General features: G+C 66.3%; 45 protein-coding genes and 1 pseudogene (1 of these 46 running past the window's edge). 23 read left to right on the plus strand and 23 right to left on the minus strand.

The features are described 5' to 3' along the window. Positions 1-261: 261 nt before the first annotated feature. From J5T34_RS20945 to pip, 3 genes are all read left to right on the plus strand, one after another. Positions 262-888 carry a DUF1326 domain-containing protein gene (locus tag J5T34_RS20945; protein ID WP_208582721.1) on the plus strand — a complete coding sequence of 209 codons (627 nt, stop codon included), beginning with the start codon at positions 262-264 and terminating at the stop codon, positions 886-888. Next, positions 860-1,720 carry a DUF2182 domain-containing protein gene (locus tag J5T34_RS20950; protein WP_244259120.1) on the plus strand — a complete coding sequence of 287 codons (861 nt, stop codon included), beginning with the start codon at positions 860-862 and terminating at the stop codon, positions 1,718-1,720. Before J5T34_RS20945 ends, J5T34_RS20950 begins: the two co-directional genes overlap by 29 nt. A gap of 66 nt (positions 1,721-1,786) precedes the next feature. Continuing rightward, complete coding sequence (gene pip, locus J5T34_RS20955) at positions 1,787-2,743, plus strand: prolyl aminopeptidase (RefSeq protein ID WP_208582723.1); 957 nt, start codon at positions 1,787-1,789, stop codon at positions 2,741-2,743. 100 nt (positions 2,744-2,843) lie between these two features. On the opposite strand, the gene J5T34_RS20960 is transcribed toward pip, so the two are convergent. Continuing rightward, complete coding sequence (locus tag J5T34_RS20960; protein ID WP_208582725.1) at positions 2,844-5,078, minus strand: phosphocholine-specific phospholipase C; 2,235 nt, start codon at positions 5,076-5,078, stop codon at positions 2,844-2,846. A gap of 541 nt (positions 5,079-5,619) precedes the next feature. Between J5T34_RS20960 and J5T34_RS20965 the strand changes: the two genes are divergently transcribed. Next, complete coding sequence (locus J5T34_RS20965) at positions 5,620-7,764, plus strand: phosphocholine-specific phospholipase C (RefSeq protein WP_208582727.1); 2,145 nt, start codon at positions 5,620-5,622, stop codon at positions 7,762-7,764. Between the two features lie 22 nt (positions 7,765-7,786). On the opposite strand, the gene J5T34_RS20970 is transcribed toward J5T34_RS20965, so the two are convergent. From J5T34_RS20970 to J5T34_RS24085, 12 genes and pseudogenes are all read right to left on the minus strand, one after another. After that, positions 7,787-9,262 carry a sensor domain-containing diguanylate cyclase gene (locus tag J5T34_RS20970; RefSeq protein WP_208582729.1) on the minus strand — a complete coding sequence of 492 codons (1,476 nt, stop codon included), beginning with the start codon at positions 9,260-9,262 and terminating at the stop codon, positions 7,787-7,789. 139 nt (positions 9,263-9,401) lie between these two features. After that, positions 9,402-10,400, minus strand: coding sequence for a Bug family tripartite tricarboxylate transporter substrate binding protein (locus tag J5T34_RS20975; RefSeq protein WP_208582731.1), 999 nt, complete (start codon positions 10,398-10,400; stop codon positions 9,402-9,404). A gap of 138 nt (positions 10,401-10,538) precedes the next feature. Beyond that, positions 10,539-12,047, minus strand: a complete 1,509-nt coding sequence (locus J5T34_RS20980; protein WP_244259121.1) for an FAD-dependent oxidoreductase — start codon at positions 12,045-12,047, stop codon at positions 10,539-10,541. A 52-nt stretch (positions 12,048-12,099) separates the two neighbouring features. Continuing rightward, the gene (locus J5T34_RS20985) at positions 12,100-12,810 is read right to left on the minus strand and encodes an RNA polymerase sigma factor (RefSeq protein ID WP_208582733.1); all 711 of its coding nucleotides are present in this window, start codon (positions 12,808-12,810) and stop codon (positions 12,100-12,102) included. Next, positions 12,807-13,139 carry a cupredoxin domain-containing protein gene (locus J5T34_RS20990; protein WP_432207693.1) on the minus strand — a complete coding sequence of 111 codons (333 nt, stop codon included), beginning with the start codon at positions 13,137-13,139 and terminating at the stop codon, positions 12,807-12,809. Before J5T34_RS20990 ends, J5T34_RS20985 begins: the two co-directional genes overlap by 4 nt. Beyond that, entirely contained in the window at positions 13,136-13,678 is a 543-nt protein-coding gene (locus J5T34_RS20995) for a DUF4142 domain-containing protein (RefSeq protein ID WP_208582740.1), read from the minus strand. Before J5T34_RS20995 ends, J5T34_RS20990 begins: the two co-directional genes overlap by 4 nt. A 243-nt stretch (positions 13,679-13,921) precedes the next feature. Continuing rightward, positions 13,922-14,269, minus strand: coding sequence for a hypothetical protein (locus tag J5T34_RS21000; RefSeq protein WP_208582743.1), 348 nt, complete (start codon positions 14,267-14,269; stop codon positions 13,922-13,924). 1 nt (position 14,270) lies between these two features. Continuing rightward, complete coding sequence (locus tag J5T34_RS21005; protein ID WP_208582753.1) at positions 14,271-26,021, minus strand: filamentous hemagglutinin N-terminal domain-containing protein; 11,751 nt, start codon at positions 26,019-26,021, stop codon at positions 14,271-14,273. A 110-nt stretch (positions 26,022-26,131) separates the two neighbouring features. Then, on the minus strand, positions 26,132-27,028 hold the full coding sequence (locus tag J5T34_RS21010) for a peptidylprolyl isomerase (protein ID WP_208582755.1): 897 nt from the start codon (positions 27,026-27,028) through the stop codon (positions 26,132-26,134). Positions 27,029-27,056: 28 nt separating this feature from the next. Further along, complete coding sequence (locus tag J5T34_RS21015) at positions 27,057-28,844, minus strand: ShlB/FhaC/HecB family hemolysin secretion/activation protein (protein WP_208582757.1); 1,788 nt, start codon at positions 28,842-28,844, stop codon at positions 27,057-27,059. Position 28,845: 1 nt separating this feature from the next. After that, positions 28,846-30,993 carry a filamentous hemagglutinin N-terminal domain-containing protein gene (locus tag J5T34_RS21020; RefSeq protein WP_208582759.1) on the minus strand — a complete coding sequence of 716 codons (2,148 nt, stop codon included), beginning with the start codon at positions 30,991-30,993 and terminating at the stop codon, positions 28,846-28,848. Between the two features lie 224 nt (positions 30,994-31,217). Then, positions 31,218-31,414, minus strand: a pseudogene (locus J5T34_RS24085) (helix-turn-helix domain-containing protein); the annotation flags it as partial. Positions 31,415-31,546: 132 nt separating this feature from the next. On the opposite strand from J5T34_RS24085, the gene J5T34_RS21030 reads away from it, so the two are divergent. The 3 genes from J5T34_RS21030 (at position 31,547) to J5T34_RS21040 (ending at position 34,771) form a co-directional block, all read left to right on the plus strand. Then, positions 31,547-33,016: an amidase gene (locus J5T34_RS21030; RefSeq protein WP_208582761.1), complete on the plus strand. Its 1,470-nt coding sequence runs from the start codon at positions 31,547-31,549 to the stop codon at positions 33,014-33,016. Between the two features lie 75 nt (positions 33,017-33,091). Next, entirely contained in the window at positions 33,092-34,081 is a 990-nt protein-coding gene (locus J5T34_RS21035) for a Bug family tripartite tricarboxylate transporter substrate binding protein (protein ID WP_208582763.1), read from the plus strand. 195 nt (positions 34,082-34,276) lie between these two features. Next, on the plus strand, positions 34,277-34,771 hold the full coding sequence (locus J5T34_RS21040) for a Rid family hydrolase (RefSeq protein WP_208582765.1): 495 nt from the start codon (positions 34,277-34,279) through the stop codon (positions 34,769-34,771). A 165-nt stretch (positions 34,772-34,936) separates the two neighbouring features. Here J5T34_RS21040 and J5T34_RS21045 read toward each other — a convergent pair whose 3' ends face one another. The 3 genes from J5T34_RS21045 to J5T34_RS21055 form a co-directional block, all read right to left on the minus strand. Then, positions 34,937-35,545: a glutathione S-transferase gene (locus J5T34_RS21045; RefSeq protein WP_208582767.1), complete on the minus strand. Its 609-nt coding sequence runs from the start codon at positions 35,543-35,545 to the stop codon at positions 34,937-34,939. 126 nt (positions 35,546-35,671) lie between these two features. Beyond that, the gene (locus J5T34_RS21050) at positions 35,672-36,460 is read right to left on the minus strand and encodes an aldolase (protein ID WP_208582769.1); all 789 of its coding nucleotides are present in this window, start codon (positions 36,458-36,460) and stop codon (positions 35,672-35,674) included. An 11-nt stretch (positions 36,461-36,471) separates the two neighbouring features. After that, entirely contained in the window at positions 36,472-37,179 is a 708-nt protein-coding gene (locus J5T34_RS21055; protein WP_208582778.1) for a haloacid dehalogenase type II, read from the minus strand. 102 nt (positions 37,180-37,281) lie between these two features. Here J5T34_RS21055 and J5T34_RS21060 point away from each other — a divergent pair, with 102 nt between their 5' ends. Further along, positions 37,282-38,151, plus strand: a complete 870-nt coding sequence (locus J5T34_RS21060) for a LysR substrate-binding domain-containing protein (protein WP_208582788.1) — start codon at positions 37,282-37,284, stop codon at positions 38,149-38,151. A gap of 64 nt (positions 38,152-38,215) precedes the next feature. Here J5T34_RS21060 and J5T34_RS21065 read toward each other — a convergent pair whose 3' ends face one another. Together J5T34_RS21065 and J5T34_RS21070 are read right to left on the minus strand one after the other, a co-directional pair. Then, complete coding sequence (locus tag J5T34_RS21065; RefSeq protein ID WP_208582790.1) at positions 38,216-38,893, minus strand: Vgb family protein; 678 nt, start codon at positions 38,891-38,893, stop codon at positions 38,216-38,218. Positions 38,894-38,981: 88 nt separating this feature from the next. Continuing rightward, on the minus strand, positions 38,982-40,202 hold the full coding sequence (locus J5T34_RS21070) for a helix-turn-helix domain-containing protein (protein ID WP_208582793.1): 1,221 nt from the start codon (positions 40,200-40,202) through the stop codon (positions 38,982-38,984). Positions 40,203-40,338: 136 nt separating this feature from the next. On the opposite strand from J5T34_RS21070, the gene J5T34_RS21075 reads away from it, so the two are divergent. From J5T34_RS21075 to J5T34_RS21085, 3 genes are all read left to right on the plus strand, one after another. Beyond that, entirely contained in the window at positions 40,339-41,118 is a 780-nt protein-coding gene (locus J5T34_RS21075) for a DUF899 domain-containing protein (protein ID WP_208582795.1), read from the plus strand. A 40-nt stretch (positions 41,119-41,158) separates the two neighbouring features. Beyond that, positions 41,159-41,926 carry a DUF2182 domain-containing protein gene (locus tag J5T34_RS21080; RefSeq protein ID WP_244259122.1) on the plus strand — a complete coding sequence of 256 codons (768 nt, stop codon included), beginning with the start codon at positions 41,159-41,161 and terminating at the stop codon, positions 41,924-41,926. Positions 41,927-42,250: 324 nt separating this feature from the next. Further along, positions 42,251-43,807: a serine hydrolase gene (locus J5T34_RS21085; protein WP_208582799.1), complete on the plus strand. Its 1,557-nt coding sequence runs from the start codon at positions 42,251-42,253 to the stop codon at positions 43,805-43,807. Positions 43,808-43,863: 56 nt separating this feature from the next. On the opposite strand, the gene J5T34_RS21090 is transcribed toward J5T34_RS21085, so the two are convergent. Together J5T34_RS21090 and J5T34_RS21095 are read right to left on the minus strand one after the other, a co-directional pair. Then, entirely contained in the window at positions 43,864-46,068 is a 2,205-nt protein-coding gene (locus J5T34_RS21090; RefSeq protein WP_208582809.1) for a phosphocholine-specific phospholipase C, read from the minus strand. 33 nt (positions 46,069-46,101) lie between these two features. After that, positions 46,102-46,308, minus strand: coding sequence for a hypothetical protein (locus J5T34_RS21095; RefSeq protein ID WP_208582811.1), 207 nt, complete (start codon positions 46,306-46,308; stop codon positions 46,102-46,104). A gap of 267 nt (positions 46,309-46,575) precedes the next feature. Between J5T34_RS21095 and J5T34_RS21100 the strand changes: the two genes are divergently transcribed. The 5 genes from J5T34_RS21100 to J5T34_RS21120 all read left to right on the plus strand — a co-directional run bounded on the left by J5T34_RS21100 (position 46,576) and on the right by J5T34_RS21120 (position 50,261). Then, a complete protein-coding gene (locus J5T34_RS21100) occupies positions 46,576-46,797 on the plus strand; it encodes a DUF2905 domain-containing protein (protein ID WP_432207694.1) in 222 nt (73 codons plus the stop codon). A gap of 111 nt (positions 46,798-46,908) precedes the next feature. Further along, positions 46,909-47,760 carry a phosphonate ABC transporter ATP-binding protein gene (phnC, locus tag J5T34_RS21105; RefSeq protein ID WP_208582813.1) on the plus strand — a complete coding sequence of 284 codons (852 nt, stop codon included), beginning with the start codon at positions 46,909-46,911 and terminating at the stop codon, positions 47,758-47,760. Between the two features lie 71 nt (positions 47,761-47,831). Continuing rightward, the gene (phnD, locus tag J5T34_RS21110) at positions 47,832-48,812 is read left to right on the plus strand and encodes a phosphonate ABC transporter substrate-binding protein (RefSeq protein ID WP_208582823.1); all 981 of its coding nucleotides are present in this window, start codon (positions 47,832-47,834) and stop codon (positions 48,810-48,812) included. A gap of 105 nt (positions 48,813-48,917) precedes the next feature. Beyond that, positions 48,918-49,727 carry a phosphonate ABC transporter, permease protein PhnE gene (gene phnE / locus J5T34_RS21115; RefSeq protein ID WP_208582824.1) on the plus strand — a complete coding sequence of 270 codons (810 nt, stop codon included), beginning with the start codon at positions 48,918-48,920 and terminating at the stop codon, positions 49,725-49,727. A 66-nt stretch (positions 49,728-49,793) separates the two neighbouring features. Further along, positions 49,794-50,261 carry a GNAT family N-acetyltransferase gene (locus J5T34_RS21120; RefSeq protein ID WP_208582826.1) on the plus strand — a complete coding sequence of 156 codons (468 nt, stop codon included), beginning with the start codon at positions 49,794-49,796 and terminating at the stop codon, positions 50,259-50,261. Positions 50,262-50,280: 19 nt separating this feature from the next. Here J5T34_RS21120 and phnN read toward each other — a convergent pair whose 3' ends face one another. The 3 genes from phnN to phnF form a co-directional block, all read right to left on the minus strand. Then, on the minus strand, positions 50,281-50,880 hold the full coding sequence (gene phnN, locus J5T34_RS21125; RefSeq protein WP_208582828.1) for a phosphonate metabolism protein/1,5-bisphosphokinase (PRPP-forming) PhnN: 600 nt from the start codon (positions 50,878-50,880) through the stop codon (positions 50,281-50,283). Further along, a complete protein-coding gene (locus tag J5T34_RS21130) occupies positions 50,877-51,602 on the minus strand; it encodes a DUF1045 domain-containing protein (RefSeq protein WP_208582830.1) in 726 nt (241 codons plus the stop codon). The genes phnN and J5T34_RS21130 overlap by 4 nt, the downstream gene beginning before the upstream one ends. Positions 51,603-51,738: 136 nt before the next feature. Continuing rightward, complete coding sequence (gene phnF / locus J5T34_RS21135; RefSeq protein WP_208582832.1) at positions 51,739-52,473, minus strand: phosphonate metabolism transcriptional regulator PhnF; 735 nt, start codon at positions 52,471-52,473, stop codon at positions 51,739-51,741. Positions 52,474-52,714: 241 nt separating this feature from the next. Here phnF and phnG point away from each other — a divergent pair, with 241 nt between their 5' ends. From phnG to J5T34_RS21170, 7 genes are all read left to right on the plus strand, one after another. Continuing rightward, the gene (gene phnG, locus J5T34_RS21140) at positions 52,715-53,287 is read left to right on the plus strand and encodes a phosphonate C-P lyase system protein PhnG (RefSeq protein WP_432207695.1); all 573 of its coding nucleotides are present in this window, start codon (positions 52,715-52,717) and stop codon (positions 53,285-53,287) included. Between the two features lies 1 nt (position 53,288). Further along, positions 53,289-53,906 carry a phosphonate C-P lyase system protein PhnH gene (gene phnH, locus J5T34_RS21145; RefSeq protein ID WP_208582836.1) on the plus strand — a complete coding sequence of 206 codons (618 nt, stop codon included), beginning with the start codon at positions 53,289-53,291 and terminating at the stop codon, positions 53,904-53,906. A gap of 1 nt (position 53,907) precedes the next feature. Beyond that, positions 53,908-55,125, plus strand: a complete 1,218-nt coding sequence (locus J5T34_RS21150; RefSeq protein ID WP_208582838.1) for a carbon-phosphorus lyase complex subunit PhnI — start codon at positions 53,908-53,910, stop codon at positions 55,123-55,125. Continuing rightward, on the plus strand, positions 55,122-56,036 hold the full coding sequence (locus J5T34_RS21155; RefSeq protein WP_208582840.1) for an alpha-D-ribose 1-methylphosphonate 5-phosphate C-P-lyase PhnJ: 915 nt from the start codon (positions 55,122-55,124) through the stop codon (positions 56,034-56,036). The genes J5T34_RS21150 and J5T34_RS21155 overlap by 4 nt, the downstream gene beginning before the upstream one ends. Further along, on the plus strand, positions 56,033-56,809 hold the full coding sequence (phnK, locus tag J5T34_RS21160) for a phosphonate C-P lyase system protein PhnK (protein ID WP_208582842.1): 777 nt from the start codon (positions 56,033-56,035) through the stop codon (positions 56,807-56,809). The genes J5T34_RS21155 and phnK overlap by 4 nt, the downstream gene beginning before the upstream one ends. Positions 56,810-56,812: 3 nt before the next feature. Continuing rightward, the gene (gene phnL / locus J5T34_RS21165) at positions 56,813-57,541 is read left to right on the plus strand and encodes a phosphonate C-P lyase system protein PhnL (protein WP_208582844.1); all 729 of its coding nucleotides are present in this window, start codon (positions 56,813-56,815) and stop codon (positions 57,539-57,541) included. 66 nt (positions 57,542-57,607) lie between these two features. After that, positions 57,608-57,671 carry the beginning of an alpha-D-ribose 1-methylphosphonate 5-triphosphate diphosphatase gene (locus tag J5T34_RS21170; RefSeq protein ID WP_208582846.1) on the plus strand. It continues 1,151 nt past the right edge of the window, so the window shows 64 of its 1,215 coding nt (coding positions 1-64); it begins with the start codon at positions 57,608-57,610; the stop codon falls past the right edge of the window.

Raw genomic sequence — 57,671 nt, forward strand, 5'->3', positions numbered from 1 at the left:
ATGAAAATCAGTCTTTGCAACTGTAGACACAGCCATGTGATCACACCTCACTCCTCTTCGTCGGCGGCGTCAGTGGTTAAAAAGAGCCAGACCCCGCCCCGTCTTGGGCAAAAATCACTGACTTTGCCGACCTCCCCAGCATCCGGCGCCCGCTCACCTATATTCCAGTGAACCGGTACTCGCGAAATCGAGACGCCGCGTATCGTTCGATCCGCGCCGGTACGTGAGTGCGGTGCAGGACGCAAGGCAAGGAGGCAAGCGATGGCCACGCCCAACTGGAACATCCAGGGTCAGTATTACGAGACCTGCAACTGCGACTTCATCTGCCCCTGTCTGCCCGGGCAGTTGGCGGTGCCGCCGACCAAGGGGCACTGCATCTTCGCCATGGGCTTTCAGATCGAGCAGGGCCGTTACGGCGAGACCTCTCTCGATGGGCTCGGCTTTATCGTGCTGGGCTCGACACCGGAGGAGATGGGCAAGGGCAACTGGTCCGTCGGCGTGATCGTCGACGAGCGCGCCAGCGAATCGCAGCGCGACGCCATCACCGCGATCGCCAGTGGCGCCGCCGGCGGCCCGATGGCGGCGCTGTCGCCGCTGGTCGGCTCGTTCGAGGGCGTCGGATCGGCGGAAATCCGCTTCGATCGCAACGACAAGACGTGGTCCGTCACCGCGCCGAACCTCGTCGACATGGGTGCCGAAGGGGTGATGGGCATCAATCCGAATGCGACCGAGCCCATCCACCTGGACAACACCGGCCACCCCGCTGCCGACCGCGTCGCGCTGGCACGCCCCGCGCGCAGCCACGTCCACGCGCTGGGCATGGTCTGGGACGACGACAGCGGCCGCAACAATGGCCAATATGCCCCGTTCTCCTGGCAGGGGGCCTGAACCCGCCGGCGCGGTGCCGCTGCCGGACGCCGGCCGCTATGGTCGGCTGCCGCAGCGCGACCGCCTGCTGGTCTGGGGTTGCATGCTGGTCATTGCCGCGCTGGCGTGGGCTTATCTGATCCATCTGCAGCGCTCGATGGCGCCGGGCGCAGGCCACGATGCGATGATGGCCGGCATGGGCATGGCGATGCCGATGCCGATGCCTTGGGCGGCCGCGGACGTGTTCTACACGTTCGCGATGTGGGTCGTCATGATGATCGGCATGATGGCCCCGGCCGCCGCGCCGGTGATGCTGGTCTACACCGGGCTGCAACGGCGACGTGAGGGCCGCAGGCTGCCGGCGACGGTGCTGTGCTTCGGCCTCGGCTATCTGTCCGTCTGGGCAGGCTTCAGCGCCGCCATGACGCTGATGCAATGGGCCTTGCACGAGGCCCTGCTGCTGTCGCCGGCGATGGCGGTATCGAGCCGCGTGGCCGCGGGCGCGATCCTTTGCCTGGCAGGGCTCTACCAGCTGACGCCGCTGAAGCGGGCCTGCCTGACCCACTGCCGCAGCCCGCTCGGTTTCCTGATGACCAACTGGCGCGACGGCAAGCGTGGCGCGCTGACGATGGGCATGCGTCATGGCGCGTTTTGCCTGGGCTGCTGCTGGGCGCTGATGGGCGTGCTGTTCGTTACTGGCGTGATGGCGCTGGTCTGGGTCGCGGCGCTGACCCTGCTGGTGCTGCTCGAAAAGGTCGGACCGGCCGGCCTGCACGTGGCCCGCCTGTCGGGCTTCGTGCTGATCGCGGCCGGCGCGCTGCTGATCTGGCTTGCCACTGCGCCCGTGGCTTGATCCTTCCCACCGTCGTCGCGGTTCTGCACCGGTACACTGCGGTATTCCCATGCGGAGACCGCACCCATGCCCACGCTGCGCACGCTCTACCCCGAAATCGAACCCTACGAGGCCGGCACGCTCGATGTCGGCGATGGCCACGTCATCTACTACGAGCGTGTCGGAACGCCTGGCGCAAAGCCGGCAGTATTCCTGCACGGCGGGCCGGGCGGAGGCATCTCGCCCGACCATCGCCGGCTGTTCGATCCCTCACGCTATGACCTATTGCTGTTCGACCAGCGCGGCTGCGGCCGCTCGACGCCGCATGCGGGCCTCGAAGCCAATACCACCTGGCATCAGGTCGACGATATCGAGCGCCTGCGCACGCTGGCCGGCGCGGAACGCTGGCTGGTGTTCGGCGGTTCGTGGGGCTCGACGCTGGCGCTGGCCTATGCGCAGAAGCATCCCGAACGGGTCAGCGAGCTCGTGCTGCGCGGCATCTACACGGTGTCGCAGGCGGAGCTGGACTGGTACTACCAATACGGCGTGTCCGAGATGTTCCCCGACAAGTGGGCGCGTTTTCAGGCGCCGGTGCCGGAGGCCGAGCGCGGCAACATGATGGCCGCCTATCGCAAGCTGCTGACCGGCGACGACAAGGACAAGCAGATCGAAGCCGCGCGCGCCTGGAGCGTGTGGGAAGCCGAGACCATTACGCTGTTGCCCGATCCGGCGATCAGCGCCAAGCATGACGAGGGCCATTTCGCGCTGGCGTTTGCGCGGCTGGAGAACCACTACTTCACGCACCGCTGCTGGCTCGAGGAAGGCCAGCTGCTGCGCGATGCGCACAAGCTGGCCGATATCCCCGGCGTCATCGTGCATGGCCGCTACGACATGCCGTGCCCGGCGCGCTATGCCTATGCGCTACACCAGGCGTGGCCGCAGGCGGATTTCCATCTGATCGAGGGGGCCGGCCATGCGTGGTCGGAGCCGGGCATCCTCGATCAGCTGATTGCGGCCACCGATCGCTTTGCGACGCAACGATAGCAGCCGACGGTAGCAGCCGACGATAGCAGCCGACGAAAGCAGGCAGGCGGTGGGCAGCCGTGACACGAGCCACGGCCCCCCCTGCCCGTCACGGCAGCCGTCAGACCTCGCCCATCGCCGGGTCGCTGACCGTATGCCGCCCGGTTTCCACGCGGCCGGCAAAGCGGCGATAGAAAGCTGGATCGCTGCTGCATGTCACCGCAAAGTCGTACCACTGACCGCTGTCGGCCAGCGACCAGTGCCGCGAGGCCGTGCCGCCCGCGGCGACGTCGACCTGCCAGGGGCCGTCGTTGCGATAGGCCAGCGGCGCGATGCTGAATTGACAGGCCGCGGCGCCCGGATTGAGCAGGTCCACGTAGACGTCGCCGTTGGCGATGTCGTAGCAGACGCGGATCTCCGGCGCGGCCTGCGTGCCGCCCAGCCGATTCAGATCGCCCTTGAAGTGGCGGTGATAGCCGTTGGGGCCCAGCACCCACAGATCGTATCGGCCGAAATTGTCGGACCCGGCGTTCCAGGTATCGGACAGCGTCTTGCCCGCCTCGACCATATAGCGGCGCGGAATCCGGTCGAGCTTGTGGACGTCGTAAACATGGAACACGGCGGCCTGCGTGCCGGTATTCGCGAACAGCAGCTCGACGTGCCCGGACGGCTGGCAGCGCGCGCTGGTGTGCAACTCATACGGCAGCGCGCGCGAAGGACGCGTGCCCGGTGCCTGCAGCGGCAGCGCCATGTCGCGCGGCACCGGCACGGCGGGTAGACGCTGCTGCGCGGCCCGCAGCGCGTCGGCGGCATCGCGCGTGGTGCGTCCCGCCAGCGTGGGAAGCGCCTCGGTATTGGGCGTCTTGAAATTGAACGCGCTGGTCAGATCGCCGCACACCGCACGCCGGAACGGGCTGATGTTCGGCTCCTGCACGCCAAAGCGGGCCTCGAGAAAGCGCAGTACCGAGGTGTGGTCGAACACCTGCGAATTGACCCAGCCGCCGCGGCTCCACGGCGAAATCACGTAAAGCGGAACGCGCGGTCCCGGGCCGTAAACGCGGCCGTCCGGCGCCGGCTGCGTGGTGCTGCCTTGCGGCGGCGGCTGCGTGAAGTACTCCGGCGCCAGTGCTTCCTCGCTCAGCGTCGTCTTGCCGGCGTACGTGTTGTCCGGATTGCGCGACGGCGCCGACGGCGACGGCACATGATCGAAGTAGCCGTCGTTCTCGTCGAAATTGACGATCAGTACCGTCCTGCTCCAGACCTCGGGATTGGCGGTCAGCGCATCGAGGACTTCCTGCAGGAACCAGGATCCCTGCACCGGGCTGGACGGCCCCGGATGTTCGCAATAGATCGACGGGGCGTTGATCCACGAAACCTGCGGCAACTTGCCTTCGCGCACGTCGCGCTTGAAGGCGTCGAGATATTGGTCCGGCTGGCTGCCGGGCAGCGTGTTCGCGACGCCCTTGTAGAGCGGATTGCTGGCGTTGTCGGTCGCCGCATCGTACGCGTGATACGGCAGCGGCTGTCCCGTGTCGTTGTACGGCGCGCCCGGGGCTCCGCCGCTCGACACCGGAAAGCCCGATGCCAGATTGGCGCGGCGGAAGCTCTGGAAGGCGCCAAGCATGTTGTCGCCCCACTCGTCCGGCATGTTCTGGTAGCTGATCCAGCTGATGCCGGCCTCTTCCAGCCGCTCGGCATAGGTCTTCCACGTGTAGCCGATGTTGGCGTCCGACGGAATGCCGTTGATCGCATCCCACTCGTTGTTGACGAAGGCGACGTTCTGCGGCACCGGGCCGTTGGTGCCCGTCAGATGAAAGGACCGGTTCGCATCGGTGCCGGTATGCATCGAGCAGTGGTACGCGTCGCAGAGCGTGAACGCATTGGCAAGCGCGAACTGGAACGGGATCTCCTGTTCCTTGTAATAGCCCATCGACGTGTCGGTCTTGGCCACCGGCCAGCGCGACATGCGGCCGTGGTCCCAGGCCTCCTGGCTGTCCTTCCAGGAGTGCGGCGTGCCGGCGACGCGCTGCGCATTGTTGGCAGTGCCGTCCAGATGGTAAGGCGTGATCACCGTGCCATTGGCGCGTTCCTGCTGCCAGACCTTGCGGCCGTTGGGCATCGGAATCGTGATGCGGTCGCCGAACCCGCGCACGCCGCTGAGCGTGCCGAAGTAGTGGTCGAACGAGCGGTTCTCCTGCATCAGGATCACGACGTGCTGCACGTCCATGATGGTGCCGGTCGCATTGTTGGCCGGAATGGCCAGCGCGCGGCGAATGCTCGGAGGAAAGGCGGCGAGCGCGGCGGCCGAGAAGCCGGCAGCCGCGCTCGCCTGCAGGAATCTGCGGCGGGAGGTCATTGGTGTTTGTTGTTGTGGTCGGAGTCGGAGGGCTCGGGTATGCGGGATGCGCCGGTGCCAATGGAGCGACGCGTGCTCGGCGTGCTCGGCTTGCTCAGGGCGCGCAGCGCAGTTCCGGCTTGGGCGTCTCCGGCGGTTTGGGCGTGTCGCCCGGCTTGTTGTCGTCGTCGCCGCCGCAGGCGGTCAGCACGGCGGTGGTCAGAAGAACGGCCAACAGCGCTCTCGTCATTCTCAGGGCTTGCATTGGGACCTTCGCTGGCGTGGGAGAAGGAGGGGAAAGATTCCGGATGGGATCCGCACGGACCCGCCCCGGAAAATCCCGCCAGCCTAGTGCCCGTGCATGACGACACTGTGACCCGATGCCGTTCGATTGCCCTGTTGCGAAGTGCCCCATGTCATCGCGGCGTCATGGCCGTGACATCGGCGTGGGATACGGTGCCGGCTTCGGCTGTCCGGCGCCTGCTGACTCGGGCGCCGGCGCCAATGGTTCCCCGATCGCCGCCCTGCCGGTACCATCCCGCCATCCCAGCCGCCTTTCGCCATGCCATCGAACAGCCGTCGTCAATTCCTGAAGCTCGCCAGCACCGGCGCCGCCGCTGCCGCCACGCTCGCCGCCTTCCCGCCAGCGATCCGCCGCGCGCTGGCGATCCCCGCCAACAACGCCACCGGTACCATCCGCGATGTCGAGCACGTCGTGATCCTGATGCAGGAGAACCGCTCGTTCGACAACTACTTCGGCACGATGAAAGGCGTGCGCGGCTTTGGCGACCGCTTTCCGATTCCGCTGCCGGGCGGACGCAACGTCTTCGAGCAAACCTATACCGAGAACGGCGTCAGCCGCATCGTGCTGCCCTACCATCTGGACAGCAGCGCCGGCAATGCGCAGCGCGTCAGCGGCACGCCGCACAGCTATCCGGATGCGCAGGATGCCTGGGATCTCGGCCGCATGAACCAGTGGCCGACGTACAAGGAACCGCATTCGATGGGCTTCTATACCGAAGCCGAACTCGATTTCCAGTACGCGCTGGCCAATGCGTTCACGATCTGCGACGCGTATTACTGCTCGTTCCACGGCGGCACGAACCCGAACCGCCTGTTCCACTGGACCGGCACCAACGATCCGACCGGCGCGATGGGCGGTCCGGTGATCGACAACCGCGGCGATTCGCTGGATGCGACGAGCATCAGCTATCGGTGGACCACGTATCCCGAGCGCTTGCAGGCGGCCGGCGTGAGCTGGAAGGTTTATCAGAACCTGCCGGACAACTTCACCGACAACCCGCTGGCCGGCTTCAAGCAATATCGCGACGCCAACGCGGCGCGCGGCAATCAGCCCAACGGCAGCCCGTATCCGCCGTACACGCCCGCCGACGAGGCCATCAGCCCGCTGATCAAGGGGATCGGCAATACCATGCCCGACGGCGGCTTTCTGCAGGCGCTGAAGGACGATATCGCGGCGGGCACGCTGCCGCAGGTCTCGTGGATCGTGGCGCCGGCCACCTACTCCGAGCATCCCGGGCCCTCGAGCCCGGTACAGGGCGCCTGGTATACGCAGGAGGTGCTCAACGCGCTGACGGCCAATCCGGAGGTCTGGAGCCGCACCGTGCTGCTGATCAACTTCGACGAGAACGACGGCTTCTTCGACCACGTGCCGCCGCCCTGCGCGCCGGCCTTCGACAACGGCACGCTGGCCGGCGCCTCCACCGTCGCAACCGATGGCGAATATCACACTGATGGCAAGCCGTATGGTCCGGGCCCGCGCGTGCCGATGTACGTGGTCTCGCCCTGGAGCCGCGGCGGCTGGGTCAACTCGCAGGTGTTCGACCACACCTCGGTGCTGCGCTTTCTCGAGGCCCGTTTCGGCGTGATGGAACCGAACATCAGCGCGTATCGCCGCGCGATCGCCGGCGACCTGACCACGGCGTTCAACTTCGTCAATCCGAATACGGAATCGCTGCCGACGCTGCCCACGCGCGACAAGACCAGTGCCGACGCGATCCGCACCGCGCAGGGCCAGTTGCCGCAGGTGCCGCTACCCGCAACCACCGCGCAGCAGCTGCCGGCGCAGGCGACCGGCACGCGCCCGTCGCGCGCACTGCCGTACGAACTGCACGTCAGCGGCCGCGAAGATGCCAGCGGCCGCGCGATGTGGCTGCTGTTCAGCAATACCGGAACGGCGGCCGCGGTCTTTCACGTCTACGACCGGCTGCATCTGGACCGCGTGCCACGCCGCTACACCGTGGAGCCGGGCAAGCAGCTCGATGGCCGCTACGACGTCTTCGCCAGCGACGAAGGCCGCTACGACCTGTTCGTGCTCGGGCCCAATGGCTTTCACCGCAGCTTCCGCGGTGACGTCAGCACGCTGGGCACCGCGGGCGCCAGCGCGCCGGAGATCCGCGTCTGCTACGACGTCGCCAACGCGGCGGTCTATCTGACGATGATCAACGCCGGCACCAGCCCCTGCACTTTCACCGTGGTACCGAACGCCTACCGCAACGACGGCCCCTGGACCTTCGAAGTCCCGGCCGGCAAACAGCTGGACCAGCACTGGCCGGTCGGATCGCAGGGAAACTGGTACGACTTCACGGTAACGACCCAGCAAGGCAGCTTCCGCCGCCGCTTCGCGGGACGCATCGAGACGGGCAAGGACCTGGTGTCCGACCCGGCGATGGGCGAACGCGACTGACGACGGAATCGCGAGACGGGGCTCAGCCTTGGCGGCGCTCCCGCTCCGCCCGCAGCTTCTCGTAGTAGGCCCGCTTGGCCGCATACATGCGCGCGTCGGCCTGCTTGACCGTATCGGTCAGGCGCTCGCCGACCGCGCAGGTAGCGGTGCCGATGGCAAAGTTCAGCGCCGCGCCCGGATAGAACTGGTTGTTCAGCTCGACGACCTGTTCGATCTGGGCCACGACCGAGGCCGCGGCATGCTCGTCGCGGTCCGGGAGCAACACCATGAACTCGTCGCCACCGACACGTGCCACGCAGAAGCCGTCGCCCACTGCCTTCTTCAGGACCTCGCCGGCCCGGCGCAGCAGCGCATCCCCATCGGCATGGCCGAGGTTGTCGTTGACCTGCTTGAGCCCGTTCAGATCGACCGCGACCACACTGACCGGCCAAGGGCCCTTGCGGCCCAGCCGCGCCAGCTCGTCCTCGTAGTACGCCCGGTTATACAGCTTGGTCAGCACGTCGTGCTTGCCGAGGAATTCGACGTAGGCCTCGGCCTTCTTGCGCGCCGTGATATCGGTCAGCGACACCAGCACCTGGTCCCATTCCGCTTCATGGCCGGGGAACACCGACCACTGCATGAAGACGTCCACATGGCGGCCGTCCAGCGCATAGTTGACGACCTCGCGCTGCTGCCACAGCTTCTCGTTCCACAGATCGACCAGCTGCTCCGCGAAATGCTGCTGCATGTCGTCGCGGAACACATCGCCCAGGCGGGAATACAGCACGGCCTTGGAAGGCGCGCTGAACATCAGCAGCGTCTGCTGGTTGACGTCGATCACGCGGATTTCCTGCATGCAGCGCGCGACGAAATCGGGATGGACGTTCAGGAACGTCCGGAAATCGGTAATGCCGGCCGCGCGCACTTCGTCGATCAGCACCTTGACCGCGCTGAAGTCCTCGACCCACAGCGACACCGGCGAATGTTCGAACAGGCCAAGCGCATACTGCCGGCTGTTGCGCAACTCGCGCTCGGCGCGCTGACGCTGCGTGATGTCGTCGATCGACAGCAGCACGCGATCCCAACGTTCTTCGTGGCCCGGCAGCACGCGGCCCGACAGCTGAATATCGAGACGCTGGCCGTCGAGCGTGTAGTTGACGGACTGGCCCGAGAACGTTCCCTTCCCGTCCCATAGCTGCACCAGCTCCTCGACATGCTGCTCGAACATGTCGTCGCGGAACACCTTGTCCAGATTGCCCACCAGATCGGCCAGATCCCGGGCGCCGTAAAGCTCCAGCGTGCGGCGGTTGACGTTGACGATCCGCATCAGCGACGAACAACGGGCGACCTCGTCGGGATGGCCATGCAGATAGGCGCGCAGGTCGACGATGCCGGCGGCCCGCAGGCCGTCCAGATGCCGTTTCAGGTCGCTATAGTCTTCCAGCCACAGCGAGACTGGCGCGAGATCGAACAGGTTTTGGTAGTCGTCGACGGTGGACGCGCTGCTTTCGGCCTTCAAGGCGGGTTCCTCTGATTCCAGGCTGGCGTGCCGCTGGCAAGGGGTGCCGGACGGTCCGGACCGGCCCTTGCCAGGCGCACAAAGCCCGTAGCATAGGGCACCGCGCCCTGGATGGGAAATCCTCGATGGCGGGAGGCGTCTAGGTTCCGTCGATCTTGAAGCCGATGTCCTTGATGAACTTGCCCCAGCGGGCATGATCGGTCTTGATCTGGTTGGCGAAGGCGTCCGGCGTGACGGCCTGCGGCGGCAACACGCCGACGCCGGCCAGACGCTTGTGGTAGGCCGGATCGGCCAGCACCTTGCGCACCGCGACGGACACCGCCTCGACCGTCTCCTTCGGCATCGCCTTCGGCCCGAACAGCGCGAAATAGCCGCTCAACTGCTCCATCTCGGGAAACCCGAGCTCGCGGAACGTCGGCGCACCCGGCGCGAGCTCGGACCGCTCCGGAATCGTGGTCGCCAGCACCTTGGTCTTGCCCGCCTGATACAGCGGCACGCCCGTCGTCAGCCCATCGATCATCAGCGGCACGACGCCGCCGACCAGATCCTGCGTGGCCGGCGCCGAGCCTTTGTACAGCACCGGCTCGATATGCGTGCCGGACAGCCGGTTGAACAGCAGCGGCCCGAAGTGCGACGAGGTGCCGGGGCCGTACGACGCCGAATGCAGCGGCTTGCCGGGGTTGGCCTTGGACCACGCGATCAATTCCTTCAGCGACGAGAATGGCGCGTCCTTGTTCGCCACCATCACCACCGGCGCCTTGCCCAGCTCCGCCAATGCGGTCAGATCGGTCAGCGGGTCGTAGGGCACGCGGTTGATATGCGCGCCCGAGGTCGCCGACGAGCCCAGCGTGACCAGCAACGTGTGCCCGTCGTTCTTCGCGCGAATCACGTCCTGCGTGGCCGGGATGGTCGCACCGCCGGGCTTGTTCTCCACCACCACCGATTGCCCGATGATCTTGGTGAAGTAATCGGCGAACAGGCGCGCCACCACGTCGGTGCCGCCGCCGGGCGGATAGGCGACCACCAGGCGAATGGGCCGGCTCGGCCAATCGGCCGCCCATGCCTGCGGCGCCAGGCCCGCTGCCGCCAGCGTTGCGGTGGCGCAGGCCGCCGCGCCGAGGAACTGTCGTCGATCCATGCTGATGTCTCCGGCTATTGTTTTGAGATCCGCTGCTGCCGGTTCATCTTAATGGCTGTTCCAACCCGCGACATGTTGGGGTTTTCCGCCATTTTCCGCACTGCAGAACGACGGCGATTCAGGCACGGTCGCGACGGCTCAGGTTCCGCTTTCCTGACCCGGTATCAGCTTGATGGTGAGCGGCGCGAGTGCAGGGCCGGACAGCACGCTGCCGTCCGGCGCGAAACGGCTGCCGTGGCAGGGGCAATCCCAACTCGCCTCAACCGCGTTCCAATGCACGATGCATTTCATATGCGTGCAGACAGGCGATACGGCAAACAACCGCCCCGCAGCATCGCGATACGCCGCGACGCGCTCGCCTTCGAGTTCCGCGATCGCGGCGCTTCCCGGTGCGAGACTCTGCAGCTGCTCATGCTGGCGATGCGTCAAATAGTCCTGGATCAGCGCCTTACCCATGCTGACCACTTCCTCGGCGGTGCCCTTTGCCGATTTCACGGCGGTCAGGCGGGTGGCCTTGTAGAGCTCGCTCCAGCGGTTGTCGACGCCGAGAATCTGGTCCGCGATGATCGCCGCGGCCAGCGTGCCGTAGGTCAGACCATCGGTGGCAAAGCCGGTGGCGATGTAGCTGCCGAAGGTGTCCTTGCCGATATAGGGCAAACCGTCCGGCGACGGAAAGTTCTGTGCCGACCAGCGAAAGACAATCTGCCGAATGCCGAGGCGCTGCCTTGCCGATTCCTCCAGTTTTGCCATCGCCGCCGCGGCATCATGCTGACCGGTCTTGGCCGATTGCCCGACGCATACGAGGTAGTTGCCCTGCGTGGTGTCAAGCCCGCGCACCGACAAGCGCTCACTGCCCTCCGCGTAGAAGATCCCCGCCGGGAATGAATCACCGCCCAATGGCGCGGCCAAGCCATACTCGCGATGCGGCACCATGCCGGCCTGCATCAGATGGAAGCCGCTCGGCGAATGCGTGGCCAGCACGATGTGCCGGGCCTTGACGCTGCCGCGCTCCGTTCGCAGCAGCTGTTGCGAACGGTCCAGCTCGATCACCGGCGAGTGCTCGAAGATGCGGCAGCCATTGTCGGCTGCGTGCCGGGCCAGCGCCAACACATAGGCAAGCGGATGGAATTGCGCCTGCTGTTCGAGTACCAGCGCATCGCCGTGGGCATGCGGCAGCCCCGGCGGCAAAGCGCCCTCCCTCCGAATCGGTAGGCCAACGGCTAGCGAAGCCTCGAACTCGGCCTCGATCCCGTCGCGCGCATCGACCGACGCCGGATAGCGAACCAGGGGGCAACGCCGAAACGCGCAGTCGATGCCGAGGCGATGAACATGCTCCTCGATCCAATTCACCGCTTCCGCGCGAGATTGCGTGACCTGCCGCACCACGTCGTCGCCCCACTTCTGCCGAATGGCGCGCAACCCGCTGCTGGCCGTCGCATACAAATTGCCGGTGGAATTGCCGGTATCCCCGACGCCCAGAGCATTTGCTTCCAGCAGCACCACGCTGCGGCCCGCTTGCACCAGGCGCCATGCGAGGCTGACCCCGGTAATGCCGCCGCCGACGATCGCGATATCGGTCTGGATGTCCTCGACGAGCATCGGACATCCGGTTGGGTTGGTGGTGCCGCGCCAGAGTGAGGTTGTCATGTTGGGTCTCCTTGCGGCGTTGTCGACGGGGTTGTCGACTTCGGTTTTCCGTTCAAGCCTTGCCAGCGTTCTCGCGGTCCAACCGTGCCATCACCCCCTGCACGATCCGGTCGCAGCGCACGCCGCCGAATTCGTACAGATCGCGGCCGGCAAGATCGATCTCGCGGGCGAGCGCTTCCCGCAGCAGACTTCGTGCACGGAAATGCCGGCTCCGAACGGTGGCCTCCGGAATATCGAGACACTGCGCGGTCTCCTCCACGCTCATTTCCTCGACTTCGCGCATCACGAACACGAGACGAAACGCCTTGGGCAAGCGGTCCAGTTGACGCTCGATCAGCCCGCGCAATTCGGTACGCGCGAACGCCCGGTCTGGTGCATCGTCTTCGGGTGCGGGAAAGTCGTGCTCCATAGCGTCATCCCCGGATGAAGCCACCATCGGAATCACCTTCTCGCGGCGTGCGTGGCGGCGCAGTCGACCGAGGCATTGATTCAGTACCAGTCGCGACAGCCAGGTTGCCAGCGACGCGTCGCCGCGGAATTCGCCCATCGCGCGATAGGCCGACAGATAGGCTTCCTGCAGGGCGTCTTCGGCTTCCGCATCGTCGCGCAGCGCCGCGCGCGCCAGCCGGTACAAACGGCGATTGTTTCGCCGGATCAGCAGCTCGAACGCGGAACGATCGCCCGCCGCGATACGCCGAGCAAGCTGCTGGTCATCGTCATGAGGATTGCCGGTGGCGAGCGTCGTTGCACTGGAGGGGATCATCGCTTGCGAACTTCAAGGAATGCCTGCATGGTCGGATGGAGCGTGCAGACATAGGGCAGCGATCCTTCGCCCTGCACCACATGCTCCCATGACGCACCGGGTGCGATATGGCCAGAGTCGAAGCTCCTGCCGTCCGCCGCGGTCGCGGTATGCGGCACGAGATCCTGATTGACCCAGACGACGCGATCGCCGCGGTGCAGCACCAATGTCGAAGGACGAAATTCCATGCCCTCGATGGTCACAATATAGGTCGCCGCGCCGACTTCCGTGCCGACAAGCATCGCCGCCAGCACCAGCGACCCCAGAAGGGTCCCCCGGCTGCAACTCATGGCTTCTTGTTCGTGGTGGTGTTCTTGCTCTTCGGCAGCGAGGCTTGCAGCTCCTTCGCATGCTCCAGGTGCGCGACAAAGGCCGGGCGCACCTTGACCAGCAGGGCCTTCAACTCTGCATTGCTGGCATTGGGCACCAGGGTCTTGTCCAGGGCATTGAGCACAGCCTGGTGGTAGTCGACCTCCTGATCGACATAGGCCCGATCGAACGCCTCACCCTTGAGCCCCTTCAGTTTGGCGAGATTTGCTTCCCCTCCACGCTTCAGTGTTTGCGCGGTGGGATTGTCTTCGGGTTTGAGGTCGAGCTTCTTGGCCAGGTCCATTGCGGACTGGTTGACGCTGGTGTGGTCGGTGACCATCAATTGGGCGAAGTCCTTGACCTCCTTGGACTGCGCCTTGGTCCGCGCCAGTTCGCCGGCGTCGATGTCGACTTGGTTTGCTGTGACGACGATGGCGGCGATTTGGGCGTCGTTGGGGGATTGGGCCCACCCCATTGTCGCGGCGCAGCATAGGGATAAGGCCGTCAGGATGTGCTTCATGGCATCGCTCCTCCATTAAACGAACCCGCTGGCCTCGGCGCCGGACGGCGTGGGCGATCGGGTCCTTTCATGGGGATGGATGTCACGAGGGGAGGCGGCGTTCCGGAAACATTGCCGCGTGGCTAGGTCTTCCCGCGCCGGCTCACAGAGCCTCGCGGGTTGCCTGGTCTGCCGATTCATTTGCTTGCCGGCCTCTATCAACGTCTTCTGCCTTCAGTCGATCTCGGCAGCCAAGTAAAGCCCCTACTCAGTCCGGATTAACCACCAGCGGCACTTGATCGTTGGCTCGAGGGTCACAATTGCCTCCGCTTGCACCCCAGAAACTTCAAAATGCACACGTAGTCCGCTCCCCGACGAGTCACGGTACAACTCCATCTTTGTAGTACGCTCGCTGACAAAATTCACCACCTCCTGTCCACCGCAATAGAGGAGGATTTGAAATGACTCTTGTATTGCGCTAAACGAAATATCTAGCTCCAAGCCGTTCGATTTTGAATTGAATCTATATCGACATAGTGCCATGGAAGGATCCTCCTCTATTGGTTCTATGCCGAACAGTTGAAGGAACTCATCTTTGTCTGGAAATTTCATCTCATTTTCCTGTATGGAACGGAATGACCGTAACTAGCCTGCGACTCCCATCAGGAAGTACCTTAAAAGTGCTCTCCAGCTTCGCAGCCTGGCCAGATGGGCCAATAAAAAGGGAGTCTCGGACCTCGAAATTACCATACTGATTTGAGAACGAACGAGAAACGTTTCCCTCCGTGTTTACGGCACGAGCAAGGTGGTCAGCCAGCATTTGATGTCCAGCATATGTATCAGGAACACCAAGTCGCTTCATTTCCAATGCAAGCTGATTGGATCTCGCCGCATTATGACTTCCACTCTCGACACGGCCAAAGAGGTAGTCGAATTTTCCGTTTGCGATTTCGACCTTGGTGCCGCTGACCACGGCATTGCTGCCACTTCCGCTCTCGACCCGATCAAAAAGGTCGTCAAATTTACCGGTTGCGTTTTCAACCTTGGTGCCGCTGACCACGGCATTACTGCCCTTGACGGCCAAAAACTCGCTGATCTTGGCGTAAGCCGCGCCACCGACCGGAACTACCGACAACAGTCCAGAAATCCAACGATCCGCGGTGTCTAACGGACGACCACTGAGTGTTTGTCCCGTTACCGCTTGGTACAACATCGCCGCCGAGCCGTAGTACGGTAACAGATTCGACAATGTGTCGGCCAACTTCAAAGCTTGTTCCGGCGTCAGATTGTCCATCCGCGCCAGCATCGCTGCCGCTTCGACTTGCCGCACTTGGGCGTCAATTCGCAGAAAGTCGGCCTGAGTGCACGAGCTACCGCACTCAGCCAACAGACGCGCATTCTCCCGCGCTGCAATCCCCCGCACCGGGCCAAGCGACGTGGCGTTGTTCAGCGCTTCATTCTGTGCGGCGAGCAGAGCCGAAGTCGCGTCAGTACCAGCCAACTCTCCGGCAGCCCCTCCGACCAGCGCCGCAAGCCCCACCGTTAGAGCTTGGCGGAACTTGTCGTCGCTGTAGTTAAGGACAGCGCTATCGGCATAAATGGCATCACGAATGAACGGCGCCAAGATGGCGCTCGATGCCGCGCCCACCGCTCCTCCGGCACAGTCGCCGCCTGTGGCACTAGCAGCAGCGCATCCCAGCGCCCCGTGGGCCAACGCATTGGCAAGCACCGTACCGGAATCAGACCCTGGAGCCCCAATGCCTGGAAGGTTCAAGCCGATCGCGCTGGCTCCGAGCGCAGCCCCTTGGCTGACAAGGTTCCCAATCAGCGCACTACCAAAACTGCCACCGTAGATCGCCGTATGGACCCCAGCACTAACCAATCCTGTGCCAACTACGCCCACGGCCTGCTGCCAAAGAAGATTGCTGCCTCCGTCCTTGATCGCCTGCGTGACGCCGGGCACGCTGGTCGTACCAGCGAGGTTCGCAAGGGTGTTGGTTCCTTTCAGTGGCACTCCCCACTTGCTTAGTCCGAAGCTCGAACCGTCGAAGGTAATGCCATGCGTCAACCCAGCGGTAGCCGCGCCAACGGCGCCCGCCATTGCGAGCTTGCCGAAGTTCAACCCTTGTCCGGAGGCAACCTGGCTGACAGCACTGCTCGCCATGCTGGATAACGCCGCGGTCACCATCGCTTGGCCGATCGTCATGTTGGCCAACGCAACGTTCATCGCGACGGCTGCCGCGCCGGCTGTCACCAGCGAGGCCGCGACAGCGATTGCCATCACGACGAACGTGGGCAGCCCCTTTTTCTCCTTGACGAAATCCTGATGGATATCGTCTTTGACCGTGCTGCTGGTGTAGTTCAGGCCGAGGTTGGCCTCCAACTGCGCCACCAGCGCATCTGACGCTTCGCGGTCGATGCTGCCGTCCGCCTTGCGGATCTGGAAGGCGTCGTTGACAGCATTGATGCGCTCGGCATTGATGTCCATCTGCGCCGCAGCCATGAAGCCGCCGGGCTGCACCTGCGTGCCGCTCGTCTTGAGGTAGCCACCCGACACCTTGCTCCAGATGGCGCCAATGTCCACCACATTGGCCTGGTTGCTCAGCGTCTGTGTATCAACGGAAAGACTGCCGCTGGCGCTGATCGTGCCGGTATTCAGGATGCTCCCATTCCCATCCTGATTGAAATTGAGCGTGACGTTATGCCCGCTGATATTCCCGCCCGCCGACATCGCCTGCATATCGGCCGGCAGATAGATCTGCGGCATCAGCGCGGTGATCGTCGGGCAGCTTGCGGTGCCGGTCGCCGTGCAACTGGGGTCGGGAACCGTCTGTTCCACATACCAGAGCATCGGCTTGTCCAACTCGTTGACCTGGGCCTGCGTGAGAGCCTCGCCGAGTTGGACACCATTGGCCTGGGCGTACTCGAGGGCGTTCTGATAGAGGATCGCCTTCTCGACCTGGGCGGCCGACAGGTTCTGCTTGTTGTCCGGTGCCAGTCCGTCGATGAAGCTTGCCTTGCCGGTCTGCTTGAGCGCGGCCTGCTGCAGCAGCAGGTTCTCTTCCTCCGGGTTGTAGTAGAACAGGGTCGAGCCCGGCTGCAGCGTAGCCGGCAGGTTGTCGAGCAGAATCTGCGGGCCGAAGCCGGCCGACAGCGCGGGGCTCAGTTGGCCATCGATATAGGTCGCCTTGCCCGGCACGGGCGTCGGCAGGCTGCCGTTGCCCACGGCGCGGGGCACGCCGAGGTTGAGGCCCGGCATGGTCAGCGGCGTGAGAGAGATAACCTGCGACGGTGCATTGACGCGCGGCGTATACGTATTGGCCGTGGTGATGCCGTTGATCAGGTTGACGCCGGTCAGCGACACCTCCGTGCCGATCACGTTGCCGACGTTCTGGATCTGACCGCCCGAGGTAATCGACAGGTTCGGTGCCTGGATGGTCGCGGCGATATTGCCCACCGGCGTGGGCGGATTGATGGTGCCGCCGGTAGCGGTATACGCGCTGCCATAGAGTTCCGCGCACTGTTCCGCCGAGCCGCAAGCCCACACATCGTGGCGCTTGTCGCTGCGGAACATGCCGGTCTTTTGGACCCAATGGGAGTGCCAGTAGGCGTTCAGTGTCTGCGCGTTGTTGACCACCGGGCCGGCGACATTGATCACCGCATTGGCGCCGGCGGAGATCAGGCTGCCAACGTTGGTCAGCGAACCGGCGTTGATGTTCAGCTTGTTGCCGGCCGAGATGACCGAGGAGCTTCCGGCCTGGTAGTCGACATAGGCTTCGCAGTAGCTCTCCTTGTAGCCGCCCGCCGTCATGCAGCCGGCATACTGCTCCTTCTTGCCATAGTTCTCGTGCACCGTGACCGGAGGCGGCAACGTATTGGTGATCGCGCCCTCGACATTGAGCTCGATATTGTTGCCGGCGACGATGTTGCCGGAGCTGTTGGTCAGGCTTTTTGCCGGCGTCGTCGATCCTGCCGTCGAGCCGACCCCGCCGATGACGATGTCGTGGCCGGCGATCAGGTTGCCGTAGGTGTTGCTGGTCTGACCTGCGGCAATGACCAGGTCGTTACCGGCGTAGATCGACGCGTTCTGCTCGTGATAGCTGAACGTCGTCGTGTTGGGATCGTTGCCGCGCGGACGCCCTGCTGTTCCGCAAGAGGTATCCGGCACGCCGGCTGCACAGCCAACCTGCGTGGAATAGTCCTGGCGGGTACCGCCCTGGTTCGTCAGGCTCTGCGCGTTGATGACGACGTTGTTGCCGGCGTACAGGATGCCTTCGTTGACCAGATTGCCGCCGCTGATGGTCAGGTTGCTGCCGGCGGCGATCAGGCCGAGCGGCATGGAGGACGTGATAGTTCCAGTGGAGGTCGCGGCCGCGGCGTTGACATTGAAGTTGTACAGTGCCGGCGCGTTGATATACGAATCCGATTGGCCGGCATACACGACCGGACCTAGCGCCTTCAACGCCGTCAGCAGGGCGGTGAGTCCTGCTTGATCTACGGTGTTGACGCTCTCGTTGACGCGCGTAGCCGCTACCGCGCCGTTGCTGAGCGATTGAATATTCAGCAGGATGCCGCCGATCGCGGAGATTTGACCACCGCGGTTGGACAGCTCGTTTGCCGTCATGGAAATCGAGCCACCGGCCGAAATCACCCCTGATTTGCCTGGCTGCTGCGTCGTGACGGTCTGGTAGACGTCAGGCAAATCAAATGCTTGCGACTTGATGCTCGACGGTGATGGAACGACCTGCCACGCATCGCCATCGACTGTCGAGCCATTGTCGCTGCCTTCCACGCCCATCGGGACTCGGGTCGGGTCCAGTGCTACCCGCTCGGCGGTATTGGCGGAGGTGCCCAGGGGCGACAGCAGGTCGCCCAGCGTGACATCCTTGGTCACGTAGATGAGGTTCTGGCTATCGACCGTCGTCCCCCGGACGAACCGACCGACCGTCACGGTACCAATGACATTGGACAGCAACAGCGCCGGATCATCGATTCGCGTCGTGGTCGTCGTCTGCCCCGTCGGCGCCGTCTGATCGTTGATCACCCGATTCGCCTGGATCGAGATATCCCGCCCGGCGGTAATCATCCCGCCGGTATTCTGCAGATCGCCGCCCAGGTTGAAGCGAATGTCCCCTGCCGCCTGCGTGACGCCCAGCTGGTTGTCATACCAGCCGCCGTTGACGGCGATCGTTCCTTGCGCCTCCACCGTGCCGCGGTTCGTCCCCGAACCATTGAGGGTGAGGTTGCTGTTCGAATGAATGACGGCGTCGAGCGCGTTGTTGATCGTGCCGTTGATGGTCAGATCGCCTGCACTGATCTGACCGGTGTTGGTGAACATGCCGCCCGTGGCCAGCGTCATCGGCGCCGTGCCGTCGATACGGCCGGCGTTGGTGAAGCCGTTGTAGCCATTGGCATAGACACCTTGGCCGCCGGTGTTCCACGTTCCGGAGACGTAGATCGAGCCGGCATTGATGCGAAGCTGGCCGGCCTGGCTGATCGTGCCCTGCGAGGGGTCGAACGCCATGTTGGCAGCCGAGATACCCAGATCGCGTTGCGCCAGGATATGGCCGTAGCCGTTGTAGAAGGAGCCATCGCCGCCGGTCAGCGTCAGCGACATATCTCCCGTGGCGCCATTGGCCACGTTCGGATTGCCGGCAAACAGCAGGCCGCCGCCATTGTTCAACGAGGCGGCGGTGATGTTCAGCGCGTTCAGTCCCATCAGCGAACCGCTGTTGGTCAAGCCGCCGGTCACCGAGACCTGCGTGGTATTGCCGTTCACCACGCCGGCATTGGTCAAGCTGCCGCCTTGAATCGTGGTGGTGCTGGTCGAGGCGAGCGAAGCGCCCGCGTTGTTGACCACGTTCCCGCCGGAAACGGTCAGATTGCCGCCGGACAATACGTTGCCGGAGTTGGTGACGCCGTTGCCGCCATGAAGCGATGCCCCGCCCACCACCAGCACTTGTTGTCCGGTGACGGCAAGCTGATCGGCCGCGCGCGCGTCCAGAGAACCGCCCACGATCGCGTTGCCGACCACGACATTGGCGCCGCTCAGCGAGGTGTTGCCGGCGGAGACCAGCTGCATCCGGCCAGCATCCAACGTCTCCTGCGCGGCGACCTTGACGTTCTTCGATCCATCCAGCGAGCGGGACAACGCCACATTGCGTCCGGCCAGATCGACCTGGCCCGCGACGGTGCTGCTGCCGCCAAGCGCCAGCGTCTGGCCCGCCCGCACGGTGGCATCGCCGTTGGCCGAGATGCCTGCCACGCTGACATTGCCGCCCGATCCCGTGACATTGACCGCCCCCATCGCGGAGAGGCTGCCCGTGGTCACATCGCGCGCCGCCTGAATGGTCAGATTGCCGCCGGTCGCCACGGGCCCGGCAAACGACGCGCTGCCCGCTGACGAATTGACGGCGATGTCCCCGACCACCGTGGTCTTGCCGAATGCCGCATCGCCGACGGCGGTTGCCGTCAGCTTGCCGGCACCTTCGATATTGCCGAGCGCAATGGCGCCGCCCGAACGGATGCCGATGTCGTCGGCAAAGGTGAGCGCACCACCGCCGGCAACGTTGCCGCCCGCGTCGATGGTGCCGCTGCCCAGTCCGAACAGCGCGCCAGTCAAGGTCGTGGCATTGCCCGACGACAGCGTCGTGTCGCCGTTGATGAGCCCGCCAGCGAGCGCCAGATTGGCACCGGACCTGGCGTTCAGATTGCCGACGACCGTCATGTCGCCGGTAACAGCGAGATTGCCCGTACTGGCCGTCAGCGTCGCGTCGGCATTGGCGCTGAGGAGCCCGCCAACCGTCAGGTTTCTGCCGGCGGTGGCTGTCACGGCGTCATAGCTCAGAACGCCGCCATTGAGCGCGGCATCGCGCGCTGCCGTCACCGTGGCGGAGCCGCCCGACACCGTAAGGCCGGCCACCGCAACGTCCCCGCCGCCGCTGGTTCCGTTGGCCGTCAGACGAATGGTGTCGCCGGCCTGCGCGTCGCCGAGCGACAGGCTGTTGCGCGCGGTGATGGTGAGCGCGCCGTTGGTGGCGGTGGTACCCGTAACGGTAATGTCCCGGCCGGCCGCAAGCGTGGCCTGCGTGCCAAACGCGGCCGCCGCGGCGCTGAGGTTGCCACCCGCGCTGATCGTGCCCGCGCCCTGCCCCGCAATACCGCCATCGAGTGCGATGTCGCGAGCGGCCTGGATATCGGTGGAACCGGCCGATGCCACGGCACCTGTCGCGCGCAGATCGGAGCCTGCGGACAGTGTCAGGTCGCCCTGGGTTGCCATGCCTGCGGCATCGACGCGTCCATCTCGCGCCGTAACGGACAGGTCGCCAACGGTGTTGATGTCCGCGGAAACGGCGACATTGCGGCCGGCATTGAGCGTACCGGCAGCCCCGCTATTGATGGCACCTTGTGTCGCGATATCCCGCGCGGCCTGCAGCGAAACGTCGCCGATTGCCGTAATTGGACCCGACGCCGCAATGTCGCCGCCCCCGGCCGTGCCATTGGCATTGACGGTGAGCCCGCCGCTGACAGCCTGGACCGCTCCGAGTCCGGCCGAGTTGCCCGCCGTCACCGCGACAGTTGCGCCTTGCAGGCTGCCAGTAAGCGCGGTGTCGTGTCCGGCTTGCACCGTCGCGGCGTTCGCAAAGGCCGCGGTCCCGTTGCCTCGCACGTCTCGGCCTGCGATCAGCTCGCCATCGCGCTGTCCGGCAATCGCGCCGGTCAGTGCAATGTCGCGGCCGGCCTGGGCTGTCAGCTTCTCCGCGGCGGATATCTGTCCCGCGACGTTGACGTCCAGACCGGCGGAAGCAGACAGGGCTCCATTGGTTACCGCGTTGCCCGCGACGGTGACGCTGCCAACCTCGGCCCGCAGGGCAAGATCATCGACCGATTGAACCGCCCCCGTCACCGCCACGTCGCGGCCCGCGTCGAGCTGCGTGGTCGCGCCCGCCGTCAGTGCGCCGCTTACGCTGACATCGCGACGACCCGTCACGTTGACGGCGCCTGGCACGCCGACCGTGCCGGTCAGGGCGGCATCGCCCTCGCCCGCACTGCCATTGGCGGTCAACGTCAGCGTCGTAGAAGACACGACGTTATGCAGCGATGCATTATTGCCGCCGGTAGCCTCGACGCGATCGGCTTGCATGTTGCCCGTCAAGGCCATGTTCCGGTCTGCCTCGATCGTCAGCGCCTGCGTCATCGACTGCGTGCCGCCACCCAGCACGTCGCGACCGGCGTGAATCGTGCCCTCGGCCGCGCCCACCAGGGTACCGTTCAGCGTGGCATCACGCCCGGCCGTCAGTGCGATGGCGCCCACTGCCGTGGTACTCGCACCGGTCGTCAGATCCTGTCCGGCGATCGCGTCGAGCGTGCCGCCGCTGTTCAACCCGCCGGTGGCGTGCAGGCTGCCCTGCCGCGCCAGCACCGATAGATTGCCTACCGACTCGACCGCGCCCGCCACATCGACATGCCGCTGTGCGTCCATGACGATGGCCGCACCGGCGGCGAGCTTGCCGTCCACGGCGATGTCCTGGGCCGCGGCGATGCTTGCGGCACCGCTGGCCGCCGCCGTGCCGGCGATACGGACATCTCCCGTCCCGCCGTTGCCAAGTGCTTCGATGTCGAGCGTCGATGCCGATTCCACATTGCGGACACTGACGGCATTGCCGCCGAGAACCTGTACCGCCTGGCCCTGGATCAGTCCGTCCTGCAAAACGTCTCGGCCAGCGGCAACCGTCGTTCCATTGCCGAACGCGATCGTTCCCGCGCCGGCGACATCGCGCGCCGCCATCACCGCGCCGTCCGACTGCCCGTGCAACACGCCGGAGACCACGACGTCCTGCCCGGCCGACAGCGTCGTTTGTCCGCCGGCGGTCGAATTGCCACCAAGCCGGATATTGGTCCCGGCCCCGATATCGAGGCTTCCCTGGCTGGCAATGGTGCCGCTACTGGAGACTGATCCACCGGTCGCGTTCAGGGTCATGCCGGTGACCGACTGCATCCCGCCGTCGACGGTAAGATTGCCGGCGGCGGTTGCGCTTACGTCCGCGCCACCGACGATGGCACCGGTGAGCTTCATGTCTCGGCCCGATGCCAGCGTGAGCGTCGAGCCCGCCTGCACGTCATGCAACGTAGTATTGCCGCCGGCATCGACCTGAACGGTGCCTCCACGCAGCGAGCCGGTCAGGTTCGTATCTCCCCCCGAGCGGGCCTTGGCCGCGAGCCCGAATGCCGTATCGCCGCTGCCGCCAATCGCGCCGCCGGCATCGAGCGTGCCGTCGCCCTGGCCGACGAGCTTGCCATCGAGCAAAATGTCCGCGCCTGCGCTCAGCGACGTATGGCCCAGCGCCGTCGTGGACTTCGGCCCCAGCGCGATGTTCTTGGCCGCATCGATCGTCAGATCGCCGCCGGACTGGATGTCCCCAGTACTGCGGAGCGACCCGGTGCGAGATTGCAGCGAGACGTTGCCGTTCGACTGCAGCATGCCGGCAATCACGGTATCCCGCGCCGCATCGGTCGTCACCGCGGCCGCGGTCTTCAACGCGCCATCGATGACGACGTCGCGCGCCGCGGTGAATGTACCGGTGCCCGCGCCCTCCACACTGCCCACGATCGTGATGTCGCCGCTGTCGCCATTGCCATTTCCATTGGCACGCACGGCCAGGCTGTCGTTCGCCTGCACGTTGGCAAGCGACGCGGAGCGGCCACCGGTGATGTCGACCGCCTTCGCCTGCAACGTGCCCGCAATATTGGCATCGCGCGCAGCACCGATGGTGGCGTTGCCAGCAATCGCGGTCTTGCCGCCGAGGGTAACGTCGTTGCCTGCCGTGACAAGGCCTGCGCCCTTCGCCGATGTCGCGCCGGTCGTCACGACGTCGTGGCCCGCGTTCAGCGTCATGTCGCCCACGACATTGGTATTGCCGCCCAGCGTGATGTCGCCTGCCGCATTCGCAGTCAGCTTGTCGCCAGCGGTCAGATCGCCGCTCGCCGCGATATTGCCGGCCGTCGCGGATAATGCCAGCGACTTGATCGCCTCGACATTCCCGCTGACGTCGATACTGCGGCCCACCGCGATGGCAACCTCGGCGCCCCCCGCGAGCGATCCGCCGATGGCAACGTCCCGCTGCGCGTTCAATCTCGCGCCACCGACCGACGCCACATTGCCGTTCAGCGCGATGTCGCCTGCACCGTCGACGCCCTGCGCGACGACATCGAGTGCGCCGCCAGCCTGCACGTCCTTGACGCTGACGCCGTTACCGGCGCGGATCGCCAGATCGTTGGAAAGCAGCTTGCCGGTCAAGGCGACGACGTTGCCCGCGGTCAGCGAACCGCCTTCGCCAAAGGCGATCGATCCCGCGCCGGAGATGTCGTGGCCGGCGTGCAGAGCGCCACGCTTCTGGGCGATGAGGACGCCCGACACATCCAACCCGTTCCCGGCACGCAGGTCGGCGTCGGTACCCGCCAGCAGCGAACCGCCGATGCCGATGTTCCCGTCGGCACTCACGGAGGTGGCAGTCCCGCTGGCGAGCGAGCCGGAGATAGCCGTATCGCCCCCCGAACCGAGCGTTGCCTGCTTGCCGGCCGTGACCTGGCCGGACACCGCGAGGTTCTGCCCTGCCGTTATGCCAAGATCGCCTTCCGTGCTGATCTTGCCGTCCGCGGTGACATTGCGCCCTGCGGCAATGGTGGTACCGCCCTTGGCAAGCACCGTTCCCTCAGCCGCGATATTGACGTCGCGGCCTGCCTGGGCAGCGACCGACCCGGCACCGAGCTGCGCTGCGACGGTGACATCCGCCGCGGCGTCGAGCGTCACAGCCCCGGTTGCCGTGGTCTCGTCCGAAATGTGAAGATCGCCGCCCGTCGACTTCATCGACAGCGCGCCACCGCCCTGGAGCTTCCCGGTTTGAAGACTGCCGCCCGCCGCAAGCTTCATGTCGCCGCCAGCCTGAGCGTCGGCAATCCGCCCGTTGCGGCCGGCGTCGACCGTCAAGGTCTTGCCCGTTTGCAGCGCGCCGCTCGACGTCACGTCTCCGTCGGCACTGATCGTGTAGCCTTCCACCCCCAGTTGCGTGCCGCTCAGCGCAACGTTTCCGCTGGACTTGAGCGTCGCCTGCCGCTGCGCGGCGGTGGCCGCCAACGTCAGATCGCCGTTGGCAGAAATATCGAGATCGCCGGCATTGGCTGCGAGCTGGCCTTCCATGCGCACGCCCATACCGGCAGCGGTGCCGATCACCTGGATCTGCCCTGCCGTGATCGCGCCAAACGCCGTTGCATCGACCGCATAGCCGCGGTTGGCCCCGCCGTTCGCTGCGGCAATCGCAGCAGCGGTATTCGCCGCGCCGTTGGCCGTGGTTGCATAGCTGGTGCCGGCATCGCCGATGCTCGCTGTGGCAACCTGTTGGCGACCGGCCACGATGTTGATGCGATTGCCGGCGTAGAGCGGCGCGTTGATGCCGACGGTCTCGCCGATCAGGTCGATCGCCCCGACCGTACCTTCGACACCGGCTCCGGGGCCATTGACGCCGCTATTACCTTCGATCTGGATATGCCCGCCCCGGACGTCGTAGGCCAGTGCGCGGGCGTTGGCGAAGTCGGTCAGGCCGCCGCCAGGCGCAGACAGAAACTGTGGGCGACCAGTGGACAGCGTCACGCCGATCGTGTTGGTGAAGCCGACACCTTGCGTCGCGATGCCGTTCGGGTTCGCAATAATGACGGTCGCCGGCGCGCCAAAGACCTCCAGCGGGCCACGAAGATAGCTGGCATAGCCCGTACCGGTCGAGGTCACCTCGTTCAGGATCGTGCTCGCCGTGCGGTTGCCCAGATTTGGATTGGCTTCGAGCTGGCCCCCGGTGAGCGACGTTCCGCTCATCAGGCTGTTGTTCAGGATCAGGCCGACGGGATCGACATTGAACTGCTGGTATTGGTTGACCGAGATGCCGGCGGTATTCGGGGCCGCGATGTTGACGACCGGCACGCCGCCGGCTGCGCCGGTGGTCTGCGTGATGGTGGGACGAAAAACGATCGGCGCGTTCGGGTCGACGATCGGCGTGGCATGCGCGGCCTGCAGTTCAAAGCGAATCTGGAGCGCGGTGAGCGCGCGCAGTCTCTCCCACATCTCGTCGGTCAACGCGCGCTGGCCCGCGTTGAGCGCGCCCGCCGCGCGGCGATCCTGCTCCAGCGAGATCGAGAACGGCGTCAGCCATGTCAGCACGGCGACGCCACCGGCGAACACCCGCTGCCACAATCGACGGCCGGTTGCCTGCGTCTCGCCGCTACGCTGGTGCAATGCCGCGCCATCACGTACGACGTCCCGCGCCACCGCTCCCTGTTCCAGTTGACCGAAGACGACCCGATTACGCTTGTTCATCGCTATGTCTGCGCTTCTTTTTGTTAGCCCGACCCGCGGCCGGAGCTTTTCGCCAGCCGCCGCGGCTCCGTCCCGACACGGAGCAGCGCGCTCGAAACGGCCTCGCTTGTTTACTGTTGAATGCGGGCGCTCTTCATCAGCTCGACCACAACCTGCTCGGTCGCCTTCTGCAGCGCCAGTTGTTCCAGCTGAGCGCGCAGCGGTCCTTTGATCTGGTCATACGGCGGGACCTGCGTCGGGCGCTTGGCATCGACGCGCAGGATCCAGAAGCTGTCGCCCAGTTGCACCGGCGCCGGCGCCACACCGCCCTCCGGCAATTGCGTCAGCGCTTGCGCGAGCGGCATTGGCCAGTTCTGGGTGTTGCCCTCCTTCAGCGGCAGCTTGAACGACACCCAGTTCAGCGCACCGCCCTGCGCGGCCGATGGCCCTTGGCCGTACTGCCGCGCGAGCTGCGCGAAATCGGTGCCTTTGCGCAACTGCTCGAGAACCGTCTGCGCGGCTGCCGCGTCCTTCACCACGATGGCGCTGGGCTTGATTTCGAACTCGCCCAGCGTTGCGACGATGGCATCGAACTTCGCGCGGACGTCAGCCTCGCTGACCGGCTGCGGCTTGACCGCGTCTCGCAGGTACTCCTGCATCATGGCCGTGGTCTTGGCTTGCTCCATCGCGGCCTTCACGCCCGGGCGGACGTCGTAGTTCCGCTTCTCGGCGGCCTGGCGGAACAGCTCGCGGGCAATCAACTGGTTCTTGACCGATTCGCGCAAGACAGGCGTCTCAGGCGTATTGAGCGCCTTGAGCGCTTGCTGCAGCTGTTCCTCCGAAATGGCGACGCCGTTGACGCGGGCGACGACGCCGGCCGGCAACGCTCCCTCCGCCGCCGGCTTGCTTGTCACTTTGGCTTCGGGCTGCGACTTGTTCGCGGCAACGGCCATTGGCGCGGTCGTGGTTAATGCGGCGGCAGCCAGACATGCGAGAGACGCTTTCAGCGACGCTTGGAGATGATTCATGACGCGGTTCCTTGGATGTGTTCTTTGACTAGATCGACCAATTGAATGTGGCGAGCAATACGGTGGCCTTCTCGCCCAGCAAGGCGGGCTGAATCAGCGCGCGGCCCAGCAGCACTTCCGCAGAGAGAATCTGCTGGCGGATCTTCCATTGAGCCCGTGCGCCAAGGCCCGCACCCACCAGCGTCGGCCAGCCGCCCTGGGCAACAAGATGCGCCTTGCCGCCATCGATGAAGACGTACGGCTCGATGCGCGCGTCCTGCCAGGCCGGCGCGTTCTGCCACGCCAGCTCGTTGCGCACGTAGAAGCCGCTGTCTCCGGCGATTCCGCCCTCGTTGAAGCCGCGTACCGAGCTCATGCCGCCGAGGAAGATCTGCTGCGTACCGAAGAGCGCGACGTCGCTGTACTGCATGCGCATCAGGCCGCGATAGCCAAGGGAAGCGCTGCCGATCGAGCCCAGCGTTGCCTGGACGGTCGCCGTCGCATCGAACTTGGTGAACTGGTTGTGCGCTTCGTCCCGGCCGATGCCGTCCGCATCCTGGACCGCGGACAGCCAGCGCAAACCGCGCGACACGCCTACGTCATAGGTCGACGTCGCGGGCTGCCCCATCGCGCCGAATCGCACCAGCCCGTTGAGCGCGGCCCGCAACACGGTCAACCGCTGCGGAGACAATTCGATGCCATTGACACTGCGTTCGGAACGCGTCCTGGTCAGCGTCAGGTCGAAGCTGGTGCGGCCGGCACGCGAGCGGCTCAGTACCGAGTTCCAGCCGAAGATCTGGCTGAAGCTCCGTCCCTGCAGCAAGGCGACATCGCCGATGGTCTGCTGGTATTCGGAGACCGACGTGGTGTAGCTGAAGGTCTGATAGCCGACGGGCACCGCGCTGGACATCACCAGGGCATTGCTGTCGCGCGTGCCGATGAAGTTCAAGCCGATCGACTCCTGAAAGCCGATGACATTGCCGGCCTCCGCGCCAAACCGATAGCGCTGCTTTCCGGTCTGCGTACCGCCGTAGTTGTCGAAACCGATGTCGTAGTAGATCCGGTCTCCATAGCGGTTGCTCACCGCCACCACGGATTCGCCTGGGGACTGTCCCGGCAGGATCTGCAGCTCGGCCTGATTGCGTCTCAAGCGATTGATCTGATCGACGCCCTGTTCGATGTCGGGAAGACGGAGCACGTCTCCGGGGCCGGCCGGGAACGCCCACGCGGTGCCGGCATCGGTCACCAGCCCGCCGCCTTGGGTATCGAACAGCCTGGCATCGTCAGACACTGGCCGTAGCGGCGCGCCATTGAGCGTATAGGCGCCGATCCTTCCGGCAATCACGTTCACGGTCAGTACGCCGGAGGCCAGGTTCTGAGGACCGAGATATGCACGGGTGGTAATCAACCCTTCGGCAATGAAGGCTTCGGACAGGCGCCTGAGCAACAGGTTGACGCGATTCCGACCCAGGCGCTTGCCGAGGAAGGGCGTGGCGATGGCATCCATGCGGGCTGCCGCCAGAACTTGATCGCCGGTGAAGCGGATTTCCCGGATGGCGAAGGTCGGGTCCACATCGGGCAGCGTTTCGATATCCATGCCCGCGGGCAGGTCCGGCGCCGACGGCAGCGCAGGTGCGGCGATCTGAGCAGGCGGTTGTTCGGCCTCCTGCTGACGCTCGCGGGCCTTCTGATCCTGCAGCAGACGCTGCGCTGGATCCTGCTCGGCACGTATGGGAGGCAGGCCGAGCGGCGGCAATGGCGGTACGCCTTGCGCCAACGCGAGCGGCGAACCAATCAGCGCCATGCCGGCGCAGAGCATTCGACGAAATGACTTCATCTCACAACCCGATCCAGGAAATCAGGCCGAGATGGTTCTGCAATGTCACCGGCGTGCGGTATGGCAGTCGCAGCGTCGCCATGCCACCGCTTGCGCTGACGCCATCCGGGGCCATGAAGACGCCGCCGTCGATCTCGCCGACGCCGTCGATCGTCACCTTGCCCGTGCCCGCGCGGAACAGGCCGCCGCTGTCCGCCCGATAGATGGTGGCCCAACGGTTGCCGAACCACGCCTTCATGTCGTTTTCGCGCGTGAAAGCCGTATAGCCGGTCACACCCTGTGCCACCACACGTGGCGCAGTCAGATGCAGGCGGCCAATGGCAAGCACCGTGCCGCCCACGTTGTCGATCTGCGTCCCGGCCGACAGCGCGATATCCCCGCCGGCCTGAATCGTTCCTCCATAGGCCTGTACGGTGCTGGAGGCGCGGGACCGGCAGAAGAACACGCAGCTGCGGTGAAACGACGCCTGGCCGGTGAATACGGCTTCCGTACGCAGCGTATCGGTGGCGGCGATGTCGACCGCGCCGTTGTTCGAAAGAATCGATCCGCCGCGGTTCAGCACGTTTCGCGCGGAGATGCGGACGTCGCCGCCGTCGGCTGTCACGTAAGCCAGGCGCTCGGGATCGGCGAGGGAACCATAGTCGACGCGCATGCCGCTCTCTCGCCGCGAGAACACCAGCCAACGCGGGCTGCGGTGCGAGTACGTGAGCTCCCGGCCGCTCCCGACGCCGTCGATATGATCGACGAGGTTCGAGAAGTCACCGCCGGCCGCAATCGTTACGGTCGTGTTCGACAGAATGCGCGCGTTGCGGTTGGTAACGCTGCCCGCCGCGGATATCGACACGTCGTCTGCCTGTCCGAACAGGATGCCGAGTTGGCTTCCCGCAGTCGTGCGGTTCGTCACGTCGCCGGCGGCAATCAAGGTCACCGCACCCGCGGACGTGGAGTTCTCCTCGATGCGTTTGCTGCCCTGAACCAGATTGTTCAGATTGACGATATCGCCCGCGCTATGGATCAGCACGCCACTGTTTGCCGAAGCCAGCGTGGTCGTATCCGACCCCCGGTTCTGCATGGTCACCGAGGCGCCGTCCAGCACCGCCGCGCCGTTGGCCAGCGCGTTGGTCTCCGAGATTTCCAGATCGCCGGTGGCCGCAATGGTCAGACCTCCACCATTGGCCCGAACGTTCGCATGGCGCAACGCAACGGCGTCCTTGGCATGGATGCTGATGCCATTGGCCGCCGTCAGCGTACTATCCGCGATCTGAACGCTGCCGTTGGAAGTCAGCACGAAGTCGCCGTAAATGGCATTGAGCTCGCCGGCGCTGCGTACGCCAGGGCCCTTGTCCGTGACGATCAATTCGATACGGCCGCTGGAAAGGCTGCCTGCCGCCGTGATGTCGATCGCGTACCGGTCGCCGGTCCGAGCTTGCGCCGGTGGCGACAAATGGAGCCACTCGTGGCCGTTGTCAGTCGGAGAGAGACCGGTGTCGATGGTGGCCTTGCTCGCACCAGCGGTCAGCCGCGTGACGGCAGTGTGCGACGAGAAGGTATTGGTCACCGGCCCCTGTACGGTGATGTTTCTGGCAAGCAGGTCCAGCGCAATCAGCGCGCCGCTGAGGCCCTGAGGGCCGACGACAATGCTGCCGCCAGTGGTGTCGAGGTTGACGTTGCGCTGCATCACCCCCGGCGCGATCTGCAGATCGGTGAAACTGACCTGCCCAGCGGACAACGCCAGATGCCCCACATTGACAAAAGATCCGCCGTTGACCGTAATCCCGTTCGGATTGGCCAGCACCACATTGGCCCGCGGACCAGCAACTGCCACCTCACCCATGATCACACTGGGATTCGTGCTGGTGACCTGATTGACGATGGTGCGCGCGTTGATGCCGACGTTATTGAGCGTGGCACCGGCACTTCCTACATCGAAGCGCGCATAGGTGTTCTGCGAGACCCCGGCCACCGCCGGCGCGATATTGACGATCTCCCTGCCGTTCTGGCCTATGGCGACGTTGGTGGCGGTGCCGCCGTCCGGGACAATGCCGGCCGCGACGGTCGACCGGCTGGCACCAGCGGCCCATACGCAGACAGCACAGAAGACAGCGGTCAGCACAGGCCGGCTGCCGCAGCGGGTGTTGATATTGACCATGTCAGGCGCGCTGCCCGATACCGCGGGGCGCGCTCCTCTCGTTATTCTGGCGTTCGCCTTGGAACAAAATTTCGCCGGATTGGCGACCTCTAGTCGGCGTTTACGACCTGGGAGAGGAGGGTCTGAACCCCACTGAAGTTGGGAGAACAACTGAGGGATTGGCGCACTGGCCGGACGGCGGCCTCTATCGGATGACGGCCCCCAACGCAGAACTTCGTCCTACCTGACCTCACCATGCCGCGCGGTCGGCGGTCGAACAGCGGCACGCCAAGCAGCGCCTCCAGCGACGCCACCTGGCGGCTGACCGCCGATACGGTGACATTGAGCCATTGAGCCGCTGGGCCGCCTCGGTCAGCGAACCGCTTCGGACGACTTCCAGGAAATAGCGCTGCGAGGTGTCCTGCAGGCGGTGCGACAGCATGAGCGGCTCCTGGGAGGCAAAAAATGCCCCGTTCTGGTTTGCGTTTTACGCAAGGTTATTTGAAATAATCGTTGATTGTGCGAAACCCGGGACGGCCCGTATGCTGTTCCGGACTACCGAAGGAGACTCCCCATGGCGCCCGACCAGACCGCTTCGAGCCAGCCCACCAACCCGATCGTCGAACTCGACGCCGTCGCGCTGTCCCGCGCCATCCATGCGCGCGAGGTTTCCTGCGTCGAGGTGTTGGACGCCTTCTTCGGCCAGATCGACCGCCACAATCCCCGCGTCAACGCGATCGTGGCGCCGATGGACCGTGACATGCTCCGCACGCAGGCGGCCGAGCGCGATGCCGACCTCGCTCGGGGACAAAGCCGTGGACCTTTGCACGGCTTCCCGCAGGCGCCGAAGGACATCAGCCCGGCGGCGGGCATGGTCACCACCAAGGGCTCGCCGATCTTCGCCGGACAGGTCACGCAGACCGATGCCGCGATCTTCGAGCGCATGCGCAAGGCCGGCGCGCTGTTTGTCGGACGCACGAATTCCCCCGAATTCGGCCTGGGCGGCCATACCTACAACCCGGTCTATGGCACGACGCGCAATGCCTTCGATCCATCACGCTCGGCCGGTGGCAGCAGTGGCGGTGCGGCGGTGGCCGTCGCGCTGCGCATGCTGCCGGTGGCGGATGGCTCCGACATGATGGGATCGCTGCGCACGCCGGCCGCGTTCAACCACGTGTATGGGATGCGGACCTCCTTCGGCCTGGTGCCGCACGGTCCGACCGACGAGGTCTTCTTCCAGCAATTCAGCGTGGCGGGCCCGATGGCGCGCAACGTGCCGGACCTGGCGATGCTGCTGTCGGTACAGGCGGGCTTCGATGCGCGCCTGCCGCTGACGCGCCGCTGCGAGCCGCCGGGCAGTTTTGCGCTGCCGCCCGAGCGCGACTGGGCCGGCGTCCGCATCGGCTGGCTAGGCGATATGAACGACCAATTGCCGACCGACCCGGGCCTGCTCGATACCTGCGCTCGCGCGCTGGATCATTTCCGCACGCTGGGCTGCACGGTCGAGCCCGCACTGCCGGCATTCGATCTGGAAACGCTGTGGCATGCCTGGATCGACCTGCGCAGCTTCTCGGTGGCCGGGGCCAATTCCGCGCTGTGGCACGACCGTGCCAAGCGCGCGATGCTCAAGCCCGAGGCCGCATGGGAGATCGAGCGCGGCATGGCACTGCCCAGCACGCGGGTGTACGAAGCGATGTGCGTGCGCAGCGCGTGGTATCAGGCGTTGGTCCAGCTGTTCGAGCGCCACGACTATCTGGTGCTGCCCGCCGCGCAGGTGTTTCCGTTCGACGCCGACTGGGACTGGCCGCACGCCATCGACGGCCGCGACATGGACACCTATCACCGCTGGATGCAGACCGTGGTGCCGGCGACGATGGCCGGTCTCCCGGCCCTGGCGGGGCCGGCGGGCTTCGGGCCGCAGGGCCTGCCCGCCGGCATCCAGATCATCGGGCCCGCGCAGACCGATGCCGCCGTGCTGCAGCTCGGCCATGCCTACGATCAGGCGGGCGGGTTTTCGCGGGTACGCAGTCCCTGGCTGGACTGAGCGCCGCCCCATGCAGCAATCGCGCTGCCCGTCGATCGAATTCGACATTCACCACTGCTGGCAGGAGTGCCCTTGATGACCGCATTGCCCCCGAAGCGTTTCTTCCTTGCGTGCACCGGTCTGTTCGCCGTGCTTGCCATGGCGACGGCCCCAGCCGCGGCGCAGACGTATCCGAACCGTCCGATCCGTCTCGTCGTACCGTTTGCCGCGGGCGGCGCCACGGACGTGCTCGGTCGTCTGCTCGCAGTCGGGCTGGGCGAGAAACTCGGTCAGCCGGTCGTGGTGGAGAACAAGCCCGGCGCCAGCACGGTGATCGGCGCCACGCAGGTCGCCAGGGCCGCGCCCGATGGCTACACCCTGCTGCTGGCGGCGAGCACCACGCTGACGCTGAATCCGGCGATCCGGCCCAATCTCGCCTATGACCCGGTCAAGAGCTTCACGCCGCTGGGGCTGGTGGCCGATATGAGTCTGGTGCTGGTCGCCAATCCCGACACGTCGCTGCATTCGTTGAAGGACCTGGTGACGCAGGCGAAGGCCAACCCGGACAAGTTCTCCTACGGCTCGTTCGGCACCGGTTCGTCGGTCCATTTCGGTGGCGAGATGCTGAAGGCCGCGGCCGGCATCCGCATGGTGCATGTGCCCTTCAACGGCAGCGCGCCGAACCTGACCGCGCTTGCCGGTGGCCAGGTTCAGGTGGCGGTCGACACGGTGGTGGCCGGCCTGCCGCTGATCAAGGCTGGCAGGATCCGTCCGCTGGCCGTGCTGTCGCCGCAGCGCCTGCCGTCATTGCCGCAGGTGCCGACGGTGGCAGAGAGCGGTTATCCCGGTTTCCAGATGGGGACGTGGTTCGCGCTGATCGCACCGGCAGGGTTGCCTGCGCCGGTTCAGCAAAAGCTCGAGAAAGCGCTGGCAGACGTCGTCAACACGCCGGCCACGCGCGCCCGACTGGTCGAGCTTGCACTGACACCGGCCTACGGCAATGCCGCCGCGGTCAAGGCGAGGGTCGAGAAGGAGTTGCCCGAGATGCGGGCCGTTGCGGCGCGGGCCGATATTCGGGCGGAGTAATTTCGGCAGGCGCGGCGCAACCCTTCGGACGATGGGAGAATCGCCGCATTATTTGACTGATCGGTACATAATCTCTTATGCTGCTCGACGACGCGCTCCGGCGAGAGCGCGTCGTCTGCATCCGCAGTGGGCGTATTTCGTCCTTTATTTTTCTCCATTTTTGTACTGCTCGTTACATTTCTTCTGGAACCGCATATGGACCATTCCGCCACTCCTGGCATCCGAACGATTCCTACCAGCACAGGCATGGTTGCCATCCCCGCTGCCCTCGAGGCGGATGTCGCGCAATTCCACTATGCCCCTGCCCGGCGCGTCGGCGACTTTGTCTACCTCTCGGGCATCGTGGCCTGCAATACGCTGGCCCAGCCGATGAGCGAGGCGGCGTTTTGCGATGAGCTGCGCAGGGTGTTCCGGCAGATCGAGGCGTTGCTCCACGCCTGCGATGCGCGGCTGGACGATGTGGTCGAGCTGCAGATGTTCCATGTCTTCGGCAGCGAGGCCCTTGCGTTGGACAAGGCCGGACAACTGGCTGCGATCGCGCGGGTTCGCGACGAGTTCTTTGCTCCGCCCTATCCGGTCGCCGTGGAACTCGCGGTGGCCGATCTGAACCCGGATGGCGGGCTGGTGGAAATCAAGGCAGTCGCATTTGCGCCGCGGGTTCATGCGATGAAGCTGGCGTCGCCGGTGTGACCCATGCCGGCTGGCTGGGGGAAAGGGAGAGTCGTTTGCCTTGGCGATACCGCTTGAGATTTTCGAGCGTCGTTGCCCTCTCCCCTACCCCTCTCCCGCGGGCGGGAGAGGGGGCACTATCGGTGTCTACATAAGGCCGTCGTCAAGCCATGCTCCGCTGCCGCGTCAAGCGTGCGGATACGTCTCGAACGCCGGGAAGCGCTCGACAGCCGCGGTCAACGATGCGATGGCGGGATGCCGTGCCGGATCGACGGCGTCCGGCAGCATCGCCTGGGTGAAGGTCCACACCACCGCGGTGGTCAGCTGCGCCTGCGACAGCGCGGTCTCCTGCACCGGCACCGCCAGGCGCGCGACCTCTTCTTCCAGCAGCGCAAACGCGCTGGTGCGCTGGCTATCGACCCGTTCGACCCAGGGCTGGTGCTGTTTCTCGGCAGGCCGCAGCATGTGTTCGTAGACGTTCTGCACCGCCTTCTCGCACGCTGCGAGGGCCAGGCCGATCACACGCAGATCGCGCTGGCGCGCCGCCAGGTCCGTCGGCATCAGGCTGCGCCCGGCCAGCGCCTCGACGTAGTCGACGATCAGCGTCGAGTCCATCAGCACCACGCCGTTGTCGCAGACCAGCGACGGCGCCTTGACCACCGGATTGATGGCACGGAATTGTTCGAAGGTGCGGAAGACCGAGACGGGTTCATGGTTGAAGGGCAGCCCCAGCAGGCGCATCGTGATCGCCGCGCGGCGGACATAGGGGGAATCGAGCATGCCGATCAGTCTCATCGTATTGACTCCAGGGTTCGATAGGGATGCGTGGGAAACCGGCATATCATCCCCTGTCCCTTGGCGGCGTGGCAAGCCGCGCTTGTTGCGCCGCACCGCGGAGCCCGCCCACCCGGCGCGATCCGGCTAGTCCAGATAGTCGGGCTCGAGCCGCGCCAGCTGCCGGTGGATGCTGGCCAGATGCAGGCGCGCGCTCTCGGGATCGCCTTCCCGCATCTGCTGCGCGCACAGCGCGGCGATGTCCGGCGCTACCGGCAACAGCCGGCGGCCCGTGCTGTCCGCGCGCACCTGAACCTCGGCGGCGCGTTCGAGGTAGTAGAGATCGTCCCAGGCCTGGGCGATGTTCGGCGCGGTCACCATCACGCCGTGGTTGCGCAGGAAGGCGATGTCCGCGTCGCCCATCGCATCCGCGATGCGATCGCCTTCCCGTTCATCCAGCGCCAGGCCGTTGAACGGGACCGTCGCGACACGTCCATAGAACTTCAGCGCGGTCTGCCCGGCCCAGGCCAACGGTTCGCCATCGACCATCGCCAGCGCGGTCGCGTTCGGCATGTGCGTATGGAAGGCCGCGACCGCGGCGGGCTTGCGCAGGTGAAGGCGGGCATGAATGAAGAACGCGGTGGCCTCGGGTTCGCCGTCGCCGTCGACGACGCGGCCGTCGACGTGGCAGACCAGCAGGCGCGACGCCGTGACCTCGCAGAAGGCCAGCCCCAGCGGGTTGACCAGAAACAGCCCCGGGTGCCCCGGCAAGGTCGCCGAGAAATGGTTGCAGATGCCCTCGGCCATTCCGAGTCGCGCCGCCATCCGCAGGCACGCCGCCAGATCGATGCGGGCCTGCCGCACCACGGGATCGCTGCGCAGCGCGGCCGCCATCTCGGCGTCGCCCGCGGCACGGCTGGAAAGTTGATGCGCCATTTATCGCTCCTTCACGGTTGCACCCAGCGCAGCGTAGCAAATGTCTGGCGCAGGCCGGCGAGATCGGGCAGCACGGCGTCCGGCCGATAGTCCGGCAAGGGCTTGCGTGCGGTGCCGCGGTCGATCCAGATGCAGCGAAAGCCCATGTCGCGCGCCGCCGCCAGATCGAGGTGCGGACTGGCGCAGATATGCACGAGCCGGTCCTTCGAAACCCCGATCTTGTCATGCGCCTGCTCGAACATCCGCGGCGACGGCTTGTACGCCCCCGCCTGCTGCGCGGTGACGACCCGGTCGATATGGCCGCCGAGCTGCGCCACGTTGCCCGCGATGATGGCGTCGTCGGTGTTCGACACGATGCACAGCTTGAATCCCTGCGCCTTCAGCCAGCCCAGCGTCGGCACGACCTCCGGAAACGGCGGCATCGCGCAGATATGGCGCGTCAGTGCATCGGCGTCGCCGGGTTCGAACGGCAGCCCGAACGCTTCCAGCGCGGCGCGCAGCGAGTGCGCCGACACCTCGGCGAACGAGCGATGCGGCGGCGTCTGTTCCAGCCGATGCTCGTGATCGTCATAGACCCGGATGAAGTCGTGCGGATCGACGCCGCGCAATCCCTTGCGGGACAGCAGGCGGTCGACGTAGGCCAACAGGCCTTCGTCCCATTGGATCAGCGTGCCGTAGCAGTCGAAGGTCAGCCACTCGGGGCGATGGGAAGGTTGCATGATCGGGCTCCAGCGTGCGTGCGTGCAATGCAGCCATGCTAAGCTGATCCCGATAAATTCGAAAATTCGATTTTTAGCCGGACTTCATTTGCGGATCGAATCATGCTGGATCTCGAACTGCTCAAGACCTTTGTCAGCGTCGTCGACGCGGGCGGCTTCACGCGCGCCGGCGAACGGGTCCATCGCACCCAGTCGACGGTGAGCCAGCAGATCCGCAAGCTCGAGGCGCAACTGGAGCAACCGCTGTTGCTGCGCCAGCGCGCCGGCAAGTCGGTCGCGCTGACGGAGGCCGGCGAGCGGCTGCTCGGCTACGCGCGCCGGCTGGTCGATCTCGCGCGCGAAGCGGAGACCGTGATGCAGGGCGGTGGCCATGCCGGCGTGATCCGGCTCGGCGTGCCGGACGACTTCGATGTGAAGCGGCTGATTCCGCTGCTGTCGGGCTTTGCCGCGCGCCATCCGGCCATTCGGCTCGATACCGTCAACGGCCTCAGCGTGGATCTGCACAATCGGATCGCCCGGCAGGAGCTCGATCTGGCGCTGCTCAAGCGCGATGCCGATGGCGCGCCGGTGCTGCTGCGCCGGCCGGAAAGACTGAAGTGGGTGGTGGGCCGGCAGTTTGCGCTGCAGAGCGATCCGGTGCCGCTGGTCGTGTTCGGTCCTGGCTGCCTGTACCGCGACCGCGCGATCCACGCGCTCGAAACGTCCGGCCGTGCCTGGCGCATTGCGTTCACGAGCCAGAGCCTGGTCAGCATCCAGGCCGCGGTCGCCGCCAATCTCGGGCTGAGCCTGCTGCCGGCGACGGCCGTGCAGGATGACCACCTGGTGCTCGGGGCCCGCGCGGGCCTGCCGGCACCGCCGCCGACCGAGCTGGCGCTGGTCGGCAACGCACGCCTGCTGACGCCGGCGCAGCAGGCGCTGGTGGACTATCTCGACGAGAAGCTACCCGCGCGCGCTCGGCGCACCGGCCGTTGATGCCCTCCAGGCCGGCCGGACCTCTCGGTCTCCTGGTCGGCGAGTCCACTAGTCCACTAGTCCACTAGTCCGCTCTGGCAGCCGAGCGCGTCGATGCCTTGCCGGCGCCCCGCCCCTTGCGCGCCACCGCCCGGACCTTGCCGCTTTCCCCGCCGCCGCAGAAGAAGCGATCGCCGCCATCGGACTCCAGCCCCGACACGCCCATGCCGGCCGGCATCTCGATCCGTTCGATCACCTCCCCGGTGTCCGGGTCGACGTGGCGCAGGTCGCTCTGCTCGCCCTCCCAGGTGCCGTGCCACAGTTCGCCATCGACCCAGGTGACCCCGGTGACGAAACGGTCGGACGTCAGCGTGCGCAGGATCGCGCCGGTTTGCGGATCGAGTTGATGGATCTTCCGATCGCGCCACACGCCGACCCATAGCTTGCCTTCGGCCCAGGCCAAGCCGGAGTTGCCGCCGTCGGTGGGCGCCGGGATGGTCGAGACGACTTCGCCGGTCTGCGGATCGATCTTCTGGATGCGGTCGCCGGCGATCTGGTACAGGTAGCGGCCGTCGAAGGCAGTGCCGGCATTGGCGGTGACATCGATGGAGCGAAGCATCTGGCCGCTGGCCGGATCCATCGCGTGGAGCCCGTCTCCGGACGCGACCCAGACATGCTTGCCGTCATACGATACGCCGTGGACGGCATCGATGCCGGGGAACGGGCCGTATTCATGGAGGACTTCTGCGGGAATCGATTTCATGCTGGCTTCCTGGTGGATGAGGGTCAAAGGACATGGCGCGTCACCGATGCGCAGGCAAGCTGCGCGATGACGTCTTCATGCTGGCATCCTAGTCCAGGCTCGAGATTGCCGGGAGTAACAAGGTCGTCGTGATTTCGGGCAACGGCGTGGTCATCCATCGGCGCGCGCGGCCGTGGCCGATCGCCTGCACCTTGCCCGCGTCCGCCAGCGCATCGAGCGCGCGTTGCACGGTGCGCTGGCTGGCCCCGAGCGCCAGCGCCAGTCCGGAGCTGGACCACGATTCGCCATCGGCCAGCAAGGCCAGCACCGCGGCGTGCCGTTCTTCGACCGGCCGCGCCAGCACCACGACCGGACGCGTGGCGCGCGGCACCAGCGCATAGCCGCGCGGCGTCGCGCGAATCTCCGCCATTGGCCGGAGGGCGGCACGCAGTCGGCCCATTTCGACGCGCAGACGGGCCCGATGGGAATCATCGGCATGCTTCATCCGGAAGGCCTGCGCGATCAGGCTGTCGCGCGGCACATCGTGGGGCCAGGCCTCACCGAGGGCGCGCGCGAGCACAAACAGGATCGGCCGCGTGGCGAGCGGGACCACCGTGCCGGCGTGGCGCACGGCATGGCGGCAGGCGTCGATGACCAGCGTGTTCGACGCCAGCAGGGTCTCCACGTCGTCGAGCCGCAACTGTCGCGTTTCACCGCGATCGATCAGGCGAGCGGCGGGACCGTCGAGCATCGCGGCAGTCCGATCGACTTCGGCGGCCAGGGCCGGGATGGCAGCGAGGCGGGCGGCGTGACGCGCACGATGGAGCGCCGCGGCGGCGCTGCGCGCGTGCACGCGGCGCATGGCGATGCCGGCGATGACCAGCTCGTGCACGGTTCGCAGCGGAGGCGGCAGTTGGGCCGGATCGATGCCGGTGAGCATTGCCTCGGCTTCGTCCAGCTGCCCGATCAGCAGCAGACGCCGGCTGGTCAGATACAGCGCATGCGCGGCATTGGTGCGGTCGCCGTGCTCCTCCAGCGTCAGGCGCGCGGCATCGAGCGCCTTGGCGTGCCAGCCGAGGTCCCGTGCGGCGAGTGCGATCTCCGCCTCGGCCACCACGCAGCGGGCACGCGCGACCGGGGCACGGTTGCCGAAAGCCCGTGCGGCGCTGCGCACCAGCGCCCTGGCGCGTGCAAACTCGCCGAGCTGCGCCATCGCGATGCCGCGCAGCGCCAGCGCCGGCGCGTCGTCGCGCAAGGCGACGCAATTGAGCGCCCCGAGCGGGTCACCGACCGCGAGCGCGCGGGCCGCAGCCGAGATCGTCCGGTCCATTCGAATCACGCCACACTTGTCACTCCCTCCCTGTCGGGGCCGGCGCCTAATCTAGCACACGACCACCACGCAAATGCGGCGCGTGGCTTGGCCAGAACAAGCCGGACAGCGCCGCCCACCCAACGGAGGAAGCACGATGACCACCCACCCCACCGCCACCCGAGAGGAGTGGCTGGCCGCCCGGCTCGAACTGCTCGAGGCCGAGAAGGCCTTGACGCGGCGCAGCGACGAACTCGCGCGGCAACGCCAGGCGCTGCCCTGGCTGCGCATCGACAAGACCTATCGCTTCGACACCGAACAGGGCAGCGCGACGCTGGCCGATCTGTTTCAGGGCCGCTCGCAACTGCTGGTCTACCACTTCATGTTCGGCCCGGACTACAAGGCCGGCTGCCCTTCCTGCTCGTCGATCGCCGACGGCTTCAATGGATTTGCCGTGCACCTGGCCAATCACGATGTCATGCTGACGGCCGTGTCGCGCGCCCCGCTGGCCAAGCTGCTGGCGTACAAGCAGCGCATGGGATGGACCTTCCCGTGGGCGTCGTCGCACGACAGCGACTTCAATGCCGACTTCAACGTCGCCTTCACGACCGCGCAGCAGCGCGACGGCGAGATCGAATACAACTACCGCCGCGAGCCGGCGGTGCGGGGATGGCGCCGCAACATGGAAGGCGGCGGCGAGCCCGCCGAGAACCAGGTCGCTGCGATGTGCGGCACCGATACGGCCACCTTCCATCGCGATCGGCCGGGACTGAGTGCCTTCGTGAAGGAGGATGGCGTCGTCTACCACACGTACTCGGCGTATTCGCGTGGGCTGGACGGGCTGTGGGGCATGTACCAATGGCTCGACCGTGCGCCGAAGGGCCGCAACGAGACCGGTGTCTGGTGGCGCCGCCATGACGAGTACGGCCAGCGTTGAGGTCGACTCGTGCTGCGCGGGGGCCGAACCGGCGCGCACGATGCCAGACGCACGTCGGTTCTTCGGCGTCTGTGCCCTGCTCTTCGCCGCCAGCGCCGTGGCGACCGTGATGCTGCATGGGTCGATGTCGTCGATGGCGGCGACGCCGATGGCCGGCGGCTGGTCGCTGTCGATGGCGTGGGCACCGATGTGCGGGCAGACCTGGGCCGGCGCCGTGGCGTCCTTCGTCGGCATGTGGGTCGTGATGATGGTGGCGATGATGCTGCCGTCCATCGCGCCTGCGCTGTGGCGCTATCGCGTGGCGGCCGATGGAACGCCCGCCGCGTCGAGCCTGACGGTGCTGGTGGCGACGGCCTACTTCCTCGTGTGGGCGCTGCTCGGGCTGGCGGCGTTCGCCGTGGGCGCCACGCTGGCGGCGTTCGCCATGCAATGGCCCGCACTGGCGCGCGTCATGCCGACGATGGCCGGCACCGTGGTATTGGCCGCGGGCGCGCTGCAATTCACGGCGTGGAAGGCACGTCTGCTGGCGGGCTGCCGCCATTCTGCCGCTCGCACGTCGTCAGCCGATGCGGGCAGCGCCTGGCGGCATGGCCTTCGCCTGGGCCTGCACTGCATCCAGTGCTGTGCAGGCGTGACCGCCAGTCTGGCGGCGATCGGCGTGATGGACCTTGGGGCCATGGCGGTGGCCACTGTGGCAATCAGCGCCGAACGCCTGGCACCGGCGGGCGAGCGGGTCGCCCGGTTGATCGGCGCGCTCGGCATCGGAGCAGGAGCGTGGCTGATCGCGCGGGGCACCGGCTTGGCCTAGCGTATCGCCGGTCCATGCCCTATTCCGCGACCCCGACTCCGGTTTGCGATGGCGATGGCGATGGTGATGGCGTTTCCGATGGGGCTCGGGATTCCGCTTTCGCAATGCTGAAGGCAAGCAGGATTCGCGCGAACCCGACGGATGCGCCGGGACACGACACGACGTTCAGTGTGCGGCATCTGGTCCGGCACATCTGACCTCGTGCCAGTTGTCATCCCCGCTTCTGCCCTCGACTTTCGCGGCCGCAGCTTCTACTGTCCAGCAAGAGTGGAACGCGGCGTCGCAGCGCATCGGTCTGCCAGAACAAGACGAAGGGGACCCGTCATGACGACATTGCACTCGCGCCGCTCGTTTCTCGTCGCAACGCTGGGGACCGCCCTTGCCGCCTGCGGTGGCGACGACGACGACCCGCCGCCCTCGAAAGGTCCACCCTCCCCGCCGGTGCCGGAGGCGCAAATCACGAAAGCGATTGCCCGGCTCGACACGCTGGTCGCCGATCAGATGTCCCGCACCGGCGTGCCGGGCGTGGCCACCGCGGTGGTCCGCGGCAATCAAGTCGTTTACGCCAAAGGATTCGGCAAACGCGCCGTGGGCGAGGCCGCGGCGGTCGACGCCGATACTGTGTTCCAGCTCGCCTCGATGTCGAAATCGCTCGGCGCCATGGTGGTCGCGCATCAGGTCGGGACGGGCCGCATCAAGTGGGACACGACAGTGCAGTCGCAATTGCCATGGTTTGCCTTGTCCGATCCGGAAGTGAATCCGGTACTGACCCTGGCGGACCTGTACTCGCACCGTTCCGGCCTGCCCGACCATGCCGGCGACCGGCTCGAGGACATGGGCCATGACCGCCGCCAGGTATTGGAGCGATTGCGATTCCTGCCGCTGCATCCGTTTCGCGGCTCCTATCAGTACACCAACTTTGGCATCACCGCGGCCGCGGAAGCGGTGGTTGCCGCGGCGGCAATGGATTGGGCCACGCTGTCGGAGCAGACGCTCTATCGTCCGCTCGGCATGGCGCGCACCAGTTCGCGCCATGCCGACTATATGGGCCGCGACAACCGCGCGGTCGGCCACGTGCGGGAGAACGGAGTCTGGGTGCGAGGACCGGTGCGCGATCCCGATGCGCAATCGCCCGCTGGTGGCGTCAGCGCGTCGGTCAACGACGTCGCGCGCTGGCTCATCATGATGCTCGGCGAAGGCATGTTCGAGGGCAGGCGCATCGTCGATGCCGGCGCGCTGAAGGAAGCGATCGCGCCGCACAACCAGTCCACGCCGCCGGCCAATGGGCGTCCGGCCGGTTTCTACGGCTATGGCTTCAATGTCGGCACGAACCCCGCGGGCCGCCCGATGTACAACCACTCCGGTGCGTTCGCGCTGGGCGCCGCGACGGCCTTCCTCGCGGTGCCGTCGCTCGGCCTGGCGATCGTCACGCTGACCAACGGCTATCCGATCGGCGTGCCGGAGACGATCAACAATCAGTTCTTCGATCTGGTGGACTTCGGTGCGATCCAGCGCGACTGGGCCACCATCATCGAGGAGGCGCTGGCGCCGGTGCTGGCACCGGAGGGCGCTCTGGTGGACGCTACGCCGCCGGCCTCGCCGCTGCCGCCGCGCGCACTGTCGGTCTATGCCGGCGACTATGCCAACGACTACTACGGCCCCATCACGGTACGCGAGTCCGCCGGCGCACTGGTGCTGACGATCGGCCCCGCTCCGCTGGTGCTGCCGTTGTCGCACTGGGACGGCGACGTCTACACGTTCCGTCTGCGCAACGAGAACGCGACGCCCGGCACGATCTCGCGCGTGTGGTTCGGCAGCGATCGGCTGACGCTGGAGTACTACGACCACGAGGGGCTGGGCACCTTCATGCGGACAGGCTGAAGCGCACCCCGGAACCGGGATGCGCTGCGCTGTGCCAAACGACCGTCAGATCGGCGTCAGACCTGTCCCATTGCCGGATCGCTGACCAGGTCCTGGCCGGTTTCCATCCGTCCCGCAAAGCGGCGGCGGAATGCCGGGCTGGCGTCGCAGGTCACGACGAAGTCGTACCAGCAGCCGGATTCGCCGATGGCCCATTCGAACTCGACGACCTTGCCGGGAGCAACCATCTTCGTCCACGGGCCATCGTTGCGATAGGCCAGCGCCTCCGCCGTGAAGCGGATCGGCCGGCGGCCGTTGTTATGCAGCTTGACCTGCACGGTGGGCCGCTCGCACGGGTTGTAGCAGACCTGGATTTCGGGCATCGCATCGCCCTGCTCCGCCGCGTCGCCGACAAAGCTGCGGTGATAGCCGTTCGGGCCGAGCACCCACAGGTCGTACTTGCCGCCGTCGCCGCTCAGATCCCAGACGTCGTCCAGCATCTTGCCGGCCTCGACGACGATGCGCCGCGGAATGCGGTCCAGATGCAGGCGATCGTAGACGTGGAACACTGCGCCGACGCTGCGGGCACTGGCGTTGGCGAACAGCAGCTGCAGCGTGTTGTTGCGGGCGTCGACACGGGCGCTGGTGTGCAGCTCGTAGGGCAGCGCACGGGACGGACGCACGCCGGCGTCCTGCACCGGCAACTCGGGCGTGACCGGCACCGGAATCTTCGGCATCGCCTGCTGCGCGGCCGTCAGGCTGGTGGCCTCGGCGCGCGTGGTACGGCCCGCCAGCGCGGGCAGCGGATCCGCGTTCGGCGTCGCGAAATTGAACGCGCTGGTCAGATCGCCGCAAACGGCGCGACGGTACGGGCTGATCTGCGGCTCCATCACGCCGAAGCGCGCCTCGAGGAAGCGGATCACCGAGGTATGGTCGAACACCTCCGAATTGACCCAGCCGCCGCGGCTCCATGGCGAGACGATCCACATCGGCACCCGCGGCCCGGGGCCGTAGGGCCGGCCGTCGCGGGCCGGCTGCTTCGGCGTGGCCGGCTGATAGTCGTGGTATTCGAAGGCCATCTGCGCATCCGACAGCGTCGATTTGCCGGCCACCGTGCCGTCGGGATTGCGCGACGGCGCGGTCGGCGGCGGCAGATGGTCGAAGAAGCCGTCGTTCTCGTCGTAATTGATGATCAGCGCGGTCTTGCTCCAGACCTCCGGGTCCGAGGTCAGCGCATCGAGAATCGCCTGCACGTACCAGCCGCCCTTGGCCGGGCTCGACGGCCCCGGGTGCTCGCTGAATTCGGCGGGCGGGATGATCCACGACACTTCGGGCAAGCGGCCGTTCTGCACATCGTCGCGCAGCGCCTGCAGAAAACCGCCGTCGGCCATGGTGTTGCAGAAGCCTTTGGCATAGGGGCTGTAGCGATCGTCGATGGCCGGATCGTACGGCGGATTGAAGCCCGGGGCGTTGGTGTTCGACACCTGCCGTCCGGCCGGCATCTTCTCCATCTCGGCGCGCCAATGACGGAAACTCATCATCTGGTTGCAGCCGAAGTTGTCCGGGATGTTCTGGTAGACCTTCCAGCTGACGCCGGCAGCCTGCAGGCGGTCCGCATAGGTCTCCCAGGTCCACCCTTCGGTCGACGGCCCCACGTCGGCGCCGCCGTTGAACTCGTTGACCGTCACCGCGACGTTGTCGCCGGTCGGGCCATTGGTGCCGGTCCAGTAGAACAGGCGGTTGGCGATGGTGCCGGTATGAATGCCGCAGTGGTACGCGTCGCACAGCGTGAAGGCGTCGGCCAGCGCGCGCTGGAAGGTCACCTCCTCGTCGTCGTAGTAGCCCATCGACAGCGGCTGCTTGGCCACCGGCCAGCGGTCCATGCGGCCATGGTCCCAGGCCGCCTGCGAGTCGCCCCAGTTGTGCGGCGTGCCGCCCGCGCGCTGGGCGTTGCCGGCGGTCTCGTCGAGGTGGTATGGCGTGATGATGTTGCCGTTGGCATCGGTCTGGTACAGCGCGGTGCGGCCGTTGCGCAGCGGGATCGGGAAGCGATCGCCGTAGCCGCGCACGCCCTTGAACGTGCCGAAATAGCTGTCGAACGAACGGTTCTCGAGCATCACCATCACGACGTGCTTGACGTCCTTGATGGTGCCGGTCGCGTTGTGGGCCTCGATCGCGAGCGCGCGGCGGATGCTGGGCGGGAAGCTCGCCAGCACGGCGGCCGCGGCGCCGGTGCCCAGCGATGCCTTCAGGAATTGTCGCTTCGACGGATTGAATGTCATGGCGGATTCTTTTTCGTTGGGGACGGAGGAGAGTCAGGGCGCGCAGCGGCTCGAGCAGTTGCCTGGCTTGCCGGGCAGCTTGCCGCTCGGGTTGGTGGTGTCGGGCGCGGCCGAGGGCGACAGGGTCGCGCCATCGTCGCCGCCGCCGCAGCCGGCGAGCAGCAGTGCGGCCAGGATGGCACCGGCCGCGAGCGGCAGCGTCGGGCGGCGCCGCGTTGGGGAAGCAATGGGAAAGGGCATGGCTGAAGTTCCGTGGTGGGGGAAGGGCACAGCGTGATCGGCGTCCTGCCGGCGCGGCTCTGGTGGCGGCGACGGGACACGGCTCTCGTGGAGCCGATGCGGCAAGACGGCATGCATTGTTGGTAGCCCAAATGTCAGTTCCTTGACACATGGGCACAACTACGAATCTTCGTTGCCGATGCAGCGCTGCCCCGTCCTCTCCGCCGGCCTCGGGCAAGGCTTGCGGCGTGGCTGCGCTTCTTCTACGCTTACCGGATCCGACTGTCCGTGCACGCCAGCGTCTTCACCATGCAGCGCTTTCTCGTCATCGCCGGCCTGGCCCTGTTCGCGGCGGGACTCGCGTGGCCGTGGCTCTCCCGTCTACCTTTGGGCCGCCTGCCCGGCGACATCCATATCGTCCGGGAAGGGTTCAGTTTCCATTTCCCGATCACGACCTGCATCGTGATTTCGCTGATCGTTTCCCTGCTGATCTGGCTGTTCCGGCGCTGAGCGCCGCCGACGCGGCACGACGCGTTCCATCGGCAAAGCCCTTCGGCACCGTCATCGCTCTGTCATCACCTCCCTCCAGAATGCGCTCGTCATTCCAGCAAGGGAGCCGACATGACCCACGCAATTGAAGTCCGCGGCCTGAGCAAGTCGTTCCGTGCCGATCGCAAGGCGTTGGACGACGTCACGCTGCAAGTGGCGCCCGGCGAAATGGTGGCCCTGCTAGGGGCATCGGGTTCGGGCAAGTCCACGCTGCTGCGCCATGTGGCCGGCTTTGTCGCCGCCGACAGTGGCGAGATCCTGGTGCATGGCCGCGCCGTGCAGCGCAATGGCCGGCTGGCGGCCGACGTGCGCAAGGCCCGCGCCGAAATCGGCTTCGTCTTCCAGCAATTCAATCTGGTCGGACGGCTGCCGGTGATCACCAACGTGATGATCGGCATGCTGAGCCGCATCCCGAAATGGCGCGGCCTGCTTCGCTTTTTCAAGGCCGATGAGCTGCGCGCCGGGCTCGATGCGCTTGCACAAGTTGGTATAGACGACTATGCCTTTCAACGTGCTTCGACGCTGTCGGGCGGCCAGCAGCAACGCGCGGCGATCGCCCGGACGCTGGTGCAGAACGCCCGCGTGATCCTCGCCGACGAGCCGATCGCCTCGCTCGATCCCGAGTCCTCGCGCCGCGTGATGTCGCTGCTCACGCAGATCAATCGCACGCACAAGGTGGCCGTGGTGGTGTCGCTGCATCAGGTCGACATCGCGATGCGCTATTGCCCGCGCGTGGTGGCGCTGCGGCAGGGCAAGGTCGTCTACGACGGCCCGTCGCATGCGCTGACCCAACGGATGCTGCGCGATCTCTACGGGACCGAGGCCGACGAGCTGCTGCACGACCTGGTGCCCGACCGGATCGCCATGCCGATCGACGGCTCGCCGGTGCCGGCCACCGTCACGATGGATCTGGCGGCCGCCTGATCGCCCTGCTTCTTTTCGCTTCGCCCGCATTCCGCGTCCTCTTTGCCCTCGTTTCGCACCGGAGACAATCCATGCTTCGCAGAACCTTCTTCGCCCTGATCGCTTCGGCGATCGCCGCCGCCCCCGCCCTGGCGCAGGACGCCAAACCGCTCAGCATCGGCTTCATCTCGACCGAGTCCTCGTCCAATCTGAAGACCGCGTGGCAGCCGCTGATCGACGACCTGAGCAAGGCGCTGGGCGTGCCGATCAAACCGTTCTTCGCCTCCGACTACGCCGGCATCATCGAGGGCATGCGCTTCAACAAGGTGCAGATCGCCTGGTTCGGCAACAAGTCGGCGATGGAGGCGGTCGATCGCGCCAACGGCGAGGTGTTCGCGTCGGTGATCGACAAGGATGGCAACCCCGGCTACTGGTCGCTGCTGATCGTCAGCAAGGACAGCGACCTGAAATCCGTCGAAGACGTGATCAGGCGCGGCAAGGAGCTGTCCTACGGCGCCGGCGATCCGAATTCGACCTCGGGCACGCTGGTTCCCGGCTACTACCTGTGGGCCGCCAACAAGGTCGAGCCGAAGACGCTGTTCAAGGCCGTGCGGATCGGCAACCACGAGGCGAACCTGCTGTCGGTGCTGAACAAGCAGGTCGACGTCGCAGTCAACAATACCGAGAACCTGGACCGCTATCGCGTCAACACCGGCAAGAACCCCTACGACCAGGTGCGCGTGCTGTGGAAATCGCCGCTGATTCCGGCCGACCCGATGGTGTATCGCAAGGACCTGCCGGCCGAGATGAAGAAGAAGATCCAGACCTTCTTCGTCAACTACGGCAAGGGCGCCGATGCCGCGCGCGAAAAGCAGGTGCTGGCCACGCTCACCTATCAGGGCTTCCGTCCGTCCACCGATGCGCAGCTGGTGCCGATCCGCCAGATCGAGCTGGCCAAGGAGAAGGCCCGCATCGAGACGGACGGGACGCTGGCCGCTGCCGACAAGGAGAAGCGTCTGGCGGACGTGTCGCGGCGCCTGGCCGAACTCGACAAGGCCGTCAGCACGCAATGATCGCGCCGTAATCGCGCCCTGTTCTGATCTCACCGCCCGGCCCGCCATGCGCGGCGGGCCAGCGCCCTACGTCTCTGTTCCCTCTTCCTCTACCGGATTGCCCTCATGACCGCCACCGCCAAGCCCGGCCTGCCTTCGCCGCAAGCGAACGGACGGCCGCCGCGCGCTTCCCTGTCCGCGATGCTCGTCTGGGCCATCGTGCTCGCGATGCTTGCCCTGTCCTGGCAGGGCGCCGATATGCGTCCGCTGGATCTGCTGCGCGACTCCGGCAATATGGCGCAGTTCGCCGCCGACTTCTTCCCGCCGGACTTCCGCGACTGGCGCCATTATCTCGACGAGATGCTGGTCACCGTGCAGATCGCGGTCTGGGGTACCGCGCTGGCGGTCGCCGTCGCCGTGCCGCTCGGCCTGCTGTGTTCGGCCAATATCGTGCCGGCCTGGGTCTATCAGCCGGCTCGACGCCTGATGGACGCCTCCCGCGCCATCAACGAGATGGTCTTCGCGATGCTGTTTATCGTCGCGGTCGGCCTGGGGCCGTTTGCCGGCGTGCTGGCGATCTGGATCCACACCACCGGCGTGCTGGCCAAGCTGTTCGCCGAGGCGGTGGAGGCAATCGATCCGCGGCCCGTCGAGGGCGTACGTGCCACCGGTGCGGGCCGGCTGGAGGAGATCGTCTATGGCGTGATTCCGCAGGTGCTGCCGCTGTGGCTGTCGTTCGCGCTGTATCGCTTCGAGTCGAATGTCCGCTCGGCCTCGGTGGTCGGCATCGTCGGCGCCGGGGGCATCGGCACCGTGCTGTGGGAGATCATCCGCAGCTTCCAGTATGCGCAGACCTGCGCCGTGATGATCCTGATCATCGCGTTCGTGACGGTGATCGACCTGCTGTCGGCGCAGATCCGCAAGGTGCTGGTCTGAGGCGAACGCGTTAGACTTCACTGCGTGCACCCGTCTCGCACGCCGTCGCTATTCCTCTACCACCCTATGCAAGACACCGACCTGATCCTGCGTGAAGTCACGGGCTCCGACACGGAGCTGCAACAGCTCGCCACCCTGCTTGCCACAATGGATGACGAGCCGCCGCTGCCGCTGGCGACCATGCGGGAGCGTTATGCGGAGATGCGCCGCTATCCGAACTATCGCTGCTACTTCATCGGCGAGGCTGGCGCCGCCGGGGACTGGGTGCCGCTGGGCACCTTCGCGCTGCTGGTGTTTCCGGTGATGGTCCACGATGGCCGCCCGGAGGCCATCATCGAATCCGTGGTGGTGGCACCGGCCGCGCGCGGCAAGGGCATCGGCAAGGCGATGATGATGGAAGCGATGCGGCTGGCGCGCGAAGCAGGCGCGGCAAAGCTCGCGCTGTCGTCGAATGCCCGGCGCCTGCGCGCGCACGACTTCTATCGCGGCCTCGGTTTTACCGAGCACGGCCTGAGCTTCAGTACCGCGCTCTGATCGTCAGGTCGCTGCGCCGTCAAGACAGTGCGCCCGCCGGCTTTGCGGCCGGCGCCATGCCGATCGCGTTGGCCAGCGCATCGGCGGCGGACTGCAGCGCCCCGCTATTGTCGATCTCGACGACGCGGCAATCGGCCGGCACGTCGAACGATGCGGCGGCGCGCGCCAGGCGCCGGGCGATCGCCTCTTCCGACTCGCGGCCACGCTGGCGCAGCCGTGCGGCCAGCGCTTCGGGCGACACGCGCACGTGGATCGCGCACAGCGTCGGATAGCGTGCCACCGCTTGCGGCAGGTATTCGCGCGAGCCGTTGACGACGACCTTCAGGCCCCGCTCGAGCCATTGCTCGATCTCGATGCCGATGCCGTAGTGCAGACCATGGCTTTGCCAGTGCATCGCCATGCAGCCGAGCGCCACGCGGCGATGGAATTCCTCGGTCGTCAGCGCGACCGACGCTTCGTTGGCATCCGCCGGGCGGGTGATATAGCGGTGCGCCACGACAAGGCGATCCTCGGCGCTCAGGCGCCCACGCAGCGCCTGCAGCAGCGAATCCTTGCCGCTGCCCGAGGGCCCCATCAGATAGAACAGGCCGCTGCCGTCCACGCGTTGCGGCGCGCTCATGCCGACAGATACGCCGCGCCGGCGCCATCGCTCGCTTGGCCATCGAAGCCATAGTGGCGCGCGACCACGAAGTCGGCGCCCGGCTCCGGCTGCACGAACACGCTGACACTGTCGACCCGCAGCGGCGTGTCGAGCAACGCGCCGGCCGCCGACGACAGCTGGGTCAGCGCCGCGGACTGCCGCTCCGGATCGAGCATGCCGGTCAGCGTGATATGGAAGATGAAGGTGTCGAGCACATACGGGTAGCCCCAGTCGCGCAGCATCTGCTGCTCCAGTGCGGATAGCCGCTCGGGCTTGCGCCGCGCGATCTCGTCCGGCGTGGACGGCGCGCGGAACCGATCGAGTTCCCGCACGCTCGCGTCGGCAAGCTCGTGCATGCGGCGTACGGCGTCGGGCCGATCGGCCAGGCACCAGGCCACGAAGCCGCGCAGCGCGCGCAGCGTCAGCGGGACTTCGAATGGATGCCGGTCGCGGGCGAAGGCCCGCATCGCGCTGTCCAGCATCGCGGGCTCGATGCCTTCGGCCAGTCGGAACGGCGGCTTCAGCGTGGCGTGCAGGCCGTAATGGGCCGGGGCCTCGACCCATTCGGCCGGACGCCCTGCCATCTCGGGTGGGGGCGACACCGGCACGCCGCTGTCGGCATCGCGGCCTAGCCAATGGGTGCCGAAGGTGCGGAACGGCTCGTTGGGAGCCAGGTAGATGGCGTATCGATGCGCCGGCATGGTCGTAATCGGTCGTAGGTCGGTAAGTCCAATCGGCAGGCTAGCCCGGCAAGGTGACAGGCAGATGTCTAGACCAATCGACGAAATCGACGAGCCGGTCGACAAGCCAAACGACGGCACCTGCCTGCGCAGCGGCTCAGTCGGCGTCCGATACCGTCAGCTGAACCCAGTCGCCGGCGAAGCGCGTGACGCTGTACTGCACCGGCGCGCCATCGATATCGACGTTCAATGCCTCGACCTGCAGCACCGGCCTGGTCTTCGGCTGGTTCAGCAGCCGCGCCACCGGCGCGCTCGGCAGCGCCGCCGTGATGCGCGACCACTTGCGAGTGTAGTCGGCGATCCCGCATTGCGCGAGGGCGCGCGAGATCGAGCGCTGCTCGCGCACCTGCGCATCGAGCTGCGGGAAACGCTGGTAATCGAAATAGTGTTCGGCCACGTCGATGGGCCGGCCCTCGGCCTTGCCGACCATCTGTACATGCAGCACCGGTGCGGTGCGGGCGAGCCCGAGATGCCGCGCGACCTCGGGCAGGCGGCTTACCTGGCTGGTGACGACCTCGGTATGGCCGCGCATCCCCTGCGCCGCCAGGTTCTGCGAGAAGCGGGTGCGCCGGGCGATTGCGTAGTCGATCGCATGCTCCTGCACGAAGGTGCCGCGCCCCTGCTCGATCCGCACCAGGCCGCTCTGCTCGAGCTCGCTCATGGCGCGCCGCACGGTGTGGCGATTGACGGCAAAACGCATCGCCAGCTCGGACTCCGGCGGCAGCTGCTCGCCCGGACCATACAGCTTCTTGCGGATGTCATCGGCCAGCGCCTCCCCGATCTGGCGCCATACCGCAACGCCCGAGCCCCGTTCGACTTCTCGATCCGACATCGTTGTGATTCCTCTCGTCATTGAAGCGCGGTCATTCCACACGTCATCGCGCCCTGTCATCGCGCCCTGTCATCGCACGCTGTCATTCAGCGGCCATCGTAGCGTGCGATTGTGCCCGAGCGGCGTGCTCTCGTGCCAGGTGTCCGATCACGCTTCGGGCTCGTCATCAAACAGTCATCCTGCCGTGGTCTAGTAGCGCCGTGCTGTTGCAGATGACATCTACACGTATAGACGTATAGGGATGACGATGAAAGGCGAAACGGGCCATACCCGCGACAATACCCGCGACAATACCCGCGACAATACCCGCGGCAATTCCGGCGGCAATACGGGCAGTCCTGCCGAAGCGTCCCGGGCCGCATGGCTGCGGATCCTGGCGCTGGCGGACACCGACGCGCTCGACGGTGCTTACCGCAAGCTGGGCCAGCAGGCACCGCTGCCGGCCTACCGGCTGCTGCGCAAGCCCGAGTCCGGCATGGCGATGGTGCGCGGGCGTACCGGCGGCACCGGTGCGCAATTCAATCTCGGCGAGATCAGCGTCACGCGTTGCGCGGTGGTGCTGGAACCGGATACGACACAGACCGAAGCCGCGGCGATCGCCGGTGTGGCCTATGTGATGGGCCGCTGCCGCCGCCATGTCGAACAGGCTGCCGTGCTGGACGCGCTGCTGCAGCGGCCGGAGTGGCACCCGCGCGTACAGCAGCTCGTGCTCGAACCGTTGGCGCGCGCCCTCGCCGAACGCGACGCGACCGAGGCGGCCACCGCCGCGCAGACCCGCGTCGAATTTTTCACGATGGCCCGCGGAGAAGACTGAGATGCCGACCCTGCATGTCATACCTACCCAATCCACCGCGGCGCTGCTGCCCGGCTTCGACAATCCCGTCGACGACGCGCAGCAGGTCTTCCGCGCAACGCTGCAGGCCATCTCCCATCCCGGCCGCGTCGAAACGCTGGCCGCCGATTGCGGCGTGCCGGACGGCCTGTCGCTGGCGATGACGGCGCTGCTGCTGACGCTGGCCGATTCCGATACGCCGGTCTGGCTGCCGGCCGACATGGCGGCCTCCGCCGGCGCGTTCCTGCGCTTTCACTGCGGCTGCCCGCTGGTGAACGATGTCGCCGCGGCGCAGTTCGTCTGCGTGCCGGCAGGCCACGTCTGGCCTGCGTTGAATCGCTGTGCCCAAGGAGACCCCGCCTTTCCCGACCGCTCGGCCACGCTGATCGCCGAGGTCGCCTCGCTGAACCAGGGCGACACGCTGACGCTGCGCGGCCCCGGCATCGAGACCACGCGCAATCTGCGGCTCGGCGGCCTGCCGGATGACTTCCGCCGGCAATGGCAAGCCAACCATGCCGGCTTCCCGCTCGGCGTGGACCTGCTTCTGACCGCCGGCGACCGCATTTGCGCGCTGCCGCGCACCACACTGGTGGAGGACTGACATGTACGTTGCAGTCAAGGGCGGAGAACGCGCCATCCTCAACTCGTACCGGCTGGTCGACGCGTATCGCCGCGGCGATCCGTCGGTGCCGGAACTGACGCTGGCGCAGATCCGCGAACAGATGCCTCTCGCCGTGTCGCGCGTGATGGCCGAAGGCTCGCTGTATGACCCGCATCTGGCCGCGCTGGCATTGAAGCAGGCCGCAGGAGACCAGATCGAGGCGGTCTTCCTGCTGCGCGCGTATCGCACCACGCTGGCACGCTTCGGCTATACGGTGCCGCTCGACACCGGCGCGATGCGGCTGCGCCGGCGAATCTCGTCGACGTTCAAGGATGTGCCGGGCGGGCAGATCCTCGGCCCGACCTACGACTACACGCAGCGGCTGCTCGACTTCTCGCTCGAGGCCGAAGGCGCCCCGCCGCCCGCCGGCGCACCGGCCGCGGCACCGCCAGCCACCGCCGACGCGCAACGGATGCCGCGCGTGACCGACCTGCTGCAAGCCGACGACCTGATCGAAGCGGAGCCGATTCCGCCCGGCGATCCGGCCCCGGCGGATCTGACGCGCGAGCCGCTGACTTTCCCGGCCAACCGTCCCGCGCGGCTGCAGAATCTGGCGCGGGCCGACGAAGGCTTTCTGCTGTCGATGGGCTATTCGACGCAGCGCGGCTACGGCAATTCGCATCCGTTCGCAGCCGAGATCCGCTACGGCACCGCGGAGGTCGAGCTGTTCGTCGAAGAGCTCGGCTTTGCCGTGACGATCGGCGAGATCGAGCTGACCGAATGCCAGATGATCAACGACTTTGCCGGCAATGCCGAGGAAGCGCCCTGCTTTACCCGCGGCTATGGGCTGGTGTTCGGCTACAACGAGCGCAAGGCAATGTCGATGGCGCTGGTCGATCGCGCGATGCGCGCCGCGGAACTGGGCGAAGCCGCCGACAACCCGGCCAACGACATCGAATTCATGCTGTATCACAGCGACAACGTCGAGGCCTCCGGCTTCGTCCAGCATCTGAAGCTGCCGCATTACGTGGACTTCCAGACCAATCTCGAACTGCTGCGCCGGCTGCAGGCTAAGCGGCAAGCGGCCGGACCGGTAGCCAGTGCGCCGACGACTACGGCGTCGACCACGGCGTCGACGACGGCAACGACTACGACAACGGCAACAGGCCACAACGAAGCGGCGCAGCAGTGCCAACCGCACGAGGAGAGCGTCGCATGACGACCGCCATCGCATCGCCTTCGGTGGAAGACACCACGCCCGACAGTCACTACAACTTCGGCTACCTCGACGAATCGACCAAACGCATGCTGCGGCGCGCCCTGCTCAAGGCGGTGGCGATTCCCGGCTACCAGGTCCCATTCGGCAGCCGCGAGATGCCGCTGCCCTATGGGTGGGGCACCGGCGGCATCCAGGTGACCGCGGCCATCATCGGGCGTCAGGACGTGCTCAAGGTCATCGACCAGGGCTCGGACGACACCACCAATGCCATCAACATCCGCCGCTTCTTCGGCAGGGTGACCGGCGTACGGACCACGGAACGCACGGCGCAGGCGAGCATCATCCAGACCCGCCATCGCATCCCCGAAACACCGCTGCGCGAAGGCCAGACGATGGTGTTCCAGGTACCGATTCCCGAGCCGTTGCGCTGGCTGGAGCCCAGCGAAACGGAGACCCGAACGATGCATGCGCTGGCCGAATACGGCGCCATGCACGTCAAGCTCTACGAAGACATCGCGCGTCACGGCCATATCGCCACCACGTACGACTATCCCGTCATCGTCAACCAGCGCTACATGATGCGGCCCTCGCCGATCCCGAAGTTCGACAATCCGAAGCTCGACCGCAACCCGGCGCTGATGCTGTTCGGCGCCGGCCGCGAGAAACGCGTCTACGCGGTGCCGCCCTACACCTCGGTCAAGAGCCTGGACTTCGTCGACCATCCGTTCACGGTCGAGAAGTGGTCGAGCTGCTGCGCGCAGTGCGGCGCCACCGACAGCTATCTCGACGAGATCATCACCGACGACGCCGGTACGCGCCTGTTCGTCTGCTCGGACACCGAGTACTGCGCCGATCGCCAGGCACGACAGGCTGCCGGCCGCCCGGATGCGGCGGCGGGAGGTGCGCAATGAACGCGACGCCCTTGCTGTCGGTGCGCGGACTGACCCGCACCTGGGACGGCGTCCACGGTTGCCATGACGTCAGCTTCGACCTGTATCCCGGCGAAGTGCTGTGCATCGTCGGCGAATCCGGTTCGGGCAAGAGCACCTTGCTGCAGGCGCTGTCGATGCAGGCGCCGGCCCAGCGCGGCACCGTCAGCTACGACATGCGCGAGTCCGGCTTGACGGACCTTGCCACGCTGTCGAACGCGCGGCTGCGCCTGCTGGCTCGTACCGACTGGGGCTTCGTGCATCAGCACGCCCGCGACGGCCTGCGGATGCAGGTCAGCGCCGGCGCCAACATCGCCGAGCGGCTGATGGCGGTCGGACAGCGCCATTACGGCGAGCTGCGCGAGGTTGCCGGCGCCTGGCTGGAGAAGATGGAGATCGACCTCGCGCGGCTGGACGACACGCCGCACGCGTTCTCCGGCGGCATGCAGCAGCGCCTGCAGATCGCCCGCAATCTGGTCACGCATCCGCGCCTGGTCTTCATGGACGAGCCCACCGCATCGCTGGACGTCTCGGTACAGGCCCGGCTGCTCGATCTGCTGCGCCGGCTGGTATCGGACCTCGGGCTCGCGGCCATTCTGGTCACGCACGATCTCGCCGTGGCACGGCTGCTGGCCCATCGCACGCTGGTGATGCAGGGCGGACGCGTGGTCGAGCAAGGCCTGACCGATCAGATCCTCGACGATCCGCAGCATCCGTATACGCAGCTGCTGGTCTCTTCCATTCTGCAGGGTTGAGCCATGACGCAAGCAGAGCGCTCACAGACGTTGATCGAGGTCCGCGGCCTCGGCAAGATGTTCACCTTGCACAACCAGGGCGGCATCCGCCTGCCGGTGCTGCAAGCGGTCGATTTCGACGCCGCGCGGGGCGAGTGCCTGGTGTTGTCGGGCCGCTCCGGCACCGGCAAAAGCACCTTGCTGCGATGCCTGTATGGCAACTACCTGGCCACCGAAGGCAGCATCCGGCTGCGCGATACCAGTGCGGAGGGCGCGCCCTGGGTCGAACTGACCGGCGCGCCGGAGCAGCGCGTGCTGAAGCTGCGCCGCGACGTGATCGGCTATGTCAGCCAGTTCCTGCGCGCGATTCCGCGTGTCGGCGCGCTCGACGTCGTGGCCGATCCACTGCAGCAGCGCGGCGTCGACCGCCAGGTGGCACGCGAGCGTGCGGCGGCGCTGCTGGAACGCCTGAACCTGCCGCGCCGGCTCTGGGACCTGCCACCCGCAACGTTTTCCGGCGGCGAGCAGCAGCGCGTCAATATCGCGCGCGGGCTGGTCGGCGGCCATTCGATCCTGCTGCTGGACGAGCCAACCGCCTCGCTCGACGCCGACAATCGCGCCGTGGTGATCGCGCTGATCCGGGAGGCGCTGGCCGAGGGGCGCTGCCTGATCGGCATCTTCCACGACGAGGCGGTCCGCGATGCGGTCGCCACGCGCCTGCTGCCCCTGCAGCCGGCCGCCGTCGCCGCATGACCGGAACCCGAACCACCTTATCTGCATCTCAGCCCGCATCCACACAGAAACGACACGGAGCCGGACATGTCCGCCACTTATCTGACGCACGTTACCCTGGTGCTGCCCGATGGCGTGCTGCAAGACAGCG

The sequence above is a fragment of the Cupriavidus gilardii genome (genome assembly GCF_017598945.1).
In the GTDB taxonomy this organism is placed as follows: Bacteria; Pseudomonadota; Gammaproteobacteria; order Burkholderiales; family Burkholderiaceae; genus Cupriavidus; species Cupriavidus gilardii_E.

What these genes read in the sequence shown, in the direction of transcription:
- J5T34_RS21150 (WP_208582838.1), top strand. Translation starts at nt 53,908, where the DNA reads ATGTACGTTGCAGTCAAGGGCGGAGAACGCGCCATCCTCAACTCGTAC.
- J5T34_RS20980 (WP_244259121.1), bottom strand. Translation starts at nt 12,047, where the DNA reads ATGACAACCTCACTCTGGCGCGGCACCACCAACCCAACCGGATGTCCG.
- J5T34_RS20990 (WP_432207693.1), bottom strand. Translation starts at nt 13,139, where the DNA reads ATGAGTTGCAGCCGGGGGACCCTTCTGGGGTCGCTGGTGCTGGCGGCG.
- J5T34_RS21000 (WP_208582743.1), bottom strand. Translation starts at nt 14,269, where the DNA reads ATGAAATTTCCAGACAAAGATGAGTTCCTTCAACTGTTCGGCATAGAA.
- J5T34_RS20995 (WP_208582740.1), bottom strand. Translation starts at nt 13,678, where the DNA reads ATGAAGCACATCCTGACGGCCTTATCCCTATGCTGCGCCGCGACAATG.
- J5T34_RS21080 (WP_244259122.1), top strand. Translation starts at nt 41,159, where the DNA reads ATGCCAGACGCACGTCGGTTCTTCGGCGTCTGTGCCCTGCTCTTCGCC.
- J5T34_RS20965 (WP_208582727.1), top strand. Translation starts at nt 5,620, where the DNA reads ATGCCATCGAACAGCCGTCGTCAATTCCTGAAGCTCGCCAGCACCGGC.
- J5T34_RS20950 (WP_244259120.1), top strand. Translation starts at nt 860, where the DNA reads ATGCCCCGTTCTCCTGGCAGGGGGCCTGAACCCGCCGGCGCGGTGCCG.
- J5T34_RS20960 (WP_208582725.1), bottom strand. Translation starts at nt 5,078, where the DNA reads ATGACCTCCCGCCGCAGATTCCTGCAGGCGAGCGCGGCTGCCGGCTTC.
- J5T34_RS21050 (WP_208582769.1), bottom strand. Translation starts at nt 36,460, where the DNA reads ATGGCGCATCAACTTTCCAGCCGTGCCGCGGGCGACGCCGAGATGGCG.
- phnC (WP_208582813.1), top strand. Translation starts at nt 46,909, where the DNA reads ATGACCCACGCAATTGAAGTCCGCGGCCTGAGCAAGTCGTTCCGTGCC.
- J5T34_RS21055 (WP_208582778.1), bottom strand. Translation starts at nt 37,179, where the DNA reads ATGCAACCTTCCCATCGCCCCGAGTGGCTGACCTTCGACTGCTACGGC.
- J5T34_RS20975 (WP_208582731.1), bottom strand. Translation starts at nt 10,400, where the DNA reads ATGGATCGACGACAGTTCCTCGGCGCGGCGGCCTGCGCCACCGCAACG.
- phnK (WP_208582842.1), top strand. Translation starts at nt 56,033, where the DNA reads ATGAACGCGACGCCCTTGCTGTCGGTGCGCGGACTGACCCGCACCTGG.
- J5T34_RS21095 (WP_208582811.1), bottom strand. Translation starts at nt 46,308, where the DNA reads ATGCCCTTTCCCATTGCTTCCCCAACGCGGCGCCGCCCGACGCTGCCG.
- J5T34_RS21130 (WP_208582830.1), bottom strand. Translation starts at nt 51,602, where the DNA reads ATGCCGGCGCATCGATACGCCATCTACCTGGCTCCCAACGAGCCGTTC.
- J5T34_RS21010 (WP_208582755.1), bottom strand. Translation starts at nt 27,028, where the DNA reads ATGAATCATCTCCAAGCGTCGCTGAAAGCGTCTCTCGCATGTCTGGCT.
- J5T34_RS21075 (WP_208582795.1), top strand. Translation starts at nt 40,339, where the DNA reads ATGACCACCCACCCCACCGCCACCCGAGAGGAGTGGCTGGCCGCCCGG.
- phnE (WP_208582824.1), top strand. Translation starts at nt 48,918, where the DNA reads ATGACCGCCACCGCCAAGCCCGGCCTGCCTTCGCCGCAAGCGAACGGA.
- J5T34_RS21035 (WP_208582763.1), top strand. Translation starts at nt 33,092, where the DNA reads ATGACCGCATTGCCCCCGAAGCGTTTCTTCCTTGCGTGCACCGGTCTG.
- J5T34_RS21060 (WP_208582788.1), top strand. Translation starts at nt 37,282, where the DNA reads ATGCTGGATCTCGAACTGCTCAAGACCTTTGTCAGCGTCGTCGACGCG.
- J5T34_RS21120 (WP_208582826.1), top strand. Translation starts at nt 49,794, where the DNA reads ATGCAAGACACCGACCTGATCCTGCGTGAAGTCACGGGCTCCGACACG.
- phnL (WP_208582844.1), top strand. Translation starts at nt 56,813, where the DNA reads ATGACGCAAGCAGAGCGCTCACAGACGTTGATCGAGGTCCGCGGCCTC.
- J5T34_RS21015 (WP_208582757.1), bottom strand. Translation starts at nt 28,844, where the DNA reads ATGAAGTCATTTCGTCGAATGCTCTGCGCCGGCATGGCGCTGATTGGT.
- J5T34_RS21065 (WP_208582790.1), bottom strand. Translation starts at nt 38,893, where the DNA reads ATGAAATCGATTCCCGCAGAAGTCCTCCATGAATACGGCCCGTTCCCC.
- phnN (WP_208582828.1), bottom strand. Translation starts at nt 50,880, where the DNA reads ATGAGCGCGCCGCAACGCGTGGACGGCAGCGGCCTGTTCTATCTGATG.
- phnF (WP_208582832.1), bottom strand. Translation starts at nt 52,473, where the DNA reads ATGTCGGATCGAGAAGTCGAACGGGGCTCGGGCGTTGCGGTATGGCGC.
- J5T34_RS21020 (WP_208582759.1), bottom strand. Translation starts at nt 30,993, where the DNA reads ATGGTCAATATCAACACCCGCTGCGGCAGCCGGCCTGTGCTGACCGCT.
- J5T34_RS21085 (WP_208582799.1), top strand. Translation starts at nt 42,251, where the DNA reads ATGACGACATTGCACTCGCGCCGCTCGTTTCTCGTCGCAACGCTGGGG.
- phnD (WP_208582823.1), top strand. Translation starts at nt 47,832, where the DNA reads ATGCTTCGCAGAACCTTCTTCGCCCTGATCGCTTCGGCGATCGCCGCC.
- J5T34_RS21040 (WP_208582765.1), top strand. Translation starts at nt 34,277, where the DNA reads ATGGACCATTCCGCCACTCCTGGCATCCGAACGATTCCTACCAGCACA.
- J5T34_RS21155 (WP_208582840.1), top strand. Translation starts at nt 55,122, where the DNA reads ATGACGACCGCCATCGCATCGCCTTCGGTGGAAGACACCACGCCCGAC.
- pip (WP_208582723.1), top strand. Translation starts at nt 1,787, where the DNA reads ATGCCCACGCTGCGCACGCTCTACCCCGAAATCGAACCCTACGAGGCC.
- J5T34_RS21090 (WP_208582809.1), bottom strand. Translation starts at nt 46,068, where the DNA reads ATGACATTCAATCCGTCGAAGCGACAATTCCTGAAGGCATCGCTGGGC.
- J5T34_RS21030 (WP_208582761.1), top strand. Translation starts at nt 31,547, where the DNA reads ATGGCGCCCGACCAGACCGCTTCGAGCCAGCCCACCAACCCGATCGTC.
- J5T34_RS20985 (WP_208582733.1), bottom strand. Translation starts at nt 12,810, where the DNA reads ATGATCCCCTCCAGTGCAACGACGCTCGCCACCGGCAATCCTCATGAC.
- J5T34_RS20945 (WP_208582721.1), top strand. Translation starts at nt 262, where the DNA reads ATGGCCACGCCCAACTGGAACATCCAGGGTCAGTATTACGAGACCTGC.
- J5T34_RS21070 (WP_208582793.1), bottom strand. Translation starts at nt 40,202, where the DNA reads ATGGACCGGACGATCTCGGCTGCGGCCCGCGCGCTCGCGGTCGGTGAC.
- phnH (WP_208582836.1), top strand. Translation starts at nt 53,289, where the DNA reads ATGCCGACCCTGCATGTCATACCTACCCAATCCACCGCGGCGCTGCTG.
- J5T34_RS21005 (WP_208582753.1), bottom strand. Translation starts at nt 26,021, where the DNA reads ATGAACAAGCGTAATCGGGTCGTCTTCGGTCAACTGGAACAGGGAGCG.
- J5T34_RS21045 (WP_208582767.1), bottom strand. Translation starts at nt 35,545, where the DNA reads ATGAGACTGATCGGCATGCTCGATTCCCCCTATGTCCGCCGCGCGGCG.
- phnG (WP_432207695.1), top strand. Translation starts at nt 52,715, where the DNA reads ATGACGATGAAAGGCGAAACGGGCCATACCCGCGACAATACCCGCGAC.